The organism is Ancalomicrobiaceae bacterium S20, from assembly GCA_040269895.1.
Classification (GTDB): Bacteria; Pseudomonadota; Alphaproteobacteria; order Rhizobiales; family Ancalomicrobiaceae; genus Methyloraptor; species Methyloraptor flagellatus.
Window position 1 is genome coordinate 4,842,504 of the sequence record CP158568.1, and the last position, 57,188, is coordinate 4,899,691.

General features: G+C 67.4%; 48 protein-coding genes and 1 tRNA gene (1 of these 49 only partly in view). 21 read left to right on the forward strand and 28 right to left on the reverse strand.

From position 1 onward, the window contains the following. Positions 1–29 precede the first annotated feature (29 nt). The 5 genes from ABS361_21870 to ABS361_21890 form a co-directional block, all read right to left on the reverse strand. Entirely contained in the window at positions 30–995 is a 966-nt protein-coding gene (locus ABS361_21870) for a GTP-binding protein (protein ID XBY44611.1), read from the reverse strand. A gap of 99 nt (positions 996–1,094) precedes the next feature. Beyond that, positions 1,095–2,060: a metal ABC transporter substrate-binding protein gene (locus tag ABS361_21875; protein ID XBY44612.1), complete on the reverse strand. Its 966-nt coding sequence runs from the start codon at positions 2,058–2,060 to the stop codon at positions 1,095–1,097. A 171-nt stretch (positions 2,061–2,231) separates the two neighbouring features. Then, on the reverse strand, positions 2,232–3,101 hold the full coding sequence (locus tag ABS361_21880; protein ID XBY44613.1) for a metal ABC transporter permease: 870 nt from the start codon (positions 3,099–3,101) through the stop codon (positions 2,232–2,234). Positions 3,102–3,108: 7 nt separating this feature from the next. After that, positions 3,109–3,870 (reverse strand): zinc ABC transporter ATP-binding protein AztA, encoded by a 762-nt coding sequence (gene aztA / locus ABS361_21885; GenBank protein XBY44614.1) that lies wholly within the window; start codon positions 3,868–3,870, stop codon positions 3,109–3,111. Positions 3,871–3,881: 11 nt separating this feature from the next. Further along, positions 3,882–4,187 carry a hypothetical protein gene (locus tag ABS361_21890; GenBank protein XBY44615.1) on the reverse strand — a complete coding sequence of 102 codons (306 nt, stop codon included), beginning with the start codon at positions 4,185–4,187 and terminating at the stop codon, positions 3,882–3,884. A gap of 357 nt (positions 4,188–4,544) precedes the next feature. Between ABS361_21890 and hemH the strand changes: the two genes are divergently transcribed. The 5 genes from hemH (at position 4,545) to ABS361_21915 (ending at position 7,976) form a co-directional block, all read left to right on the forward strand. After that, positions 4,545–5,615: a ferrochelatase gene (hemH, locus tag ABS361_21895; GenBank protein ID XBY46984.1), complete on the forward strand. Its 1,071-nt coding sequence runs from the start codon at positions 4,545–4,547 to the stop codon at positions 5,613–5,615. An 81-nt stretch (positions 5,616–5,696) separates the two neighbouring features. Then, a complete protein-coding gene (locus ABS361_21900) occupies positions 5,697–5,942 on the forward strand; it encodes a type II toxin-antitoxin system VapB family antitoxin (GenBank protein ID XBY44616.1) in 246 nt (81 codons plus the stop codon). Then, positions 5,942–6,379 carry a type II toxin-antitoxin system VapC family toxin gene (locus ABS361_21905; GenBank protein ID XBY44617.1) on the forward strand — a complete coding sequence of 146 codons (438 nt, stop codon included), beginning with the start codon at positions 5,942–5,944 and terminating at the stop codon, positions 6,377–6,379. The genes ABS361_21900 and ABS361_21905 overlap by 1 nt, the downstream gene beginning before the upstream one ends. Before the next feature lie 141 nt (positions 6,380–6,520). Further along, entirely contained in the window at positions 6,521–7,498 is a 978-nt protein-coding gene (locus ABS361_21910) for an SPFH domain-containing protein (GenBank protein ID XBY44618.1), read from the forward strand. 22 nt (positions 7,499–7,520) lie between these two features. Further along, positions 7,521–7,976, forward strand: coding sequence for an NfeD family protein (locus ABS361_21915; protein ID XBY44619.1), 456 nt, complete (start codon positions 7,521–7,523; stop codon positions 7,974–7,976). Positions 7,977–8,019: 43 nt separating this feature from the next. Here the strand turns inward: ABS361_21915 and ABS361_21920 are convergent, their stop codons facing one another. Further along, positions 8,020–9,006 carry a KpsF/GutQ family sugar-phosphate isomerase gene (locus tag ABS361_21920; protein XBY44620.1) on the reverse strand — a complete coding sequence of 329 codons (987 nt, stop codon included), beginning with the start codon at positions 9,004–9,006 and terminating at the stop codon, positions 8,020–8,022. Between the two features lie 444 nt (positions 9,007–9,450). Here ABS361_21920 and ABS361_21925 point away from each other — a divergent pair, with 444 nt between their 5' ends. Next, complete coding sequence (locus tag ABS361_21925) at positions 9,451–11,112, forward strand: outer membrane beta-barrel protein (protein ID XBY44621.1); 1,662 nt, start codon at positions 9,451–9,453, stop codon at positions 11,110–11,112. Between the two features lie 10 nt (positions 11,113–11,122). Here the strand turns inward: ABS361_21925 and ABS361_21930 are convergent, their stop codons facing one another. Next, a complete protein-coding gene (locus ABS361_21930; protein XBY44622.1) occupies positions 11,123–11,455 on the reverse strand; it encodes a YnfA family protein in 333 nt (110 codons plus the stop codon). A gap of 85 nt (positions 11,456–11,540) precedes the next feature. Then, positions 11,541–12,422 (reverse strand): UTP--glucose-1-phosphate uridylyltransferase GalU, encoded by an 882-nt coding sequence (galU, locus tag ABS361_21935; GenBank protein ID XBY44623.1) that lies wholly within the window; start codon positions 12,420–12,422, stop codon positions 11,541–11,543. Positions 12,423–12,752: 330 nt separating this feature from the next. Here galU and ABS361_21940 point away from each other — a divergent pair, with 330 nt between their 5' ends. Both ABS361_21940 and ABS361_21945 read left to right on the forward strand, forming a co-directional pair. Next, on the forward strand, positions 12,753–14,036 hold the full coding sequence (locus ABS361_21940) for a lytic murein transglycosylase (GenBank protein ID XBY44624.1): 1,284 nt from the start codon (positions 12,753–12,755) through the stop codon (positions 14,034–14,036). A gap of 111 nt (positions 14,037–14,147) precedes the next feature. Continuing rightward, positions 14,148–15,314 (forward strand): GDSL-type esterase/lipase family protein, encoded by a 1,167-nt coding sequence (locus ABS361_21945; protein ID XBY44625.1) that lies wholly within the window; start codon positions 14,148–14,150, stop codon positions 15,312–15,314. 101 nt (positions 15,315–15,415) lie between these two features. On the opposite strand, the gene ABS361_21950 is transcribed toward ABS361_21945, so the two are convergent. Together ABS361_21950 and ABS361_21955 are read right to left on the reverse strand one after the other, a co-directional pair. Next, positions 15,416–16,738 carry an ATP-binding protein gene (locus ABS361_21950; GenBank protein XBY44626.1) on the reverse strand — a complete coding sequence of 441 codons (1,323 nt, stop codon included), beginning with the start codon at positions 16,736–16,738 and terminating at the stop codon, positions 15,416–15,418. Next, positions 16,735–17,460 (reverse strand): response regulator, encoded by a 726-nt coding sequence (locus ABS361_21955; protein ID XBY44627.1) that lies wholly within the window; start codon positions 17,458–17,460, stop codon positions 16,735–16,737. Before ABS361_21955 ends, ABS361_21950 begins: the two co-directional genes overlap by 4 nt. A gap of 199 nt (positions 17,461–17,659) precedes the next feature. Here ABS361_21955 and ABS361_21960 point away from each other — a divergent pair, with 199 nt between their 5' ends. Beyond that, complete coding sequence (locus ABS361_21960; GenBank protein ID XBY44628.1) at positions 17,660–18,256, forward strand: hypothetical protein; 597 nt, start codon at positions 17,660–17,662, stop codon at positions 18,254–18,256. Positions 18,257–18,403: 147 nt separating this feature from the next. Here ABS361_21960 and ABS361_21965 read toward each other — a convergent pair whose 3' ends face one another. Both ABS361_21965 and gltB read right to left on the reverse strand, forming a co-directional pair. Continuing rightward, positions 18,404–19,822: a glutamate synthase subunit beta gene (locus ABS361_21965; protein XBY44629.1), complete on the reverse strand. Its 1,419-nt coding sequence runs from the start codon at positions 19,820–19,822 to the stop codon at positions 18,404–18,406. Positions 19,823–19,983: 161 nt separating this feature from the next. After that, complete coding sequence (gene gltB / locus ABS361_21970) at positions 19,984–24,735, reverse strand: glutamate synthase large subunit (GenBank protein XBY44630.1); 4,752 nt, start codon at positions 24,733–24,735, stop codon at positions 19,984–19,986. 727 nt (positions 24,736–25,462) lie between these two features. Between gltB and ABS361_21975 the strand changes: the two genes are divergently transcribed. Further along, positions 25,463–26,512: a beta-eliminating lyase-related protein gene (locus tag ABS361_21975; GenBank protein XBY44631.1), complete on the forward strand. Its 1,050-nt coding sequence runs from the start codon at positions 25,463–25,465 to the stop codon at positions 26,510–26,512. A gap of 150 nt (positions 26,513–26,662) precedes the next feature. Here ABS361_21975 and ABS361_21980 read toward each other — a convergent pair whose 3' ends face one another. Continuing rightward, positions 26,663–27,115 (reverse strand): Hsp20 family protein, encoded by a 453-nt coding sequence (locus tag ABS361_21980; protein XBY44632.1) that lies wholly within the window; start codon positions 27,113–27,115, stop codon positions 26,663–26,665. A gap of 479 nt (positions 27,116–27,594) precedes the next feature. Between ABS361_21980 and ABS361_21985 the strand changes: the two genes are divergently transcribed. After that, entirely contained in the window at positions 27,595–28,902 is a 1,308-nt protein-coding gene (locus ABS361_21985; GenBank protein XBY44633.1) for an alpha/beta fold hydrolase, read from the forward strand. Between the two features lie 21 nt (positions 28,903–28,923). Here the strand turns inward: ABS361_21985 and hisN are convergent, their stop codons facing one another. After that, complete coding sequence (hisN, locus tag ABS361_21990) at positions 28,924–29,712, reverse strand: histidinol-phosphatase (GenBank protein ID XBY44634.1); 789 nt, start codon at positions 29,710–29,712, stop codon at positions 28,924–28,926. 495 nt (positions 29,713–30,207) lie between these two features. Next, positions 30,208–31,116 carry an N-formylglutamate amidohydrolase gene (locus ABS361_21995; GenBank protein XBY44635.1) on the reverse strand — a complete coding sequence of 303 codons (909 nt, stop codon included), beginning with the start codon at positions 31,114–31,116 and terminating at the stop codon, positions 30,208–30,210. 371 nt (positions 31,117–31,487) lie between these two features. On the opposite strand from ABS361_21995, the gene cpdR reads away from it, so the two are divergent. Together cpdR and ABS361_22005 are read left to right on the forward strand one after the other, a co-directional pair. Next, a complete protein-coding gene (gene cpdR / locus ABS361_22000) occupies positions 31,488–31,847 on the forward strand; it encodes a cell cycle two-component system response regulator CpdR (GenBank protein XBY44636.1) in 360 nt (119 codons plus the stop codon). Between the two features lie 215 nt (positions 31,848–32,062). After that, a tRNA-Val gene (locus tag ABS361_22005) sits at positions 32,063–32,137 on the forward strand. A 447-nt stretch (positions 32,138–32,584) separates the two neighbouring features. Here the strand turns inward: ABS361_22005 and ABS361_22010 are convergent. Further along, entirely contained in the window at positions 32,585–34,012 is a 1,428-nt protein-coding gene (locus tag ABS361_22010; GenBank protein XBY46985.1) for an NAD-dependent succinate-semialdehyde dehydrogenase, read from the reverse strand. A 546-nt stretch (positions 34,013–34,558) separates the two neighbouring features. Between ABS361_22010 and ABS361_22015 the strand changes: the two genes are divergently transcribed. Then, complete coding sequence (locus tag ABS361_22015) at positions 34,559–35,473, forward strand: LysR family transcriptional regulator (GenBank protein XBY44637.1); 915 nt, start codon at positions 34,559–34,561, stop codon at positions 35,471–35,473. On the opposite strand, the gene ABS361_22020 is transcribed toward ABS361_22015, so the two are convergent. From ABS361_22020 to pdxA, 7 genes are all read right to left on the reverse strand, one after another. Beyond that, positions 35,464–36,921, reverse strand: a complete 1,458-nt coding sequence (locus tag ABS361_22020; GenBank protein XBY44638.1) for an aldehyde dehydrogenase family protein — start codon at positions 36,919–36,921, stop codon at positions 35,464–35,466. The two genes, ABS361_22015 and ABS361_22020, sit on opposite strands and share 10 nt — an antisense overlap. 149 nt (positions 36,922–37,070) lie before the next feature. Further along, positions 37,071–38,405, reverse strand: a complete 1,335-nt coding sequence (locus tag ABS361_22025; GenBank protein XBY44639.1) for an FAD-binding oxidoreductase — start codon at positions 38,403–38,405, stop codon at positions 37,071–37,073. A gap of 325 nt (positions 38,406–38,730) precedes the next feature. After that, on the reverse strand, positions 38,731–40,053 hold the full coding sequence (locus tag ABS361_22030; GenBank protein XBY44640.1) for an FAD-binding oxidoreductase: 1,323 nt from the start codon (positions 40,051–40,053) through the stop codon (positions 38,731–38,733). Between the two features lie 19 nt (positions 40,054–40,072). Next, a complete protein-coding gene (locus tag ABS361_22035; protein ID XBY44641.1) occupies positions 40,073–40,498 on the reverse strand; it encodes a RidA family protein in 426 nt (141 codons plus the stop codon). Beyond that, positions 40,498–41,670 carry an alanine racemase gene (locus tag ABS361_22040; GenBank protein XBY44642.1) on the reverse strand — a complete coding sequence of 391 codons (1,173 nt, stop codon included), beginning with the start codon at positions 41,668–41,670 and terminating at the stop codon, positions 40,498–40,500. Before ABS361_22040 ends, ABS361_22035 begins: the two co-directional genes overlap by 1 nt. A gap of 76 nt (positions 41,671–41,746) precedes the next feature. Then, positions 41,747–42,475 (reverse strand): 4-hydroxythreonine-4-phosphate dehydrogenase, encoded by a 729-nt coding sequence (locus ABS361_22045; protein XBY44643.1) that lies wholly within the window; start codon positions 42,473–42,475, stop codon positions 41,747–41,749. A gap of 11 nt (positions 42,476–42,486) precedes the next feature. Then, a complete protein-coding gene (gene pdxA / locus ABS361_22050; GenBank protein XBY44644.1) occupies positions 42,487–43,461 on the reverse strand; it encodes a 4-hydroxythreonine-4-phosphate dehydrogenase PdxA in 975 nt (324 codons plus the stop codon). Positions 43,462–43,798: 337 nt separating this feature from the next. Here pdxA and ABS361_22055 point away from each other — a divergent pair, with 337 nt between their 5' ends. Continuing rightward, positions 43,799–44,728 carry a LysR substrate-binding domain-containing protein gene (locus tag ABS361_22055; protein XBY44645.1) on the forward strand — a complete coding sequence of 310 codons (930 nt, stop codon included), beginning with the start codon at positions 43,799–43,801 and terminating at the stop codon, positions 44,726–44,728. Between the two features lie 132 nt (positions 44,729–44,860). Here ABS361_22055 and ABS361_22060 read toward each other — a convergent pair whose 3' ends face one another. Then, the gene (locus ABS361_22060; GenBank protein XBY44646.1) at positions 44,861–45,529 is read right to left on the reverse strand and encodes an FCD domain-containing protein; all 669 of its coding nucleotides are present in this window, start codon (positions 45,527–45,529) and stop codon (positions 44,861–44,863) included. A gap of 233 nt (positions 45,530–45,762) precedes the next feature. Here ABS361_22060 and ABS361_22065 point away from each other — a divergent pair, with 233 nt between their 5' ends. From ABS361_22065 to ABS361_22090, 6 genes are all read left to right on the forward strand, one after another. Beyond that, positions 45,763–47,427 (forward strand): ABC transporter ATP-binding protein, encoded by a 1,665-nt coding sequence (locus ABS361_22065; GenBank protein XBY46986.1) that lies wholly within the window; start codon positions 45,763–45,765, stop codon positions 47,425–47,427. Between the two features lie 27 nt (positions 47,428–47,454). Then, positions 47,455–49,125, forward strand: a complete 1,671-nt coding sequence (locus ABS361_22070; protein XBY44647.1) for a peptide ABC transporter substrate-binding protein — start codon at positions 47,455–47,457, stop codon at positions 49,123–49,125. A gap of 76 nt (positions 49,126–49,201) precedes the next feature. Next, positions 49,202–50,152, forward strand: a complete 951-nt coding sequence (locus ABS361_22075) for an ABC transporter permease (GenBank protein XBY44648.1) — start codon at positions 49,202–49,204, stop codon at positions 50,150–50,152. A 32-nt stretch (positions 50,153–50,184) separates the two neighbouring features. After that, a complete protein-coding gene (locus tag ABS361_22080) occupies positions 50,185–51,063 on the forward strand; it encodes an ABC transporter permease (protein XBY44649.1) in 879 nt (292 codons plus the stop codon). Positions 51,064–51,158: 95 nt separating this feature from the next. Further along, the gene (locus ABS361_22085) at positions 51,159–52,154 is read left to right on the forward strand and encodes an ornithine cyclodeaminase family protein (protein XBY44650.1); all 996 of its coding nucleotides are present in this window, start codon (positions 51,159–51,161) and stop codon (positions 52,152–52,154) included. Positions 52,155–52,157: 3 nt separating this feature from the next. Further along, positions 52,158–53,129 carry a threonine/serine dehydratase gene (locus tag ABS361_22090; protein XBY44651.1) on the forward strand — a complete coding sequence of 324 codons (972 nt, stop codon included), beginning with the start codon at positions 52,158–52,160 and terminating at the stop codon, positions 53,127–53,129. 313 nt (positions 53,130–53,442) lie between these two features. On the opposite strand, the gene ABS361_22095 is transcribed toward ABS361_22090, so the two are convergent. The 4 genes from ABS361_22095 to ABS361_22110 all read right to left on the reverse strand — a co-directional run. Further along, positions 53,443–54,672: an alpha/beta hydrolase gene (locus ABS361_22095; protein ID XBY44652.1), complete on the reverse strand. Its 1,230-nt coding sequence runs from the start codon at positions 54,670–54,672 to the stop codon at positions 53,443–53,445. A gap of 128 nt (positions 54,673–54,800) precedes the next feature. Next, the gene (locus ABS361_22100; GenBank protein ID XBY44653.1) at positions 54,801–55,532 is read right to left on the reverse strand and encodes an ABC transporter ATP-binding protein; all 732 of its coding nucleotides are present in this window, start codon (positions 55,530–55,532) and stop codon (positions 54,801–54,803) included. After that, complete coding sequence (locus ABS361_22105; GenBank protein XBY44654.1) at positions 55,532–56,302, reverse strand: ATP-binding cassette domain-containing protein; 771 nt, start codon at positions 56,300–56,302, stop codon at positions 55,532–55,534. The genes ABS361_22100 and ABS361_22105 overlap by 1 nt, the downstream gene beginning before the upstream one ends. Further along, positions 56,299–57,188, reverse strand: partial view of a branched-chain amino acid ABC transporter permease gene (locus ABS361_22110; GenBank protein ID XBY46987.1) — the 3' portion only. 100 nt of this gene lie beyond the right edge of the window; the window shows 890 of its 990 coding nt (coding positions 101–990); its start codon lies off the right edge, out of view — the gene reads right to left on this strand; its stop codon occupies positions 56,299–56,301. The genes ABS361_22105 and ABS361_22110 overlap by 4 nt, the downstream gene beginning before the upstream one ends.

The following is a 57,188-nucleotide window of genomic DNA, read 5'->3' on the forward strand; positions in this document are numbered from 1 at the left end:
CCGCACGTTCGCTGCGGGACTGCGGCGCGTCAGGCCCTACAGGCCTCGAAGCCCTTCTTCAAGCCCGCCCAATCGAGATCGCGGCCGATGAAGACGATACGGCTCCGGCGCGGCTCGTCGGCCTTCCATTCGCGCTGATGGTCGCCCTCGACGATCTGGTGCACGCCCTGGACGACATAGCGCTCCGGATCGTCCTTGAACGCCATGATACCCTTGAGCCGCAGGATGTTCGGCCCCTGCGTCTGAGTCTCCTGACCGATCCAGTCGAAGAACTTCTGCGGGTCGAGATCGCCGGCCTCCAGGCTGATCGAGCGGACCTCGTCGTCGTGGCGATGGTTGTCCTCGGTCAGGAAGGTCGGCTCGACCGACAGGATGCGATTGAGGTCGAAGGCGCCGCGATCGAGCACCTCGCCGAGATCGACCTTGCAGCGCTCGGTCTCGATCACGCGGGCATAGGGATTGATCGCGCGGATCTCGGCGCGGACGCGCTTGAGGTCGTCGGCCGAGACCAGATCGACCTTGTTCAGCAGGATCACGTCGGCGAAGGCGACCTGATCCTCGGCCTCGGGGCTGTCGTCGAGCCGCTTGGCGAGGTTCAGCGCATCGACCACGGTCACGATCGCGTCGAGCCGGGTCTTGGCGCGGACGTCGTCGTCCATGAAGAAGGTCTGGGCGACCGGCGCCGGATCGGCGAGGCCGGTGGTTTCGATCAGGATCGCGTCGAAGCGGCCCTTGCGCTTCATCAGACCGTCGATGATGCGGACGAGGTCGCCGCGCACGGTGCAGCAGATGCAGCCGTTGTTCATCTGGAAGATTTCCTCGTCGGTGTCGACGACGAGGTCGTTGTCGATGCCGGTCTCGCCGAACTCATTGACGATGACCGCGTATTTCTTGCCGTGGTCCTCGGTCAGAATGCGGTTCAGGAGCGTGGTCTTGCCGGCGCCGAGATAGCCGGTCAGCACGGTGACGGGAATGGGGGCGGCAGCCTGGCTCATGGCGCGGAACTCCATCTCAAAAAAGGGGGGCCCGGCCACGGGGTGAGCCGTGGCCGGGCGAAAACTGCTCTTCGAGGTCGATGGGGACCGGATGGGGCGTCAGGCACCCACCATCGCCGCGGTGAGCAGTTTCACGTTGTGGCGGACCATATCGATATAGGTGGCCGCCGGTCCAGTTGCAGGAGACAAGCTGTCGGAGAAGATCGCTCCGCCCGGCTTGACGCCCGATTCCTTGGCGATCCGGTTGATCAGACGCGGATCGGTGATGGTCTCGACGAAGATCGCGCGGATCTTCTCGGCCTTGATCTGACGGATCAGCTTGGCGACGTTCTTGGCGGTCGCCTCGGCCTCGGTCGAGACACCCTGCGGGGCCAGGAACTCTATGCCGTAGGCGGCGCCGAAGTAGCCGAAGGCGTCGTGCGAGGTGATCACGCGGCGCTGCTCGGCCGGGACCTTCTCGAAGGCGGCGCGGGTGTCGGCCTCGAGCTTGTCGAGCTTCTCGAGATAGGCGCTGGCGTTGGCCTTGTAGGTGTCCGCGCCGGCCGGGTCGTTGGCGACCAGGGCATCGCGGATGTTGCCGACGTAGATCTTGGCGTTGGCGATCGACTGCCAGGCGTGCGGGTCGGTCACCATCTTCGGCGCGTCGGCCTTGGCTTCGGCCTTCTTCTTGTCGGCGCCGTGGTCGTGGTCGTGACCTTCGTCCTCGGCCTCCATCTCGCGCGGCGTGATGCCCTTGGTCGAGACGATGATCGGGGCCTTGGTGCCGGAGGCCTTCAGGAGCCGATCGAACCAGCCCTCGAGGCCGAGGCCGTTGACGAAGACGACCTTGGCGCCGGCGATCGCCTTCGCGTCGGCCGGGGTCGGATTGTAGACGTGGGCGTCGCCGCCAGGGGCGACGAGCGTCTTCACGGCGACGCGGTCGCCGCCGACCTGAGCGACGAGGTCGCCGAGGATCGAGAAGGTGGCGACCACGGGCATGCGATCCGCGGCCAGCGCGGCGCGCGGCGCGGCGAAGCCGAGGAGGGCGGCGAGGCCGGCGGCGGCCAGGGCGTATCTGCGGGTCATCGTCATGAGATTTCCGTCCTTTGGGGAAGCGGGCCGAAACGCCCGGGTTCGGGTCTCTGCTATGCGGTCGATCGACGTTCAAAAACTCGCGAAGAAGCTCATCCGGGCCGGCGGTTGCCGGTCAGGCTGGTCGGGTTCGGTGCCGCGCCTCGCGGAGGGAGAGGCGCGGCGTCAGGCTTCCAGATGGCGGCGGCGTCCGAGATCGCGGGCAAGACCGCCCGCGCGTCCGAACACCAGGGAAATCATGTAGATCACGCCGGCGACCAGGATGATCGACGGGCCTGCGGGCAGGCTCTCGTGGTAGGAGACGATCAGCCCGCCGTAAGAGGAGGCGATGCCGAAGCCGGCGGCGACCACGCAGAGCGCGGTCAGGTCGGAGACCCAGAGCCGCGCGGCGGCGGCCGGCAGCATCATGATGCCGACGGCGAGCAGCGTGCCGAGCGCATGGAAACCGCCGACCAGGTTCAGCACCACCAGCGTCATGAACACGAGGTGCACCGCGGCGCCCGAGCGACTGACCGAACGCAGGAAGTTCGGGTCGATGCAGTCCAGCACCAGCGGGCGCAGGATCACCGCGAAGGCGAACAGCGTGACGGTCGCGATGCCGGCGATCAGCAGCAGCGCCTGATCGTCGAGCGCCAGCACCGAGCCGAACAGCACGTGCAGCAGGTCGACGTTCGAGCCCTTGGTCGACACGATGGTCACGCCGAGCGCGAGCGACAGCAGGTAGAAGGCCGCCAGACTGGCATCCTCCTTGAGGATGGTCGTGCGGGCGACCGCGCCGGCGCCGACCGCAACCGCGATGCCGGCGGCGAGTCCGCCGATGGTCATCGCCGGCAGCGACAGGCCGGCGACCAGATAGCCGAGCGCGGCGCCGGGCAGGATCGCATGGGCCATGGCGTCGCCCGTGAGCGACATGCGCCTGAGCATCAGGAACACGCCGGCCGGGGCGGCGCCGAGCGCCAGCGCGATCGCGCCGATCAGCGCGCGGCGCATGAATTCGAATTCGGCGAAGGGGGCGAAGAACGTGTCCCAGATCATCGCGCCCTCACGCCGCATCGCGCGCGCAGAGCGGCGCGGTCCGGTCGAATGCCTCGACCATCCGGCGCGCGGCGGCGAGGTTTTCCGGGGTGACCACATCGCGGGTCGGGCCCCAGGCGACGGTCTCGCGGGCGAGCAGGATCGTCTCGGGGAAGGCATGGCGGACGGTGTCGAGATCGTGCAGGACCGCGACGACCGTGCGCTTCTCCGCGTGCCAGTGCGCGACCAGATCGAGGAGATCGGCGGTGGTCTTGGTGTCGATGGCGTTGAACGGCTCGTCGAGCAGGATCACCGAGGCATCCTGCAGCAGCAGGCGCGCGAACAGCGTGCGCTGCATCTGGCCGCCCGACAGCGTGCCGATGGCGCGGCGCTCGAAGCCTTCGAGGCCGACGGCGGCGAGCGCTTCGGAGATCCGGGTATGGTCGCCGCGGCCGAAGCCGCGGAACAGACCACAGCGGCGCCACAGGCCCATGGCGACGAAATCATAGACCGACAACGGGAACGAGCGGTCGATCTCGGCGAGCTGCGGCAGGTAGGCGATCTCGCGCTGGTCGAGATTGTCGAGCACGATGCGACCGGTGAGCGGCTTCAGCGTGCCCATGATGCCCTTGAGTAGCGTCGACTTGCCGGCTCCGTTCGGGCCGACGATCGCGACCAGGCTGCCCGGCGCGATGCGGCCCGACACATGGTGGACGGCCGGATGGCGGTCATAGCCGAGGGTCAGATTGTCGAAGCCGATCGCGGCGTCGCGGGGGCGGAGCGTGTTCATTGGCAACATCCTCACGCCATGGCCCAATAGACGCCGGCCCAGATCAGAGCCGAGAGACAAGCCGCGACCGCGAGCCTGGCGCCGAGCGACATGCGCAGCATCGACAGGGCCGGCGGCGCGGCGAGCGCGGACTTGTCGGCGGACGCTGCCGGGCCGTGGTCATGCGCGTGTCCGTGGTCATGCGCGTGCCCGTGGTGGTGCGCATGTCCGTGATGGTGTGCATGAGACGCATGTCCGGTCGACCCGCCGTGCCGGTGCGCGGACCCGTCCTGCGCTTCGGCGATGGACGGGGCGTGGGCATGCTCGGCACGGGACATCGGAACTCCAGATCTCGGCTCAGGGCACATGCGGTGCCTCGATTGCTTTGGATGTTATATCGTAACACCTGCCATGGCAAGGCTCGGGTTCCGAGGCGGTCCGGCGACTGTCCTCACGTTCCTGTGTGTCACTCTGCAACGTGATCGGCATTGCGATCGGCCCGGCTGGGGCGCGGTGCGGCCCGTGCGGATGCGGCGCGGCGTACCGCTCGGGTCGGACAATGAAGCCAACGCTTGATCGGATTTCGCCGCTGTGACGTATGTGGGCGGAAACCCCGCGTCGGTGCGGCGCTCCGGACCTCGCCCGGTCCGGAGCCGGCCGCGCCGCCCCTGCCGATACGGATCAGAGCCTTGACCTTGCCCGCCGCGCCTTCCGATGCCGCCCGAGCGGCCGACTACCGCACGATCCGCCTGCCGTCCGACCATCCGCGTGTCGCCGCCGGCAAGGTCGGCGTGCTCATCGTGGCGCTCGGTACGCCCGACGGTACCGACTACTGGTCGATGCGCCGCTATCTGAAGGAGTTCCTGTCCGACCGCCGCGTCATCGAGACGCCGCGCTGGCTCTGGTGGCCGCTCCTGAACCTGATCATCCTGACCACGCGGCCGGGTCGGAAGGGCAAGGACTACGCGACGATCTGGAACAACGAGCGCAACGAGGGGCCGCTGCGGACCATCACGCGTTCGCAGGCGGAAAAGCTCGCCGCCCGTCTGGCGCCGAGCTCGGACAAGGTCGTGGTCGACTATGCGATGCGCTACGGCCAGCCCTCGGTCGCCTCGCGCATGCAGGCGCTGCAGCAGGCCGGCTGCGAGCGCATCCTCGTGTTCCCGCTCTATCCGCAATATGCTGCGGCGACGATGGCCACCGTCAACGACGTCGTGTTCGACGCCCTGAAGGCGATGCGCTGGCAGCCGGCGATCCGCACCGTGCCGCCCTATCACGACGACCCGGTCTATATCGACGCGATCGCGGCGAGCGTGCGGGCGAGCCTCGGCACGATCGACTGGGAGCCCGAGGTCATTCTGTCCTCGTTCCACGGCATCCCGAAGTCCTATTTCGAGAAGGGCGACCCCTACCATTGCCAATGCGCCAAGACGGCGCGGCTGGTGCGCGAGGTGCTCGGCCAGGACCGCGAGACGTTCAAGATGACGTTCCAGTCGCGGTTCGGACCCGAGGAGTGGCTGCAGCCCTACACCGACAAGACGGTCGAGGCGCTGGCGAAGTCCGGCGTGAAACGCATGGCGGTGGTGACGCCCGGCTTCACCGCCGACTGCCTGGAGACGCTGGAGGAGATCGCCGGCGAGAACGCCGAGATCTTTCACCACAACGGCGGCGAGAAGTTCCACTTCATCCCCTGCCTCAACGACTCGGATCTCGGCATGGACGTGATCGAGCATGTCGTGCGGCGGGAATTGATGGGGTGGGTGTGAGGGGAGGGCCGAGCGCCGTTGTTCGACAGGGATATTCGCGATACGATCATTGAATATTCATCCTGTGTCCGGGAGGGCGTCATGCCGCTCTACATCAGGGACGATGCCGTCGATGCGCTCGCGGTCGAAGTTCAGAAAGCGACCGGCGCGCCCAACAAGACCGAGGCGGTGCGGCGCGCGCTGGCGAACGAACTGGCGCGCGCGCGGGACGAGGTACCGCTGCGGGAGCGGATCAGAGTGATCCAAGACGCGATCAAGGCCCGACGCGGGCCCCATGATCCCAAAGTCGACATGAAGGCGTTCATGGACGAGATGTGGGAACTCTGATGTTCCTGGACGCCTCCGCGATCATCGCGATCCTCGACGACGAGCCCGAGGCGGCCGGCTTCCTCGCGAAGATCGAAGCCTCTCCCACGCCGATCACCTGTTCGGCGACCGCGGTGTTCGAAGCCGCGATCGGGCTCGCGAGGATCGAAGCGCGCAGCCTCGGGCTCGTCGATCGACCGATGCCTCCGGAGCTGATCGACCGCGCGAAACGGGACGTCGAGCGATTTCTCGAAGCCGTCGGCGCGCGGGCGATCGTTATCGACCTCGCGCTCGGCGCTGCCGCAATCGACGCGGCACGGACCTATGGGCGCTTTGTCGGCCATCCCGCACGGCTCAATTTCGGCGACTGTTTCGCTTACGCCTGTGCAAAGGGCACCGGCGTGCCGCTCTTGTTCAAGGGCGAGGATTTCGGCTCGACCGACGTCGAGATCGCCTGATTGGCCCTCGCGGTCACCGCGACATGTCCCCCTCCCGACAAACTCCCGAAACATGCCTCGGCTAGCTCCGTTGCGGCCGGTCGCCCGCGCGCCTACCTTCTCCTCGGGCGGTCGGCCGGACCGCAACGAGGGAGTTTTCCCATGGGCTTCGCCGTCTCTGGCTTCGACATTGTCGTCGTGGTCGTCGTCCTGCTCGCCATCCTGGTGTTCTTCGCCGGCGTGAAGACGGTGCCGCAAGGCTATAACTGGACCGTCGAGCGCTTCGGCCGCTACACGCGGACGCTGAAGCCTGGCCTCAATGTGATCACGCCCTTTGTCGAAGGGGTCGGCGCCAAGCTCTCCATGATGGAGACGGTGCTCGACGTGCCGCAGCAGGAGGTGATCACCAAGGACAACGCCACGGTCCGGGTCGACGGCGTGGCGTTCTTCCAGGTGCTCGACGCGGCGCGCGCGGCCTACGAGGTTCAAAATCTCGAATCGGCGATCCTCAACATCACAATGACCAACATCCGCACGGTCATGGGTTCGATGGATCTCGACCAGCTCCTGTCGCACCGCGACGACATCAACGGCCGGCTGCTGCATGTCGTCGACGCCGCGGCTTCCGCCTGGGGTGTGAAGATCAACCGCATCGAGATCAAGGACATCATCCCGCCGGCCGATCTGGTCGCCTCGATGGGGCGGCAGATGAAGGCCGAGCGCGACAAGCGCGCGGCGATCCTCGAAGCCGAAGGCCTGCGCCAGTCGGAGATCCTGCGCGCCGAGGGCCAGAAGCAGGCGCAAATTCTCGAAGCCGAAGGCCGGCGCGAGGCGGCGTTCCGCGATGCCGAGGCACGCGAACGCCTCGCCGAGGCCGAGGCCAAGGCGACCCAGCTCGTCTCGGTCGCCATCGCGCAGGGCGACGTGCAGGCGATCAACTATTTCGTCGCCCAGAAATACGTCGAGGCGCTGAAGGATCTCGCCTCTGCGCCGAACCAGAAGGTGCTGATGATGCCGGTCGATGCGACCTCTGTGCTCGGTTCGATCGCGGGCATCGCCGAGATCGCCAAGTCGTCGTTCGGCGATGGTACCGAGCGTCCGGCGCGCCGGCCGGGTGGCATGCCGAACATCGGCGGCTGACGCCAATCACCGGGGGGCACCCATGGGGCTGATCGAGACGGCATTTACACAATACGGCGCCTGGAGCTGGTGGGTGCTCGGGCTCGCGCTGCTTGCGCTTGAGGTGCTGGCTCCAGGTGCTTTCTTTCTCTGGTTCGGTATTGCTGCGTTCGTCGTGGGCGCATTGGCATTCGCCGTGACCTTGTCCTGGCAAACGTCGACGCTGATCTGGATCGGCTTGACGATCGTTTTCCTGCTCTACACTTGGGTGCCGTGGCGCAGACGTGATCGCCTCCATGAGACGCGGGACGTCAATGAACGGTCGCGGCGCTACATCGGGCGCGTATTCACGCTCGCCGAGCCAATTGTGGAGAACTCGGGACGGCTCTCGATCGATGATACGATTTGGCGAATATCCGGCCCGGACTTGCCAGCAGGCGCGCGGGTGAGGATTTCAGGCGCTGACGGCGCGGTCCTGAAAGTCGACAGCGCGACCTGATTGGGCGCAGATCGATGCGGTCGTTCTGTCGAACTCCGTGTCTTCACGCCACGCCGGCGCGCAGCAGGTCGTGCATGTGGATGATGCCGACCGGCTTTTCGTTCTCGACCACCATCAGCGCGGTGATCGCCGAGGCGTTCAGCGTCTCCAGCGCGCTGGCGAGCAGCATGTCGGGCCGGATGGTCTTCGGGCCCGGCGTCATGATGTCCTCGACGCGGTGGGCGAGCAGGTGGTCGCCGAGGTGGCGGCGCAAGTCGCCGTCGGTGACGATGCCGACCAGCCGGCCGGCCGGGTCGGTGACGCCGACGCAGCCGAAGCCCTGCCGGCTCATCTGCACGATCGCTTCCTTCATCGATGTGCCGAGCGGCGCGAGCGGCACCGAATCCCCGACATGCATGACGTCGCGGACCAGCTTCAGGCTGGCGCCGAGCTTGCCGCCCGGATGGAAGACGCGGAAATCCTGCGCGGTGAAGCCGCGGCTTTCGAGCAGCGCGATGGCGAGCGCATCGCCGAGCGCGAGCTGTACGACCGACGAGGTGGTCGGCGCCAGCCCGTGCGGACAGGCCTCGGGGACGTCGGGCATCTCGAGGATCAGGTCGGCCGAGCGGCCGAGCGTCGAATCGGCCCGCGAGGTGAAGGCGACCAGCGGCACGCGGAAGCGGCGCGTGTAGGCGAGGATCGCCGCGAGCTCGTTCGACTCGCCCGACCACGACAGCGCGATCACGACATCGTCCGGCGTGATCATGCCGAGGTCGCCGTGGCTCGCCTCGCTCGGATGGACGAAATAGGCCGGCGTGCCGGTCGAGGCCATGGTCGCGGCGATCTTGCGGCAGACATGGCCGCTCTTGCCGATGCCCGTGATGATGACGCGGCCGCTCGCCTCGTGGATCAGCCGGACCGCCGAGGCGAGGGCTATGCCGAGAGGGCCGGCGAGCGCCGCGCTGAGCAGATCCAGGCCGTGGGCCTCCGCAGTGATGGTGCGAATGGCGGATGCGACCGATTCCTGGTCGAGCGGCGCTCTCAACGTCATCTTGCGGTCTCTCGTTCACATCTTCGGGGCGCGGACGGCCCGCCGGAACGCGACGGGCGGCCTCGGGCCGGTCGCTGGTCCAACTCCGGGAGGCGGGGCCGGATCGGGGCCGCGGATGCGGAAATGCATCCGTCAGGCCGGGTCGCGATCCCCGGAAGGCCGTTACTAGCACGCGTGGCCGGGGTGGGCCACCCCTTGCACGGCGACGGGCGGCGGCCCGGCGGGGCACACGGCAGGGGCGCACGCGTCCGGGCGCGTGGCGATCGCAAGCAATCGTTAACCATCCGCATTTACCTTTCGGCAAGAAACGAGGCGGGCGGCGTCGGTCGTGGGGACCTGCGCCGATCATCCCGCAGCCACAGAGGGACGATGCAGCGGCCGGATCGCGCTTCGACGGCGAAGGGACGAGACCGGGCGGGCCGAGGCGGCCGGCCGGGGGCTTCCTTGCGCCCCGACGCATGGTGGCGCGCCTCGTCGATCGCGATCGTGTCGATCGCCGTCGTGGTCGCCGGTGCCGCCCTGGCGGAGGCCCAGTCGACGGGTGACGGCTCCTCGCTCCTGCGCGGCTCGTCGACCGCGAAGGGCAGGACGAGCGCGCGTCCGGGAACGACCGCGGCGCCCGCCGCCGCTCCGGTCCCGGTCCAGTGGATCGGTCCCAATCCAGCCGCCTCGCTCGACTCCCCGAACGTGCTCGACGAGCCGGTGCCGCCGGCTCTCGGCGCCGATGCGCTCGGCGATCCGGTCGCCGGGCCGACGCCGTCCCGGCCGCCGGCCCGGACCAACGGTGCTCGTGGGAGCACGGCGGCGGGGGCGACGGGCGCCGCGGTTGGGAGCACAGGCACTGCCACGACCGGCACGACGCCGCTCGTGACCGGCAGCACCGGACCGGTCACGCCGCGCACGCCGTTGCGGGCGACCCAGCCGGTGCCGCGCGATTCGCGCCTGGACCCTTACGCCGAGGACAGCGTCGACGAGGGCTACCAGCCGCTCGGGCTCCGGACCGGTGGCTTCACCTGGTATCCGGCGGTCGAAGCGTCGGCGGGCTACGCGAGCAACATCCCCGGCAGGGCCGGCGGCGAGGCCGGCGCGCTACTCCGGGTGGCGCCGGAGATCACCGGCCAGTCGGACTGGTCGCGCCATGCGCTATCGTTCGACCTGCGCGGCAGTTACACGAACTATCCGCAGTACACGGTCTACGACCAGCCGAGCTTCCAGGGCACGGTGCGCGGCCGGGTCGATCTCTCGGACGAGATGCGGATGGACCTGCGCGGCGGCTATGCGCTCGGCCGGGAGCAGGCGTCGAGCGCCAACAACCCCGCCAATACGCTGGTGCCGGCGACGGTACAGACGCTGACCGGCTCGGTCGGGCTCACCCGCGACGTCGGCCTGTTCGCACTGACACTGCGCGGCGACGTCGCGCGCGGCACCTATTCGGGTGGTGAGCTGGTCGGCGGCGGCTCGCTCGGCGTGATCAACCGCGACAACACCCAGGTCATCGGCGCGCTGCGGGTCACCTACAACGCCTCGGAGGCGCTGAAGCCCTTCGTCGAGGGCCAGCTCACCAGCCGCACCTACGATCAGGCCGTGATCAACGGCGACGATCGAAACTCGACCGGCTACATCCTGAAAGGCGGCGTCACGACCGATCTCGGTCCGCTGCTGCGCGGCGAGATCTCCGCCGGCTACGGCGTCGAGCGACCGCGCTCGGCGTCGCTGTCGGAGCTGCGCGGGCTGGTCGTCGACGGATCGCTGGTCTGGTCGCCGACCCGGCTGACCAAGGTGACGCTGACCGCCTCGACCGCCTTCGAGCCGTCGACGGTCTCCGGCGTCAGCGGCAGTGTCGCCGACACGGTCGGCGTGACGCTCGAGCAGTCGCTCCGGCGCGATCTGACGGCTCAGATCGGCGGGCAGTTCCTGACCCGCACCTACACGGCCACCGCGATGCCCAACGAGTACGATCTCAAGGCGACGACCGGTTTGACCTACAAGTTCAACCGCAACGTCCAGGTCTTCGTGCGCGGCGAGTTCGAGCGCTTCATGCGCGTCGGCGGTTCGGGCGACTACGATTCCGAGACGGTCTACGCCGGCGTGCGGCTGCAGCGCTGAAGGCTCCGGATCAGCGGGGGCCGAGCAGGATCACCGCGGCGCCGAGCAGGCAGAGGCCGGCGCCGGCCGTGTCCCAACGATCGGGTGAGACGCCCTCGACCAGCGCCATCCAGCCGAGCGAGGCGACGATGTAGACGCCGCCATAGGCGGCGAAGGTCCGTCCGGCGGCCGCCTGGTCGACCCGGGTCAGCAGCCAGGCGAACAGGGCGAGCGAGGCGAGACCCGGCAGCGCGAGCCATCCCGAACGGCCGAGGCGCAGCCAGGCCCAGAAGGCGAAGCAGCCACCGATCTCGGCGAGCGCGGCGGCGACATAGAGGACGCCGGTGTGCCAGACGGATTGCATGCCGGCGGTTCCCCCCCCCATTAAACGGAACGAGCGCCGCGGGGGCCGCGGCGCTCGTCGGAGGATAGCAGAGCCGGCGTGCCGATCAGTGCGCCTTCAGATGCGCCTCGATCTCACGGCGGAACTCGTCGCCGAGCCCGTCACGGTCGAGACCGTAGACGAGGTTCGCCATCAGGAAGCCGATCTTCGAGCCGCAGTCGTAGGTCGTGCCGTCGAACTTGACCGACCAGAACCGGTCCTTGTCCATGAGCCGCAGCATGGCGTCGGTGAGCTGGATCTCGCCGCCGGCGCCCCGCTCATGGCGGCCGAGATGCGAGAAGATCTCCGGCGACAGGATGTAGCGGCCCGAAATGTAGAGGTTCGACGGCGCGGTGCCCTTCGGCGGCTTCTCGACCATTCCGGTGATGGCGCGGGCGTTGCCGCGCGTCTCGCCGACGCCGACGATGCCGTACTGATGGGCGAGCGCCGGATCGCACTCCTCGACCGCGATGACATTGCCGCCGGTCTCGGCGTAGACGTCCATCATCTGCGCGAGGCAGCCCTTTTCGCGGCCGCGCATGATCATGTCCGGCAGCAGGATCGCGAAGGGCTCGTCGCCGACGATGTCGCGCGCGCACCAGATCGCGTGACCGAGGCCGAGCGGCTCCTGCTGGCGGGTGAAGCTCGCCCAGCCGGGCGGCATGCGGCTCCGCTCGACGATGCCGAGTTCGGAGGTCTTGCCGCGCGCGGCGAGCGTCGCCTCGAGCTCGTAGGCGATGTCGAAATGGTCCTCGATCACGGCCTTGTTGCGGCCCGTGACGAACACGAAGTGCTCGATGCCGGCCTCGCGGGCCTCCTCGACGATGTATTGGATCACCGGCTTGTCGACGACGGTGAGCATTTCCTTCGGAACGGACTTGGTGGCGGGCAGGAACCGGGTGCCGAGACCGGCGACGGGGAGAACGGCTTTGCGGATCTTCTTGGGCATCGGAGGGTCCTGACTATCCCTTATTCGAGCTGAAACGTCTCAATTCCGCTGAACTGAACGCGACCTGCCTGTCCTGCATCACGTCATGTCGACAGCGATGTTCGACGATGGTCGTTTTCTATCAGCGTGGAGTTGAATGCCGCGTGAACGGCCGTGGTCGCGCTGCGTTTACGCCGTCTTAACCATGCTTGTCCTCACTCGTTCCATGGGCGATCCTGAAAGAGGCGCGTTGGCGCCGCCTTTCACCTGCAGCCAAGCGGCTCGGGGTCCGGATCGACAGGGCGCGGGACCTCGTCCCGCTTGCGTCCGGCGGTGCGCGAGAGGTCGATGATGGCTCATGGGGTTCGAGATCTGCCTCCTTCCCGCGACGCGATCGCGGTCCTGACGCGGCGCGGTCTCCTCGGCGTCGGCGTCGGTGGTCTGGCGAGCGCCTTGATCGGCGGCGCGCCGGTGCTGGCGCAGGAAAACACGATGCCTTGGGAGCAGTGGGTCACGGCGTTCCGCGCCGCGGCGCTCGCGCGCGGCATCTCGGCGCCGACCTATGACCGGGTGATGCGATCGATCCAGCCGGACGTCGAGGTCTACAAGTTCGACAAGGCGCAGCCGGAGACCCAAGAGCCGATCTGGCGCTACATGAACCGGCGGGTCAACGACTGGCGCATCGAGACCGGCAAGGCGCGGATCCGCGATTTCGCGCCGCTGTTCGACCGGATCGAGCGCACCTATGGCGTCGATCGCTATATGCTCTGTGCCTTGTGGGGCATGGAATCGGCCTATGGCGACGTCGTCGTCAACATGAAGTGGATGCGCCCGGTCATGCCGGCACTCGCCGCCCTCGCCTGGGGCGAGGCGCGCCGGCGCCGCTACTGGGAGACCGAGCTGCTCAACGCGCTGGTGATCGTCAACCGCGGCTGGTCCACCCCCGAGGAGATGATCGGCTCCTGGGCCGGCGCGATGGGCCATACCCAGTGGATGCCGGAAGTCTGGCTCAACATGGGCGTCGATTTCGACGGCGACGGCAAGGTCAGCCCGTTCGGCAAGCCGGACGACGCGCTCGCCGGCACCGCGCGCTACCTCATGGAGCGCGGCAAGTTCCGGCGCGGCGAGACCTGGGGCTACGAGGTCGGCCTGCCGCCCGGTTTCGATGTCGGTCTGGCCGATGGCCGGACCTGGCGCTCGCTTGGCGAATGGTCGGCCTTCGGCGTGCGTCGCATCACCGGCGATGCCTTCCCGCGGCCGGCCGACAAGGCGCGGCTGTGGATGCCGGCCGGGGCCAAGGGGCCGGTCATCGCGCTGGTCGCGAATTTCTTCGCGATCCGCTCCTACAACCCGTCCAACAAATATGCGCTGGCGATCGGCCATCTCGCCGACCGGATCCGCGGCGGCGGCCCGTTCGTCACGCCCTGGCCGACCGACGAGCGGCAATTGTCGCTCGCCGAGGTGCAGGAGATCCAGGTCAAGCTCACGCAAGCCGGCTACGACACCGGCGGCGTCGATGGCCGCATCGGCGAGAAGACGCAGACCGCGATCCAGGCTTGGCAGCGCGCGGTCGGCATGATCCCGCCCGACGGCTTTCCGTCGGATGCGGTTCTCAAGCGGCTCCGGGGCGGGTAAGGTCGCGCGGCGTCGCGAGGCCCGGAGCGGGCCGCGACCCCCGGAAGCGCGGCCGGCCGCGATCCGGTCCAGCGCGACGGACCGCGGCGGCGCCGCGGTCATGGAGGCCCGATGATCCGACCCGCCGCCGCCTTGTCGCGTCCTGCGAACGGCCGATGCGCCGCGCTCCTGCGCGCCGCGCTGGTCGTGCTGGCTGTCGTGTTGGTCCAGGTCGCCGGCGCGGCGCCGGCCGCCGCGCAGACCGATCCGGTCACCGGGTTCTTCCGCTTCCTGTTCGGGGGCCAGCGCCAGCCGGAGACGGTCCCGCAACCGATCCCGCTGCAGCCGATGCCGAGCAAGCCGAAAGCGCCGGCCGAGCCGAAGATCGTCGAGGTGCCGAAGCTGCCCAATGCGCAGGTCGTGCTGGTGATCGGCGATATCGAGGCCCGCGATCTCGCCAACGGCCTGCAGATGGCCTTCGCCGATGTGCCGTCGATCGCGATCGTCAACAAGTCGCGCAACGCCTCGGGCCTGACGCGCGAGAACGAGGGCGAGTGGAGCACGCTCGCGCCCAAGGTGCTCGCCGACAACAAGGCCGATTTCATCGTCGTGATGCTCGGCGTCAACGACAAGCAGACGATTCCGGTCGCCGGGCAGAAGGCGCTCGAGACCGGCTCCGAGGCGTGGGAGCAGACCTATCGGGAGCGGCTCCGGAAGCTCGTCGAGCAGATCAAGGCGACCGGCAAGCCGTTCTTCTGGGTCGGCCTGCCGCCCACGGCGGACCCGGACCTCCGGCCGAGCGCTCGCGCGGAATACGCCTCGTTCCTGTCGAACCTGAACACCTGGTACAAGCCGGCAGTCGAGGGCGCCGGCGGGCAGTTCATCGACATCTGGAACGCCTTCGCCGACGACGGCGGCCATTTCACCCCGACCGGACCGGATGTCGACGGTCAGGTGAAGCGGCTGCGCTCGTCGGATGGCGTGCTGTTCACGCGCGCCGGCCAGCGCAAGCTCGCCTTCTTCGTCGAGCAGGAGATCCGCAAGATCATGCGCGGCGAGATGCCGGTCGAGCCGACGACGCCAGAGACGACCGTGCAGCCGAAGGGTGACGAGGCCATGCTCGCCGCGCCGCCGCCGCTGCCGCCCGCCCCTGGCGCAAGGTCGGGCCGGTGCTGCCGCTCGATGCAGGGGCCGAGGCCGACGGCGATCTCGCCGGCGCGCCGGCGCGTGGTCCGGTGCGCGAGACCATGCCCGGCGGCTATCCGATCACGGAGACGCCGCTCTATCGCCGGCTGGTGAAGGGCGAGGCGATCGACGCGCCGACCGGCCGGGTCGACGACTTCAGTCGCTGAGCTCTCTTACCGGCACCGGAGCGTCGCCCACCGCTCGCCGCCCACCGCTCACGCGATCGGCAGCACCAGCCGCACGATCAGGCCGCGTCCGGCCGGCGGATCGTCGAAGGCGAGGCGGCCGCCGTGGCCCTCGGCGATGGCGCGGGCGATCGACAGGCCGAGCCCGAAGCCCGAATCCGGCGTCATCGTGCGCGCCGCATCGCCGCGCACGAACGGATCAAGCATCGCATCGCGATCGGCATGTGGAATGCCGGGGCCGTCATCGACGACCTCGATCGTGACCTCGTCGACGCCGGGAACCAGCCGGATGCGGGCGTCGGTGCCATATTTCAGCGCATTGTCCGCGAGGTTGGTGACCGCCCGTTCGATCTCGTCGGGTCGGATCTCGGCCGGAAACCGCTCCGGTCCCTCGTAGGCGATCGGTCGGCCCATGTCGGAGAAACGGTCGACGATCGTGCGCAGCAGCGCGGGCAGATCGACGCGCGCCTTGCTCGTCTGGGTGCGGCCCTCGCGCAGGAACGACAGCGCGCTCTCGACCATGGCCCCCATCTGATCGAGATCGGCCAGCATCGCGGCGCGATTGGCGTCGTTGTCGACGAACTCCGCACGCAGCCGGAGCCGGGTGATCGGCGTCCTGAGGTCGTGGCTGACGGCGGCGAGCATGCGCGTGCGATCGGCGACGAGTTTGGCGATGCGCGTCTGCATGCCGTTGAAGGCGCGGGCGAGGTCGCGGATCTCGGCCGGCCCCGTTTCGCGGACCAGCGTCGCGCGCTCGGGCTGGAAGGCCTCGACCGCGGCCGCGAGATCAGTCAGCGGTCGGGTGAGGGCCCGTGCCGCCCAGAGTGTGACGATGGTCAACGTCACGACCACGAAGCTCAGCGATACGGCGGCGGGGCCGACCCAGGGCCGCCGCCGCTCCTCGACCCGGCCGGAGAACACATAGCCGTCGGCGAGGCGCACGACGACGCGGCGGTGCCGAGGCTCCGGCCCGTCCTGCCAGTCGTTCACCATCACGTCCGCACCGAGACGGTCCCGGATCGCGCCGGAGACGGGGAAGCCTCGCGCCGGAGCACCGGGCGCCGATGGCATGGCCGTCGTCCCGTCTGCCGCGGATTCGTCGCCTTCGCGTAGCCGCAGGGCTGGGAACGTCGCCTCGAGGGCGCTCATGATGGCGTGCCGGTCACTCGCTGGTGTGCCGGCGATCAGACGGGCGGCATAGGTCAGTGTGCGAGGTTCGTCGTCGGGATCCCGGTACTGGTGGTCGAGCCAGAAGGCCAGGGTGGCGATGATGTTGACGGCGAGCATCGACAGGACGATCAAGAGGCCGATCTGCCCGCTGATCCGCCGCAGAGGCCGCACCGCCCGCTTCATGACGCCTCGACCTCGGCGGTGAAGATATAGCCGCCCGACCGGACCGTCTTGATCAGCTCCGGCGTCTCCGCCTCCGGTTCGAGCTTCTTTCTGAGCCGGCTCACCAGCACGTCGATGGAGCGCTCGCTGGATCCGGACGCGCGCCCTTGCGTGAAGTCGATCAACTGCTCGCGCGACAGGACGCGGGTCGGACGCTCGCAGAAGACCTGCAGCAGGTCGAATTCGGCGCCGGTCAGGATCACGCGGGCGCCCTCGGGATTGGTGAGGTGCCGCGCCACGGCGTCGAGCTCCCAACCCTTGAAGCGGAAGTGGCGGGCCTCGCGCGCCGGGGCGCTGTCACCGGCGCCGCGACGGAGCACGGCGCGGATGCGCGCCAGCAGTTCGCGTGGGTTGAAGGGCTTGGCCAGATAGTCGTCGGCGCCCATCTCGAGGCCGAGGATGCGGTCGATGTCGCCGGCCCGCGCCGAGAGTATGATCACCGGCAGGTTCGACTGCATGCGCAGCCGTCGGCACAGCGCAAGGCCGTCCTCGCCCGGCAACATGATGTCGAGTACGACGAGATCGATGCGGTTCTCGGCGAGCGCGCGATCCATCTCGCGGCCGTCGGACGCGATCGAGACGCGCATCTCGTTGGTCTTCAGGTAGCGGGCGACGAGGTTGCGGATTTCGCGATCGTCCTCGACGACCAGGATGTGCGGGGATGCCAGCGGTGGTGCGTTCATGGCCCTCAGCTAACTCCACTCGGGCCGTCGCACACCAGGAAAATTGTTGCGATGTGTTGCTCGGCCGCGGGCGGCAACGCGGCGTAACAAACTGGGTCAGGCGGTTTACACCTCGTTAAACACGGCGGGCGCTTGGTGATCGCAGTTCTCGCGTTCCGAGAGACTCCCGTCCCCAGAGACACCAACCGAGGTGCTCGCCATGACCAGCCTGTCGTCCGTCTCCAATCGTCCGCATCCGCCGTCGCCGCGCGATCGTGTCGACCAGCAGCTCTCCGCCGACGTATCGTCCGGCAAGATCAGCCAGACCGATGCGACCGCGATCACCAGCGCCCTCGATACGATCGATGCGTCGCTGAAATCCGGCTCGAGCACGAGTGCGTCGAGCTCCGGATCCTCGAGCACGACCTCGGGACCGCCGAGTCCCGACGAGATCCAGTCCAAGATCGGTAGCCTCATCGATAGCCAGGTCTCGTCCGGATCACTGACCAGCGACCAAGCGACCGAACTCAAGAGCCTGCTGTCCAGCGGCTCGAAGGGCCATGCCCATGGCGCGGGCGGCGCCGGCGGCCCGCCTCCCGGCCCGCCGCCGGGCGAGGCGAGCGATTCCGACTCTGACACCGACTCCGGTTCCGCCAGCAGCTCCGCCTCCAGCACCAGCACCTCGTCGGCGAAATCCGACAAGGAACTGCTCCAGCAGTTCCTGCAGCAGATCCAGCAGTCGCTGAGTTCGAGCTATTCCTCGAGCGGTTCCTCCACCGCGGCGGCGAAGTCGCTGGTCGCCGATTTCACGACCTGATCCGCCTCCGGGGGCGCCGATTCGACCTCGCTTCGGAAGCCGCGACCTCGCGTTCAACCTTCCGCGGCTCCTGAACAGCGAAGCCCGCCGGCTCGATCGAGCGCGGCGGGCTTCGTCATTGTCGGGCAAGATGGCCGCCCGCGCGCCTCAGCGCGGCAGGTCGGTCTTGCCCATCAGCGCCAGATCGATCGAGCGGGCGGCCTGCCGGCCCTCGCGGATCGCCCAGACCACCAGCGACTGGCCGCGGCGCATGTCGCCGGCGGCATAGATCTTGGGCACCGAGGTCTTGTAGTCGTCCTCGTTGGCCGAGACGTTGCCGCGCCGGTCGAGCGTCGGGCCGAGTTCGGCGACGAGACCCTCGTGGACCGGGCCGGCGAAGCCGATCGCGATGAACACGAAATCCGCCTTGATCACGAACTCGGTGCCCGGGATCGGCACGCGCTTCTCGTCGACGCGGGCGCAGCGCACGCCGGTGACGTGGCCGTTCTCGCCGACCACTTCGAGCGTGGCGCAGGCGAATTCGCGCTCAGCGCCTTCGGCCTGGCTCGAGGAGGTGCGGAACTTGGTCGGCCAGTACGGCCACACGGTGAGCTTGTCCTCGTGCTTCGGCGCGACCGGGCGGATGTCGAGCTGGGTCACCGTGACGGCGCCCTGGCGGAACGACGTGCCGACGCAGTCCGACGCCGTGTCGCCGCCGCCGATGACGACCACGTGCTTGCCGGTCGTGACGATCGGCGCCTCGTGGGAGATGTCCTCGCCGCCGACGCGGCGGTTCGACTGCACCAGGAACGGCATGGCGTAGTGGACGCCGGCGAGCTCGACGCCCGGCAGGGCCGGATCGCGCGGGCGCTCGGCGCCACCGGCGAGCAGCAGCGCGTCGTGCTTGGCCGCCAGTTCCGCCGCGGTCACGTCGTGGCCGACGTTGACGCGGTAGTGGAAAGTGACGCCCTCGGCCTCCATCTGCGCGACGCGGCGGTCGATGGCGGTCTTCTCCATCTTGAAGTCCGGGATGCCGTAGCGCAGCAGGCCGCCGGCCTTCGGCTCGCGCTCGTAGACATGGACCTCATGGCCGACGCGGGCGAGCTGCTGGGCGGCGGCGAGGCCGGCCGGGCCGGAGCCGACGATGCCGACCGTCTTGCCGGTCTTGCGCGCGGCCGGCTGGGGCAGGATCCAGCCGTTCGCCCAGGCCTTGTCGGCGATCGACTGCTCGACGGTCTTGATCGCGACCGGCACGTCCTCGAGGTTCAGCGTGCAGGCCTCCTCGCACGGGGCGGGGCAGACGCGGCCGGTGAAGTCGGGGAAGTTGTTGGTCGAGTGCAGGTTGCGCGCCGCCGCTTCCCAGTCCGAGGCATAGACGAGGTCGTTCCAGTCCGGGATCTGGTTCATCACCGGGCAACCGGTGTGGCAGTAGGGCACGCCGCAATCCATGCAGCGCGCGGCCTGCCGCTCGACGTCGATGTCGGAAAGCGGGAGCGTGAACTCCTTGAAATGCCGAATGCGATCGCCGGCGGGCTGATACTTCTGCTCCTGCCGGTCGAATTCGAGAAAGCCTGTGACCTTGCCCATGGTCGTCTACCCAGTCAGTGGCCGGCGCGACACTGATTGCGCTGCCGGCATTGAAACCCGTTGTTCGTCGGTCCCGTCCCGGGTCCGCCCGCATCCCGTCCGATCGCGACGATCGCGATCGGATGCGACGGGGCGATGACCCGGCCGGGGGATGTCGCGGCTCACTCCGCCGCGACGTTCATCCGGGCTTTCTCCATGGCCAGGAGCGCCTTCTTGTACTCGACCGGCATGACCTTCACGAACTTCGGACGGAAGGTCTCCCAGTTGTCGAGGATCTCCTTGGCGCGGGCCGAGCCGGTCCAGTGGAGATGGTTCGAGATCAGCTGGTAGAGCCGTTCGTCGTCGTGACGGGTCATGTCGCCGGAGACGTCGACGCGGCCCTTGAACTCGAGGTCGCCGCCGTGGTGGTGGAGACGCTCGAGCAGCATGTCCTCTTCCGGCACCGGCTCGAGATCGACCATCGCCATGTTGACGCGCTTGCCGAAGTCGCCGGCCTCGTCGAGCACATAGGCCACGCCGCCGGACATGCCGGCGCCGAAGTTGCGGCCGGTCGGGCCGAGCACGACCACGACGCCGCCGGTCATGTACTCGCAGCCGTGGTCGCCCACGCCCTCGACCACCGCCACGGCGCCCGAGTTACGGACCGCGAAGCGTTCACCGGCGAGGCCGCGGAAGTAGCACTCGCCCTCGACCGCGCCGTAGAGCACGGTGTTGCCGACGATGATCGAGCGCTCCGGCACGATCCGGCTGTCCGGATGCGGCTTCACCACGAGACGACCGCCCGACAGGCCCTTGCCGACGTAGTCGTTGGCATCGCCGATCAGCTCGAGGGTCACGCCGCGCGCGACCCAGGCGCCGAACGACTGGCCGGCGGTGCCGGTCAGCTTGATGTGCACGGTGTCGTCGGCGAGGCCGACGTGGCCGAAGCGCTTGGCGATCTCGCCGGAGAGCATCGCGCCGACCGAGCGGTCGACGTTCTTGACCGGGGCTTCGATCCTGACCGGCTTCTTGTGTTCGAGCGCCAGGGCCGCCTCGGCGATCAGCTTGCGGTCGAGCACGTCGTCGATCGGGTGCGACTGACGGCCGGTGTGACGGATCTCTTCCGCCGTCGCTTCCGGACGATGGAACAGCTTGGCGAAGTCGAGACCCTTGGCCTTGGCATGGGCGACGACGGCCTCGCGGTCGAGCAGATCGGAGCGGCCGATCATCTCGTCGAAGGTCCGGAAGCCCATGGCCGCCATCAGCTCGCGCACTTCCTCGGCGACGAAGAAGAAGTAGTTGATGACGTGCTCGGGCGCACCCTTGAAGCGCTTGCGCAGCACCGGATCCTGGGTCGCGACGCCCACGGGACACGTGTTCAGGTGGCACTTGCGCATCATCACGCAGCCGGCCGCGATCAGCGGGGCGGTCGCGAAGCCGAACTCGTCGGCGCCGAGCAGGGCGCCGACCACCACGTCGCGGCCGGTGCGAAGACCGCCGTCGACCTGGAGCACGACGCGCGAGCGCAGGCCGTTGACGACCAGCGTCTGCTGGGTCTCGGCGAGGCCGATCTCCCACGGGCTGCCGGCGTGCTTGATCGAGGTCAGCGGCGAAGCGCCGGTGCCGCCCTCGAAGCCGGAGATCGTGATGTGGTCGGCGCGCGCCTTGGCGACGCCGGCGGCGACGGTGCCGACGCCGACTTCCGAGACGAGCTTCACCGAAACGTCGGCGGCCGGGTTGACGTTCTTCAGGTCGAAGATCAGCTGGGCCAGATCCTCGATCGAGTAGATGTCATGGTGCGGCGGCGGCGAGATCAGGCCGACGCCCGGCGTCGAGTGCCGGACCTTGGCGATGACCGCGTCGACCTTGTGGCCGGGCAACTGGCCGCCCTCGCCGGGCTTGGCACCCTGCGCGACCTTGATCTGCATCTGGTCGGAGTTGACCAGATACTCGGTGGTGACGCCGAAGCGGCCCGAGGCGACCTGCTTGATCGCCGAACGCAACGAATCACCGTTGGCGAGCGGCTTGAAGCGGTCGGCTTCCTCGCCGCCCTCGCCGGTGTTCGACTTGCCGCCGATCCGGTTCATGGCGATGGCGAGCGTGGTGTGCGCCTCGCGGCTGATCGAGCCGAACGACATCGCGCCGGTGGCGAAGCGCTTGACGATCGCTTCCGCCGGCTCGACCTCGTCGATCGAGATCGGCGCCCGGCCGGCCTCCTCGGCGAGCTTGATCCGGAACAGGCCGCGGATGGTCAGGTGGCGCTGCGCCTCGGAGTTGACGAGGTCGGCGTATTCCTTGCGGTACTTGGCGTAGTCGGTGGTGCGCACCGCGTGCTGCAGGTGCGCGACCGCGTCCGGCGTCCAGACATGCTGTTCGCCGCGCAGGCGGAAGCCGTATTCGCCGCCGACATCGAGCGCGTGGCGCAGCACCGGATCGTCACCGAAGGCGCGGCGATGCCGCTCGACCGTCTCGCGGGCGATCTCGTCGAGACCGACGCCCTCGATCTTGGTCGCGGTGCCGAAGAAGTACTGCTTCACGAAGTCCGACTTCAGGCCGATCGCGTCGAAGATCTGCGCGCCGCAATAGGACTGGTAGGTCGAGATGCCCATCTTGGACATGACCTTGAGCAGACCCTTGCCAATCGACTTGATGTAGCGGTGGACGATCTCGTGCTCGTCGACCTCCTCCGGGAACTGCGGCTTCATGGCCTGCAGCGTGTCGAAGGCGAGATAGGGGTTGATCGCCTCGGCGCCGTAGCCGGCGAGCAGCGCGAAGTGGTGCACCTCGCGCGCCTCGCCGGTCTCGACCACCAGGCCGGCGCGGGTCCGGAGGCCCTTGCGGATCAGGTGGTGATGCACGGCGGCGGTGGCGAGCAGCGCGGGGATCGCGATGCGGCCGGCGCCGATCTCACGATCGGACAGGATGATGATGTTGTAGACCTGTCCGGTCGCGGAGACGCGCACGGCCGCTTCCGCCTGGACGCAGATCGCTTCCAGGGCGGCACGCATGCCGGAGGCGCCGTTGGCGGCCGGATAGGTGATGTCGATCGTGATCGAGCGGAACGCCTCGTCGGCGACGTTGGCGATCGCGCGGATCTTCTCCAGATCCTCGTTGGTCAGGATCGGCTGGCGCACCTCGAGCCGCATGTGGGCGGCCGAGCCCTCGAGGTCGAACAGGTTCGGCCGCGGGCCGATGAACGACACGAGGCTCATGACGAGCTCCTCGCGGATCGGATCGATCGGCGGGTTCGTCACCTGGGCGAAGTTCTGCTTGAAGTAGGTGTAGAGCAGCTTCGGCTGGTGCGACAGCGCCGAGATCGGCGTGTCGGTGCCCATCGAGCCGACCGCTTCCTGCCCTGTGACCGCCATCGGCGGCAGGAGGAGCTTCAGGTCCTCCTGCGTGTAGCCGAAGGCCTGCTGCAGATCGAGCAGCGACTCCAGCGTCTTCGGGGCCTGGGCCGGCACTTCCGGCAGGTCCTCGATGACGAGCTGGGTCTCGTCGATCCAGGTCGCATAGGGGTGCGCGGTGGCGATCTGGTGCTTGATCTCCTCGTCCGACACGATCCGGCCGGCCTCGAGATCGAGCAACAGCATCTTGCCCGGCTGCAGCCGGAGCTTCTGGACGATCTTCTCCTCCGGGATCGGCAGCACGCCGGATTCCGACGACAGGATCACGCGATCGTCGTCGGTCACGACGTAGCGGGCGGGGCGCAGACCGTTGCGGTCGAGCGTCGCGCCGATCGAGCGGCCGTCGGTGAAGCAGATCGCGGCCGGGCCGTCCCACGGCTCCATGATCGCGGCATGGTACTCGTAGAAGGCCTTGCGCTCGGCATCCATCATCTGGTTGCCGGCCCAGGCTTCCGGGATCAGCGTCATGACCGCGTGGGGGAGGGAGTAGCCGCCCTGGACGAGGAATTCGAGCGCGTTGTCGAAGCACGCCGTGTCCGACTGACCCTCATAGGAGATCGGCCAGATCTTCTCGATGTCCTCGCCGATCAGCTTCGACGTGGTGGTCGCCTGGCGGGCATACATCCAGTTGACGTTGCCACGCAGCGTGTTGATCTCGCCGTTGTGCGCGACCATCCGATAGGGATGGGCGAGCTTCCAGGACGGGAAGGTGTTGGTCGAGAAGCGCTGATGCACGAGGGCGATGGCGCTCTCGAAGCGCGGATCGGCGAGATCCTTGTAGTAGGCCGCCACCTGGTAGGACAGGAACATGCCCTTGTAGACGACCGTGCGCGACGAGAAGGACACGACGTAGAACGCGTCCTGGCTGCGCTTGGTCGCGCCGTTCCAGTCGGCCTCGTAGACCTCGCCCGAGATCACCTTGCGGACGATGTAGAGCTTGCGCTCCCAGTCGTCCGACGAGGCGAACGGGGTCTTCGAGGTGACGAAGAGCTGGCGGATCACCGGTTCGGTCGCGCGCACGCCGTCCGACAGGCAGGCGTTGTCGACCGGCACGTCGCGCCAGCCGAGGAGCGACAGGCCCTCGGCGGTCACGGCGCGCTCGATGATCGCGACGGCGCGGTCGCGGTCGGCCGCGTCGCGCGGCAGGAAGAACTGGCCGATGGCGTATTCGCCGGCGGCCGGCAGGGCGAAGCCGAGCCGCGCGCAATCCTCCGCGAAGAAGCGGTGCGGGATCTGCACGAGGATGCCGGCGCCGTCGCCCATCAGCGGATCGGCGCCGACGGCGCCGCGATGCTCGAGGTTCTCGAGCACCTTCAGCGCATCCTGCACGATCGAATGGCTCTTGGTGCCCTTCAGATGGGCAACGAAGCCGACGCCGCAGCTGTCCTGGCCGAGGGCGGGGTCATACATGCCCTCTTCGCCGCGCAGCGGATTTTTCGTGGCGCGAACCGCGTATGCGTCAGCGGCTTTGGCGGTGCGGGCCTCAAAGCCGGCGCCCCAATGTCCTTCAGCTTCGATCCGTGCCATGGATCCGTCCTCGCGTTTCGTCCACATGATCATTGGTCCTCTCCCGCACCGCGCCGTTCCCGACGCTCACCCGGGGGTGACCACGTCGAGGCGTGCGACGAGCCGGATCGGACCGGTTCCACTTCCGGCGGCTCGTCCGGTCGGTCGCCCGCGCTGCGGGATGCCGTCCGGACCGGCCGCAATTCGTCTTCGAGACCGCGGCGACGCGCAGACCCGTGCAGGGTCGCCTCGTCCGCCGTCCTCTCGCGTCTGTTCCGACGTCGGTCTTAGACCATCGCGCGGACATCGAAAACCGGACGGATCGTAGCAATCCGTCGGTCTTTCCAGCGTCCGTCGTCGCGGCCCCCGCCGTCGCTCGCGAAACCTCGGGTTCCGGTTCCGTCGGCCGGGCGTTTCCGCCTCTCACCCGACGTCCGGAGGTCTCCTGCGAGCCAGCTCCCTGCCAACCCGTCGAGCAATTCCCGTGCCCCACAGGTTGGGACAGCATTGCTGTCCTATTTAACGGCCGGACCATGCCAGAAAACGACAGGGTCCGCAACATGGGCAAGGATGATTTGTTGCGGGTCCGGGTGGCGTTTGCGCAACAAGCCGAAACTTCGTTCACCGTCAGGATAATTTTGTTGCGGTGCGGCCCGCCTTCCGTCGCGTTCCGCCCATGCCGATTCCAGATGGCGGCATGGCGCTGTGCCGGCTTGTCGCGAGGGGCGATCCATGGCGTATGGGCGACATGATCTTCGCATCAGACAACTGGGCCGGCGCCTCGCCGAAGGTGGCCGAGGCGCTTCGCGATTGCTGCGCCGGAACCCGGAGCGCCTACGGCGGTGACGATGACACCAAGCGACTCGAAGGGATCCTGTCGGATCTGTTCGAACGCGAGGTGGCGTTTTTCGCGGTGACGACCGGCACGGCGGCGAATGCGCTGGCGCTCGCCGCCTTCACGCCGCGCTGGGGCGCGGTGCTCTCGCATGCGCAGGCCCATATCCAGGTCGACGAGTGCGGGGCGCCGGAGTTCTTCACCGGCGCGAAGCTGATCGGGCTGCCCGGTGCGCGGGCCAAGATCGCGCCGCCGACCCTGGTGGACGCACTCGCCGAACTGCCCGCCGGCGTCGTCCATCATGTGCAGCCGAGCATCGTGTCGATCACCAATGCGACCGAACTCGGCACGGTCTATCGGCCGGACGAGATCCGCGCGATCGCCGACGTGGCACATGGCCGCGGTCTCGCGCTGCACATGGATGGCGCGCGCTTCTCGAACGCGCTGGTCCGGATCGGCTGCACGCCGGCGGACCTGACCTGGAAGGCGGGCGTCGACGTGCTGTCGTTCGGCGCCACCAAGAACGGCTGCCTGATGGCCGAGGGCGTCGTGCTGTTCGACCTTTCGAAGAAGGATGCGCTCGGCTATCTGCGCAAGCGCGGCGCCCAGCTCCTGTCGAAGCACCGGATCGCCACGGCTCAGTACGAAGCCTGGCTCGACGGCGGACATTGGCTCGCGCTCGCGTCGCACGCCAACGCCATGGCCGATCGGCTCGCGACGGGCATCGCGGCCTCTTCCGGGGCGCGGATTGCCTGGACGCCGGAGGCGAACGAGGTGTTCGCCTTCATCACGCCCGAGACCGACGCGCGGCTGAAGGCCGCGGGCGCACACTATTATGAATGGTCGACCGTGGGTCTCGCGCCCGAGGACGGTCCGCGCGACGGCGAGATCATGATCCGGCTGATCGCGAGCTTCGCGACCGACCCGGCCGACGTCGACCGGTTCGTGTCGCTGCTGGGCTGATCGCCGCGCGCTCCGACCCGCACAAACGAAAGGCGCCCCCGAGCCTGGCTCGGGGGCGCTTTCGTGTCACACGCGGGTACTGTCACGCACACTCGACGCAGACGCGGGGACCGGGCGCGGCTGGGACCGCGGCCCGGACCCCAAGTTCAGTCAGGCCGCAGCCGCTTCGATCTGCTTGGCGCCGCCATTGGCGATCGGGATCTGCCGGGGCTTCTTGGCTTCCGGGATCTCGCGGACCAGATCGACGTGCAGCAGGCCGTTGGCGAGGGTCGCGCCCTTCACGACCACGAAGTCGGCGAGCTGGAACCGGCGCTCGAAGGCGCGGGCGGCGATGCCGCGATAGAGAACCTCGCGGCCCTCCTCGACGTCCTTGCGCTCACCCTTGATGGTCAAGGTGTTCTCCTTGGACTCGAGCGTCAGGTCGCCTTCGCCGAAGCCGGCAACCGCCAGCGTGATGCGGTAGTCGTTCTCGCTCGTCCGCTCGATGTTGTAGGGCGGATAGGTCGGCTGAGCGGTCTCGCCATTGGACACCTGGTCGATGAGCGAGAACAGGCGATCGAAGCCGACGGTGTTGCGGTAGAGCGGAGAGAAGTCGATACGCATGGATGAAGTCCTCCTGTTGAGCGACTCAGTTCATGGGGGAAGCCGTCCTCATCCCGTGCTTTCCGGGTGATGCCGCCATCGGGCCGACATCTCGACGCTTCCTCGCGGACCCGGTTCCGGCGTCCGCTCCCATCAGTTGGGAAGCTCGTTCGGGGCTTTCAAGAGGGGGGCGGAGACTTCGGGCAAGCGTGACCGCCGCGCGGCGCTTGCGCACGGTTTCCATGCCTGAACGGCCTGTGAACGACGGTTTCCGAAACCGTTCAGCGGCCGGGATCCAAAGTCGTTCGCGGATCGGGGATGTCGCTTTTCCCGTCCCTTGCGGCTCGGACCTGCTATCGATGGGTGAGGCTCCCCGTCGGGTCGGCTCCCCCGGCGATCGCCCGTTGAGGGCGGGTCCGAGCCGCGGTATCCCTGGTGGCCAGATGGTTCGATCGCGTCTTGCCGGACGCCCTCGACCCGCCTCCAGCCCGCGAGCCCCCATGACGCAATCGTCCGATCAGCCGTCGTCCGCCGAGCCCGAGGTCGCGGCGTCGCGTGCCGGGACGTCGAATCCCGGCGCGCCGCGACCCGCGCCTGCCGAAGACGATCGCGATGCGGTGACCGTCATGGTCCCCGCCGGGGGCGGCGGCACGCCGGTCGAGGCCGCGGCGCAGGCCGCCGTTCCGGCCGAACCGGCCACTCCGGTCGAGCCCGCCGCCCAGATTGACCCCGCCACTCAAGCCGAGCTCGCCGCCCCGGTCGAGCCCGCCGCCAGGGTCGAGACTGCCGGTGAGGCCGTCCCCGTCTCGAGGTTTCCGCAGGCCGAGGTGGAAGCCTTCGATCCGGTGTCGGCGGAGGCGGCCGGCGTCCTGGTCGATCATCCGGACAACCCGATCCCGCCCGGCGCGTCGGCCGGCTACGTCATGACCGAGGACGGCATCCGGCTGCGCTGGGCCGTGTTCCGGCCGGCGACCGCGACGCCGCGCGGTACGGTCGCGCTGTTTCACGGCCGGGCCGAGTTCATCGAGCGCTTCTTCGAGACCGTGCGCGACCTGCAGGTGCGCGGCTTCGTGGTCGCCACGGTCGACTGGCGTGGGCAGGGCGGTTCGGATCGCGTGATCCGCAACCGCCGCAAGGGCCACGTCAAGCACTTCAGCGACTACGGCACCGACCTCGCGACTTTTGTCGAGGCGGTGATGATCCCACAGTGTCCGCCGCCCTATTTCGCGCTCGGGCATTCGACCGCCGGTCTGGTGCTGATCCAGAATGCCGCCGAGATGAAAACGCGGTTCCGCCGCTACGTGCTGACGGCGCCGTTCCTCGGGCTCGGCGACTATGGTGTGCCGCCCGCGCTGGTCCGGCCGCTCGCGGCGGTGTTCCGCACGCTGTTGCTGCGGCGGGCCTATGTGCCGGCCGGCACCAGCGGCGCGATCCACTGCAAGCCGTTCAAGGACAATCGCCTGACCTCGGACGAGCGGCGCTACGAGCGCAACGCCCGGCTCTCCTACGACATGCCGGATCTGGCGATCGGTTCGCCGACCGTCGGCTGGCTGTCGGAGGCGCTGGCGGCGCAGGACGAGGTCAACGACCCCAAATTCCTCGCCGCCTACCGGATGCCGACGCTGATCATCGCCGCCGGCGCCGACGAGGTGGTGTCTACGCCGGCCTCAGAGCGCTTCGCCCATTCGACCAAGGCGGCCGACCTGCTGCTCCTGCGTGGCGCCAAGCACGAGATCCTGCAGGAAGCCGACATTCACCGGGAGCAGTTCTGGGCGGCCTTCGACGCGTTCGTCCCAGGGACGCCGTAGAGGCGAGCGACGCTCGCCGCCTCACCCGGCCGCCAGCTTCGCCAGCGCTTTTTCGTGCAGGCGCGGGTCGCCGCTCGCGACCACGCGGCCGCCGGCGGTCGCCGGGCCGCCGGTCCAGTTGGTGACGACGCCGCCGGCGCCCTCGATCACCGGGATCAGCGGCACGATGTCATAGGGCTGCAGGCTGCCCTCGATCACCAGATCGACCTGCCCGGCCGCCACCATGCAATAGGCGTAGCAATCGACGCCGTAGCGGGCGAGGCGCACCGCGGCCTCGACGCGGTCGTAAGCCGCGCGGTCCTCGGCGTTGAACATGGCCGGCGTCGTGCAGAACAGCACCGCGTCGGAAAGATCGGCGCAGGCGCGCGTCTTGATCGCCCGCTCGCCGTCCGGACCCTTGTAGCGGGCCGAGCGGCAGTCGCCGAAGAAGCGTTCGCGCGTGAACGGCTGGTGCATCATGCCGAGCGCCGGCTTGCCGCCCTCGGTCAGGCCGATCAGCGTGCCCCAGACCGGCAGGCCGGAGATGAAGGCGCGCGTGCCGTCGATCGGATCGAGCACCCAGACGGTGTCGGCGTCGGCGCGGGCGGCGCCGAACTCCTCGCCCAGGATGCCGTGCGCCGGATAGCGCGCCTCGATCAGCGCCCGCATCGCCTGTTCGGCGGAGCGGTCCGCGACCGTCACGGGATCGTAGGCGCCGCCGGCGAGCTTGTTCTCCACCGCCAGCGCGGCGCGGAAATAAGGCAGGATCACCGCACCCGAGGTGTCGGCGAGCTCGTCGAAAAAGGCCGTCAGCTCTGCAAGATTTTGCATTTCAGATATGCATTCCTGTTTGGCGATCTGTCGCGGTCGACGCCGATAGGACAGAAAATGACGCTTTTGTTTTCACTCGGAGCGGAAAGTTCGGGCCCGTTGCCGCCGGAAGGCGCAAAATCGGCTCGAAACCCCCATATCGCCACTTGCGACGAATTAGACCGATTGGTCAATCGGCTTGACTTTTTTGCGGTGCGTCCGCATATTGTTGCAGTGCGGTACGGCGCTGATGCGTCGTCCCGCTGCCCTCCTTGGGCGTTTCCTCCCTAGACTTGGGCCGCCTCGCCTCGCGAGCGGCCCTTTTTTCTTGTCTGCCCTTTGTCCGCCTGCGCGGGTTGTCCGCCCGTACCGGCACGGGCTCCTGGCCTTCGGTTCGAAGGGCGGCGCGCCGCCGGGCACAAGCCACCCGACATGATGACGGCGGAGCGCGGCGGCCACGCTCGCGATCGCTCCGGGCGCCGAGAACCGCGGTCCGCGCGAAGGAGTGGTGATTCGTCACTCGGCGGCGAGCGTGTCGGGGCCGAAGCGGGCATCGAGGCTGGCGATGAGGTCCCCGATCAGGACGGCGATGTCGGCGGCGAGATGATCGAAGCCGGCGGTGCGCTCGAACGTCTCCTCGTTCATGTAGAGCCCGCGGTTGATCTCGATCTGCAGCGCGTGCAGGCCCTTGGCCGGGCGGCCGTAATGTTCGGTGATGAAGCCGCCGGCGTAGGGCTTGTTACGCGCGACCGTATAGCCGAGTGCGCGCAGCGAGTTCGCCGCGGCGTCGACGAGCCCCTGATGGCAGCTCGTGCCGTAGCGGTCGCCGAGCACGAAATCCGGCCGGTGGCGCGCATCGAGGCCGCGGATCACCGACGGCATCGAGTGGCAGTCGATCAGCACGGCGTAGCCGTGAGCGACGTGGATGCGCGCCAGGAGCTTCCGGAGCGCGGCGTGATAGGGCTTGTAGATGCGTTCGATGCGGTCGAGCGCCTCCTCGACCGCGAGCGGACCGCGGTAGATCTCGTCCTGATCGGTGACGATCCGCGCGATGGTGCCGAGCCCGCCGGCGACCCTGAGCGAGCGGATGTTCGCGTAAGGCGGCAGCCGGCCGACGAACATCTTCGGGTCGAGCTCATAGGGCTCGCGGTTCACATCCAGGAACGCGCGCGGAAAATTGGCGCGCATCAGCGTGGCGCCGTGGTCGAGCGCGGCGGCGAACAGCGCATCGACGAAACTGTCCTCGGAGCGGCGGATCGTGCGGCGGTCGAGCCGCGAGGCGGCCAGGAAGGTCTCGGGATAGACCGCGCCGGAGTGCGGCGAATTGAACAGGAACGGGGCACGGGACTCGCGCGGAACCAGGATGTCGTGCGCGGGCTCGTCGTCGAAGCCCCGAACCACGCGCATGTCTCCGGACCGGTCCATGAAGCCCATTCGTTCCAGGCCCTTTTTTGCGTCGGCGCCGGACCCCCGACGCGAAGCATTGCGTGATGATGGGCCGAAACGAGGCGGCTTGTCCATGTCTCCACGCAGTCGCACCGATCACGTATGTTCGACGCGCGGAGCTCGCGCCTGATCGAGCCGGCCAGGGCGCGTGCAGCCCGGCGCCCAGGTCCGGGATTGTCCGTTCCCCTGTCGATTTCGGGTCACAATCGGTCGTCTTCGCGCGGCGGCAGGACGGCCCCTTGGGAATGTGACCACTGGCGTGCCGGTCGTTTCACCGTATATTTACGCCGCTCCCCGATCACTAGGGGTCGAGTTTTCCGCACAGACCCTCGAGAGTCCCTATGGATCCCATGGCCCGCATCCTTCTCGCCGAAGACGACAACGACATGCGTCGTTTCCTGGCGAAGGCCCTTCAGAATGCCGGATACGACGTCGTCTCCTACGACAACGGCAAGAGCGCCTACGAGCGTCTGCGCGAAGAGCCGTTCACGCTGCTCCTGACCGACATCGTCATGCCCGAGATGGACGGCATCGAGCTCGCTCGCCGCGCGACGCAGCTCGATCCGGACCTGAAGGTCATGTTCATCACCGGCTTCGCGGCGGTGGCGCTGAACCCCGATTCCAACGCCCCGAAGGACGCCAAGGTGCTGTCCAAGCCGTTCCACCTGCGCGACCTCGTCCGCGAGGTCGAGAAGATGCTCGCCGCCTGAGGGCACGAGCGATACCCGCGATCCTGCTTGGCCGGCCTCGCGCCGGTCGGGCGGGGTGCCGGCTGCGTGCCCATCCGCCCGGTGCTTTTCCACAGGCACGGGATCGGGGCGACGGGTAAGCGTCGGGCGATCTCAAACGCCTCTTGCGCCCCCGATCGAACCTCGCTATTAGACCGACCACCGAGCGGGACCCGCACCCTGCATCGAAATGGAATGGGCGTGTAGCTCAGCGGGAGAGCACTACGTTGACATCGTAGGGGTCACAGGTTCAATCCCTGTCACGCCCACCATTCCACGAAGCACTTGGCCGACAGCAAAAACGGGATGTTCGCCGCGCGCTTTGAACATATGCGCGTGTGATGACGTCCGTACGTCATGATCCGCGAATCCCAAGCTTGTCGTCTGTGGATGGATGCTCGGCTCGCTCGCTGCGAACCAGCAACCAGCGTCGACCGCGTTCGGCACCGCCAGTGCCGGCCGGCCTCTGTCCGAAGCGCGAATGCGCCGGCAGCGCGGCTCATTCCGAGATGCCCCCCAAACGAAAAGAGGGCGGCTTGGCGCCGCCCTGCTCTCGGGATCGTCCTTCATTTGAAGCCGTGGCGCCGGCGGCCCCGGTGCTCCTCTCCAATCTCCTGACCCGAACCGTCTCTCCGATCTGCCTCGTCTCGGGCAGCGCGTGATGGTGGTGGGAGGAGATCGAGGCCGCCCGATCTGGCCGCCGCCTCGATCACGACCGCTTACCAGGTGGCCGCGACGTATTTCGGCTCGAGGAATTCGAGCATCCCGTGATGGCTGCCTTCGCGCCCCAAGCCGCTCTGTTTGACGCCGCCGAACGGAGCGGCGGCATCGGAGACGACACCGCGGTTAATGCCGATCATGCCGGTGTCCAGGCGTCCGGCGATCGCCAACGCGCGCTTGAGATCCCCGCTGAAAACATAGGAAACCAAGCCGTATTCGGTGTCGTTCGCCATCTGAACGACCTCGTCCTCGGTCGCGAAGGAGACGAGCGGCGCGACTGGTCCGAAGATCTCCTCCCGAAGGATCGTCGCGTCGGCGGGAACGTCGGCCAGGACCGTTGGAGGATAGAAGTATCCCTCACTCTCGGCTCTCGAGCCGCCGGTCACCACACGGGCGCCCTTCGCTACGGCATCGGCCACCAATCGGTCGACCTTCGCGACGGCCGCCGCGGTGATCAGGGGCCCGAGTTGCGTCGCATCTTCCAGTCCGGGGCCGACCGTGAGCGCCGCCATTTCCTCGGCGAAGCGCCGAGCGAAATCCGGGAAAATGCCACTCTGGACGTAGAAGCGGTTGGCCGCGGTGCAGGCCTCGCCGCCGTTGCGCATCTTGGCGACCATGGCACCGGCAACCGCCGTCTCGAGATCGGCATCGTCGAACACGATGAAGGGCGCGTTGCCGCCGAGCTCCATGGAGCAGCTGACGACCTGGTCGGCGGCTTCGCGCAGCAGGATCCGGCCGACGGCGGTCGAGCCGGTGAAGGACAGCTTGCGAACGCGCCTGTCGTGCAGGAGGGCGCTGACGACGGGACCTGCCTTCGTCGTCGTCACGATGTTGACGACCCCGGCGGGAACGCCCGCCTGCCGCATGATTTCGCCGATCGCCAGAGCCGTCAGCGGGGTCTCGGCGGCGGGCTTCAGGATGCAGGTGCAGCCGGCGGCGAGCGCCGGCGCGATCTTGCGGGTCGCCATCGCGGCGGGGAAGTTCCAGGGCGTCACCAGCACCGCTATGCCGATCGGCTCGTGCAGCACCATGATGTGGTTGGCGCCCGCCGGGGCCCGACCGAGTTCGCCCGGCGCCCGGACGGCCTCCTCGGCATACCAGCGGAAGAACTCCGCCGCGTAGGCGACCTCCGAGCGCGCATCCGGCAGTGCCTTGCCGTTTTCCGCCGTAATGATGCGCGCGAGCCGCTCGGCGTTCTCGTGCATCAGGTGGAAGCAGCGCATGAGGACGTCCGAGCGGCGGCGCGGCGACGCCGCCCTCCACGCGCTCGCGGCCTGCTCGGCCGCATCGATCGCGGCAAACGCCTCCGGGATGTCGGCGTCGGCGACGGAGGCGATAACCGCCTCGGTCGCCGGATCGACGACGTCGAAGGCGCCGCCGCCACTCGGCGCGACCCAATCGCCTCCGATCAGGAGCAGCTTGGGAATATTGCCGACCGCACTGAGCGCAGCCGAGGGGCCGACGTGGGTCGCTGCGGGGGAATGGCTTGCGTTCGCGTTCGACACCGTTCGCTACCAATGTAGTTTTTGATGCGATCAATTTAGAATTGGTCGGCCATTTGGCGTCAATATCGATCAAATTGGTTGGAGAAATAATTCCGAACGCGGTCGAGCGTCGCGAGCGATAGAGAGCAATTTCAATATTTATTTCAATGTGATGCTGAATATCGCCCGTCGCGGCCGCCTTCGCGCCGTCAAGCCGGGTTCGGTCGACGTCAGCCGGGGCTGGCGGGGCGGGCCTGTGGCGTCAGGTGTGGGGACGCCATATTGGTTCGCCCGTGCCGATGTCCGGGCCGCTCACCACCGGCCCGATCGGAGGCGGTGGGATGTCCGGCCCGGACTGTCTGATGGGCGGTGGGATCGAGACCGCCTCCGCATCCGGCACGTCTCGCGATCCGGCGGCTTACCCACTTGCCGGTCCGACGTGAAGCGCGCAATTAATGTCGACCGGGCACTCTCTGTGGGTACACGTTAATGCTGACCTCCGAGGACCTGGCCTTCTTTTCGGTGCTCACGTCATCGAAGTCGCTTGCCGAAAGCGCCAGGAAACTGAATGTGACGCCGCCTGCGGTGACCCAGCGGCTCCGCGCGATCGAAGAAAAGGTCGGCGTACGGTTGATCGATCGCTCCGGGAGACGCCTGGTTTTGACCGAGGAAGGGTCGCTGGTCGCGTCTTACAGTCTGGTCGTCAGCGAAGCCATCGAGTCGCTCGTGGAGGCGCTGGCCGATCGGAGAGGCGCCGTGCGCGGCCATCTGCGGGTCGCGGCGCCGCACGGGTTCGGACGGCTCTATGTCGCTCCCGTGGTCGAGGCCTTCGTGCGCGAATACCGCGAAGCGGCGGCCACGCTGCATCTTTCGGATCATCCGACGGCGATGAATCTGGCGAGCTACGACGTCGTCATCCACATCGGCGAGCAAGGCCCCCGTGACCAGATCGTCACGACTTTGGCGCCGAACCCGCGCATCCTCTGCGCGAGCCCGCAATACCTCGCCTCGACCGCGCCGATCTCCTCGCCGGCGGACCTCGCGCGGCATCGCTGTCTCGCGATCCGCGAGAACGAGGAGGACGTCACGCTCTGGCGCCTGACCGGGCCCAGCGACGCGAGCTCGACCGTGCGGATCGATCCGGTGATGTCGAGCAATGACGGCACCGTCGTCCACGACTGGGCGCTCGCGCACCAGGGCATCATGATCCGATCGGAGTGGAACGTCGCCGGCGACATTGCGGAGGGGCGCCTGCAGCAGGTCTTGCCGGACTGGCAGCCGCCGTCGGCCGACATCATCGCCATGCTCGGTGCGCGGCATGGACGGAGCGCGCGCACCGGCGCCTTTCTGGACATGCTGCGTCGATCGCTGAAGCCTTTGCCCTGGCGCGCCGCTCAATCCTGATCGCCGTCTCGGTAGCCCAGGATCGACTTCGTCTCGAGGTATTCCTCGAGACCATGACGACCATATTCGCGCCCGTTGCCCGAACGTTTGTAGCCGCCGAACGCGGCCGCGCCGTCCCAGGCGGGGTAGTTGATGTGGACCTGACCGGAGCGGATCCGCGCGGCGACCCCGCGGGCCCGCTCTCGGCTTGCCGATTGGACATGCGCGCCCAAGCCATAGACGGTGTCGTTGGCGACCGCGACGGCCTCGTCCTCGGTCTCGTAGGGAATGATCACGAGGACCGGCCCGAAGATCTCTTCCTGCGCGATGCGCATGCCGGTGCGGACGTTCGAAAAGATCGTGGGCCGGACGAAAAAGCCGGCATCGAGACCGGCCGGGCGCCCCGGTCCGCCGCAGACCAGCTTTGCCCCCTCGTCGATCCCGACCCGGATCATCGTCTGCACGCGCTCGTACTGAGCGCGATTGGCGATCGGCCCCATGGTCGTCGCCGGATCGGACGGATCGCCGACGACGAATGATTGCGCCGTCTGCCGCGCGAGGTCCTCGACTTCGGCGAGCCGTGCGGCGGGCACGAGCATGCGCGTCGGTGCGCTGCAGGATTGGCCGACGTTACGCATGCCGGCGAGGACACCCTTCGGGACGGCCTCGGCGAAATCAGCGTCGTCCAGGAAGACGTTGGGCGACTTGCCGCCGAGTTCCTGCACCACGCGCTTGACGGTCGGCGCGGCCGCCTGCGCGACGAGGACACCGGCGCGCGTCGACCCGGTAATCGAGATCATGTCGACCTCGGGATGGCTCGACAGCGCCGCTCCGACCGCCTCGCCCGTGCCGTTGACGAGGTTGAAGACGCCGGCCGGCGTGCCGGCGTCGTGCATCAATTGGGCGAACAGCAGCGCGCTGTAGGGCGACAGCTCGCTCGGCTTGAGCACGATCGTGCAGCCCGCGGCAATCGCGGGCGCGACCTTGGCTGTGATCTGATAGAGCGGCCAGTTCCAGGGCGTGATCAGCGCGCAGACGCCGATCGGCTCCTTGGCCGTCGCCGTCGTGCCCTCGACGGTGACGAAGCGAAAGGCCTCGAGGACCTCCCTCTGAACGCGGATGTGTTCGGCCGCGAAAGGAACCTGCGCCGCCCGGGCAAAACTGCTCGCCACCCCCATTTCCAGGGTGAGCGCAGCGGCGAAGATCTCGGCCCGTTCCTTCAAGAGCGCATGCATGCGGCCAAGCAGAGCCAGGCGTTCGGAGACGGGCGATCGGGAGAAGTCGGCGAAGGCCCTGCGCGCGGCGGCGACGGCGAGATCGACATGGCGCGCCCCGCCAGCGGCGATGTGGCCCGTCACCTGCTCCTTGGCAGGATCGACGACGGCGATCCGATCGACGTCCGAGAACACGTGCCAATCGCCGTCCAGGTAGAACTGGTCGGCTCGTTCCATCATCGTCGTCATCATCATCACCGCTTCGACCTCGCGCCGACGTGGTAGGGCCGTCGTCTGCCGCCGTGGCAGAGACGCGGCGGACCGCCGCCGGGAGGCGATCGCCTCCGCGTCCGAACGCTCTCACCTGTGGCCGGCTCGGTGCCCGACCGGGCTTCCGACCGGGACTACATCATCTCCGGTCGCCGGATCGCCGAACCGTCGCTGAACCGATCGAGCCGGTACGGGGCGAGGTCGGTCATCGGCGTCTCCCCGAGCACGATCTCGCTGACCAGACGCCCGGCGCCCGGCCCGACGGCGAAGCCGTGGCCGCTGAACCCGGCCGCGACGACGTAGCCGGGCAGCGTGTCGACCTTCGAAATGACCGGGACGAGGTCCGGGGACGTGTCGATGAGACCGCCCCACGCATGCTCGACCCGGATGCCCTTCAGCGCCGGATATTCGCGCTCGAGGTTCTTCACCGCGCGGGTGACCAGCTCGCGATCGGGGGCGGGATCGAGGATCCGGATCTTCTCGAAGGGAGAGACCTGATCGTTCTCCCAGCCGGCGACCGCGTCGGGGCCGTTCCAGAAGCTCCGGGTGAGGCGGTACTTGAGCTTCTTGCCCAGCTTGCTGCGATACATCTGATAGAACTTGAACGCGTAGCGCATGCCGCGCGGCGTGATGTCGAGCGTGCCGTGACCCGGCACGGCGAGCGTATAGGATCCGTCGAGGCAACGGCGAATGACGAAGTCGCCACCCGAGAGACACCCGGCTTCGACGACTTCCGGCGCCGGACTGGTCTTGAGGGCCGTGCCGCCGATGTTCGCGACGGGGATCTCGATGCCGTAGCGGCCGGAGAAGCGCGACGCCCAGGCGCCGCCGGCGCAGACGACCGTGCTGCTCTTGACGAGCCCCCGTTCGGTCCAGACCCCGGCGACGCGGCCGGCGGCGATGTCTAGACCGCGCACGGCGCAGTTCTGGTGGAGCGACACGCCGTGCTGCTTCGCCGCCTCGGCGATCGCCGGCGCCGCGAGGCTCGGCTCCGCACGACCGTCGGTCGGCGACCAGACGCCGCCGACCCAACGCGTCGTGCCGCCGGCCGCGCGGCGGTTGGCCTCCGACGCGGTCAGGATCTCGCTCTCGAAGCCCTGCAGGCGGGCCGCGGCCCCCCACTTCTCCCAACGCGCGACGTCGGCCTCGTCCTTCGTGCAATAGAGAATGCCGGTCCGGCGGAATCCGAGGTCGCGGCCGATCTCCTCGCGGAACTCGCCCCAGCGTCGCAGGCTGTACATGGCCAGCGACAGTTCGTGCAGGTCGCGGTTCTGCTGCCGGACCCAGCCCCAGTTGCGGCTGGACTGCTCGCCGCCGACGACCCCCTTCTCCAGCAAGGCGACGGAGACGCCCTTGCGGGCGAGTTCATAGGCCGTGCACGTCCCGACGATGCCGGCGCCGATGACGACGACGTCGACTTCGGTCGGAAACGAGGGGCTGTCCTGGACCGCCTGAACCCTTGCTGGCATGCCTTCACTCCTCCGGATCGGCGACGGCTCCGGCGCCGGAGCTCGTATGGCGTCATGCGCAAATCGGCCGACGGGCGCGCGATCGAGACCGTCCGACGGCCGGACCGGGGCGCCGCATCCCCGAACAACCCCGACCAGAGGGCCGATCATTCCATGTCGACGGTTCGGTCGGGCATGGAGTCACTCGCAACCAATTTGAATTTCACGGCAATCCATTATGGAATTGGTTCGCCTCTTGGTGTCAATCCTGATCAATTTGGTTGCCATGCGATCGGGGACGGACCCGACCGCGACGAGCGCAGAGCATCCGGGCGAGACCGCCGGCTCAGATGCCGCCGACCCGCACGCCCGTGCCGTCGTAGAAGCGGGTCAGGCGGAAGGGCCGGGGATCGACGCAAGGGGTGTCGCCCGCGACGAGGTCGGCCGCGAGCTGGCCGAGGCCCGGTCCGAGACCGAACCCGTGGCCCGAGCCGCCCGCGGCCAGATAGAGGCCCCTGGTGCCGTCGACCGCCGAGACCACCGGCACGGAATCCGGCGTGCAGTCGACGTAGGCGCCCCAGGTGTCGGCGATCTCGAGGCCGGCAAAGGCGGGAAACTGTCCGGTGACGGCCTTCAGGATGGCCGCGATGGTCCGGCGGCTCGGCGCGGGATCGAGGACGCGCGTCCGTTCGAACGGCGAGACCTGGTCGTTGCGCCAGCGCGCGAGGGCTTCTGGGCCGCGAAACATCGATGCGCCGATGCCGAACTCGATGGCCTTCAGCCGCTTGAAGAACATCGGCAGGAACACGCGCGCGTAGCGCAGGCCCTGCGGCGTCACGTCGACCGTCGCCCGGCCGCTGACGGCGAGCGTGTAGCTGCCGTCGAGCCGGCGGGTCACCGTGCATTCCGGCGTGTAGACGGCCTCGCCGAGGTTCGCCATCGGGCGAGTGTGCACCACGGCCTGGCGCACGCTCGCCTGCGGGAAGGGCAGGCCGTAGCGGCGGCAGAACATCGAGGCCCATGCGCCGCCGGCGTTCAGCACGGCCTGCGTCCTGATCGTCCCCTTCTCCGTCACCACGCCGGTGACGGCGCCATCGGCGATGTCGAGGCCGCGCGCCGCGCACTGCTGATGGATGGTCAAGCCGCGCTTGCGGGCCCCCTCGGCGATCGTCGGGACGGCGATCGAGGGATCGCCCTTGCCGTCGTCGACAGAGTAGACGCCGCCGAGCCACTGGCGGCCCTGCGCAGGGACACGCTCCTGCGCTTCCGCGGCCGTCAGCATCCGCGAGTTGACGTCGTACTCCCGGGCGAGGCGCTGCCACTGCTCCCATTCGGCGAGCTGCGCGGGCTTGTCGGTCACGTAGAACAGGCCGCACCGGCGGAAGCCGACGTCCTCGTCGATCTCGGCCGCAAACTTGTCCCAGAGGCGCATCGAAACCCCGGACAGTGGCAGTTCCCGCTCGTCCCGGTTCTGCTGGCGGCACCAGCCCCAGCTCCGGCTCGATTGCTCGCCGCCGACGATACCCTTCTCCACCAGGGCGACGGAGAGCCCGCGCTCCACCAGCGAAAACGCCGCCGAGACGCCGATGATCCCGCCGCCGATGACGACCACATCCGCCTGCCGGGGCAGTTCCGGATCACTCGGGATGCGCTTGAGGGGTGGGGCCATTGGGCTCGACCTGACTTGGTTATTCGGACACCCGTTCCGCCGGTTCAGCGGAACCGGCAGGGTCGATCACGGCGATTGCGTCGACTTCCACGAGATAGCCGTAGTGGAGTTCGGGGACCGGGACGACGGTTCGGGCCGGCCGGGCATCGCCGAGGCGGTCCGCGTAAACCTGATTGAACAGCGGCCAGTTCGCGACGCCGACGATGTAGGCGGTGACCTTGACGAGGTCGGCCGGGGTGCCGCCGGCCGCTTCCAGCACGGCGAGCATGTTGTCGATGGCCTGCCCGGCCTGGGTCGCGAACCCGTCGTCGGGCAGCGGGGCCCTGTCGGGCCGGATCGGGAGCTGGCCGGACACATAGACCGTCCGGTCCGCGCGCTTGCCTTGCGCGTAATGGCCGGCGGCCGCGGGCGCGCGATCGGTGTTGATGCTCACGGGCTTGGTCATCACCAGCCTCCGAAGCGCGGCCAGCGGGCCTCGATCACGGAGGAGGTGCCGCGCACCACGTGATAGGCGTCGTGCTGTGCGGCCGTGGCACAGGCATGGTTCGGCAGGATCCGGACGCGGTCGCCGACCGCCAAGTCGGGAAGACCTGCGTCGGAGCCGGGCCGCACGGCGATGATGCCGTGTTCCTGGTTGGCGTCGGCAACGATGAGATCGCAATAAGGCGTGCCGCCGAGATCGCAAACGAGGCCATAGCCCTGGTCGACGGCCTGCCTGGCCGTTCCGCGATCGCGCGACAGCGACATCCAGCCGCCGTCGGTGATGATCCAGCCCTTGTCGCGCTGATGGCCGATCACCGTCGCCAGCACGCTCATCGCGATGTCGTCGAGCCGGCATACGCCGATGCCGGCCATGACGAGGTCGAAGAAGACGAACACGCCGGCGCGTACCTCGGTCACGCCGGTCAGGTCCGTCGCGTAGTGCGCGGTCGGCGTCGACCCGACGCTGACGACCGGACAGGGGAAACCGGCACCGCGCAGGACTTCCGCGGCCTCGACGACGGCGGCCCGCTCGGTCTCGGCGAAGGCCTGCAGCGCCGCGACCCCGCCGCCGCGATAGCTCTCCCCGGCATGGGTGATAACGCCGCGCAGTTCGGCATCCGGAACCAGCGCGCGGGCGACCTCCAGGAGCCGCTCGTGCGCGACGGGTGGAATGCCCGAACGGTGCCCGTCGCAATCGATCTCGAGCATCGCGGGGATGCGCAGCCCGGTGTCGCGGGAGGCCGCGGCGACCGCGTGCGCCTGCTCGACCGTATCGAGGACGACCACGAGGTCGACGCCCCTGGCATGGAGTTCGAGGACGCGCGGCAGCTTCGACGGCGCGATGCCCACCGCATAGATCATGTCGCGGACGCCGGCGTCGGCGAACTGCTCGGCCTCCTTGAGCGTGGAGACCGTGGCCGGCCCCGACACCGATGTCATGACCCGTTGCGCAACGTCGGCCGATTTCGCCGTTTTCAGATGCGGACGCAGCGATGCGCCGAGGCCATCGAGACGGGCCCTGAGCCGCGCGACATTGGCTTCCATCCGCGCCGCGTCCAGGACCAGGCACGGTGTTTCCAATTCTTCGAGCCTGCCGGCGGACGGTCCGGTCAGCTCGCTCGTCGCTGGGCTCATGGCTCCGATCTCCAATCGGGCACCATCCTGAAACCTTTGCATAAATATCGCAATTTACCGATTCTGAATGTTGGATTCAGATTGGCCTTAATGCAGGTGGGGCGGTCCGGACCACGCGGGCCGTGATCGCCCGGAGCGCGGCAAGTTCGGCGGCAATCTCAAGCCTAAGGTCGGGACTGCCGGAAAAGGCGCTGTTGAATGCCGCTGTCCCGATGGTGAACCCGGCCGCGCCGGAGCGCACCACGGCGGCCATCCGCTCCTCGCGGTCGATCGATCCTGCGATCACCACCGGCTTGTGCACCGCCGCACAAACGCGCGACATCAGAGTTTCGACATCGCCGTCAAAGCGATAGGCGAGAAGATCGAGGCCCGATACACCGTCGATTGCGGCCAGCCGATGGGCGCTGTCGACGATCGTTTCGACGGTCCCTTCGAGCCGGCTCGGATGCCCGACGATGCGGCCGGGGAACGGGTAGTAGCGAATGGCGGTGCCCGCGAGGATCGGCAGCACCGTGCTCGGGCGGGTGCCGCCCATCAGAACATTGACGCCGAGTTCGACGGCAGCCTGCGCCGATCGGCGCTCGCTGTCCTCGTCCAGGCTGACCACCTCGAGATAAAGCGCCGCGCCGGCGGCCTTGATCGCGGACGCGAGCTCCGCGAGCTGGGTGAACGGCAGGCCGATGTCCTTGAAGCCGATGTGACGCACGCCGGCGCCCAGCACGTCCTGAAGGCGTTCCAGCGCATCGGCGACGGTCCGGTCCTGGTTGGTCAGCATGAAAATGAAGTCGGGAGCCATCGCGGCCATCGGACGTGTTCCTAGACTGCCGTGAGACGCAGGGCCTGATCAAAGGCATAGCGAAGCGACGACGGATCGGCTTTGCCTTGGCCCGCGATGTCGAACGCGGTGCCGTGATCGACGCTGGTTCGGACGAACGGCAGGCCGATCGTGACATTCACGCCGCTGTCGATGCCGAGATACTTGATCGGGATGAGGCCCTGATCATGGTATTGCGCCACCACGATGTCGAATTCGCCCTTGCGCGCACGCATGAAAACAGTGTCTCCGGGCCACGGACCGGTTGCATCGATGCCGAGTTGCCGGGCGCGCGCGATCGCCGGCGCGATGATGTCGAGGTCTTCGCGCCCGAACAGGCCGTTTTCGCCGGCGTGCGGATTGAGCCCGGCAACCGCGATGCGGGGAGACGCAAGGCCGTAAGCGTTGCCCGCCTTCTGCGCCAGATCGATCGTTCTGAAGACGGCGTCCTGCGTCACGAGGCCGATGGCGTCGCGCAATGAGACGTGGATCGTCACCAGGATGACGCGCAGCTCGTCATTGGCGAGCATCATCGCAAAATGGCCGGTCCCGGATCGCTCCGCCAGGATTTCCGTATGACCGGGATAGTCGAGCCCGCCCGTCTTCAAAGCGTCCTTGTTGATCGGTGCCGTGACGATGGCCCGGATCCGGCCGGCCAGTGCTTCGTCAATGGCGCGAACGACATAATCATAGCTCGCGCGGCCCGCGCGGCCATCGACCCGACCGATCGGAAGATCGCCGGGGAGATCGGAAATGACGAGCACGGGGACGACACCGCTCGCCGCGACCGCTTCCTCCGTCGATCGGACCGAGCATACCTTCAAAGGCAGGCCGAGCGCGTCGATGGTGTCCCGCATGATCCTGGCATCGCCGATCACCACGGCCTCTGCCGGCAGTCCGGCCGCGAACGCGCGGGCTATGATTTCGGGGCCGATCCCGCAAGGGTCGCCCATGGTTATCCCGACTGGCTTGTTCATGAATCTCTCCCGGCCTCAGGCCTCGGCGCACGTCGGGCGGCCTTCGGCGGAACGCCCGGCGCCGTGAACGCGACCGCGTTGATGATCACGTGAAAGCGCTGCGCGCTGCGGATGCGGACGCGAACACGGACAGGGTGTCCGGGTGCCGTCAGTGCCGCGCGGATTTCCGCCGGGACGGTCGGCACGAGGCATCGGTGCCCTCTGCTCACGAGTGGCGCGGTGCCGTGCCTCGTGTGCGTCCGATCACCGGTGAGACTCCCGATCCTCAAAGCCCGTACTCCAGAGCTATTTTGCTGTCGGTGACGAGCCTAGCGCCGTTGCTTCCGCCGGAAAAACGATGAATTCTTACCGGAACCTGTTCCCTGAAGTCACCGATATGGTCGCTCGTCTCCCCTCGCTCTCTGCTCTCAGGGCCTTCGAGGCCGCTGCCCGCCATTTGAATTTCGGGCGCGCAGGCGAGGAGTTGTTCGTGACCCACAGCGCGATCAGCCGGCAGATCCGCGCGCTCGAGGATGACCTGGAGGTCGCGCTGTTCGAGCGGCGCAACAGGGGCGTTTTCCTCACCGAAGCGGGTCGCCGCCTGCTCGCGACGATGAGCCAGGTGTTCCAGCAGATCGAGGATTGTTGCAGAGAACTGAGGGCGGGCGTCTCGGCTCCCCTGGTGATCTCCTGCGAGCCGACATTCACCCAGCGCTGGCTCATTCCGCGCCTCGCGCAATTCAATACCCGTTATCCGGACACAGAAATTCACGTGCTGGCCGCCGGTGGCCCGGTGAATTTCGACAGGAGCCATATCGATGTCGCGCTACGGCGCAGCGACTTTTCCTGGCCGGCCGAAGTTTTCGTCGAGACGATCATCGACGAATACGTCGGTCCCGTCTGCGCGCCACATCTTCTGGCCCACGGGAGCGACAATATTCTTTCGCTGCCGCGCATCCACTCGGCAACCCGTCCCGATGCCTGGGCGCGATACCTATCCGACAATCTGATCAGTGATCCACAGCCACCCGGCCATCAGGTCTTCGAACATTTCTATCTCAGCATCGAGGCGGCAATCGCCGGTCTGGGAGCTGCGATCGGTCCGGAACCGCTGGTCGCCGACGCCGTGGCGCGGGGACAGCTGGCGGCGCCGCGCGGCTTCTCCCGCAACGGGTATCGCTACGTGCTGCTGAGCCGCAAACCCTTCGAGGACGATGCCAGGACGCGGCACTTCCTGGCGTGGCTCCGAGGGCAGTTTTCTTCCGCGACCGGATCGGCGGCCGTGTGATGCCGCCGGCCGCGAGGCGCCTACACCCCATGCCCCTCGAGCGGGTTCCTTTGCCAGCGGCTTCACACCTCCGGGGCTCCGTCGCGAGCCTCGGGGTGTCCGAAAACAAGATCAGTGCCGCTGCGGAATCGATCAGATCGTCCGTCCGAGAATATTTTCCCGGGCCGAAACAATATGATTGTACATATGTCGTTCAGCCTCTTTGCTGTCCCGGTCCTTGATCGCTTCGAGAATATCCTGGTGACTGCCGATATAGGCTTTCATTCTTTCGGGGGTCAGCGACTGTTCTTTCATCTTGCCCCAAAGGTTGCCCGCTCTGACCGTGTGAATGGTCTCGTAGAGGGCGGCGAGCAGCCCGTTGCGGGCCGCCTCGACGATGATGCGGTGAAAGACCGAGTCCCACTTCTCGAAGTCCCGCAGTGAGTCCGCGCTGCCCCCCCGCGCGATGGACTTCTGCATCTCCTCGATTTCCTGCCGGGTGGCGCGGAGTGCGGCCAGCGCGGCGACCTTCGGCTCGATGATCAGACGGGCTTCGAAGACCTCGGCCGGATAGGTCCGCAAGGCGTCGACCGCCTTGCCGGCCGGCGGTCGCAGGGCCGTGGAGCTCACACCGTTGCCGGCGATGAACGTGCCCCTGCCGACATGACGAATGAGGCGGCCTTCCTGCTCCAAGGCGGCGAGCATCCGTCTCAGCGCCGTGCGCGGCAGACCGAGTTTCGTGGCCAGATCACGCTCCGGCGGCAGTCGATCACCCGGCTCGAGACCCTCCGCCTCGATGAAGTCGTTCAGGACCACGCTCATCTCTCCCTCCCGTATTTTTTTCGGCAACCAATTTGATCCGTATTGACACCAATATCCAGACCAATCGTATGTTATTCGGAGTGCTGCGGCACATTGGTAGCGAAATAGCTCCGAACCATGGTTGCTGCAAGTGAGGCCCGGCGGAGCGACCAATGTTCGCGGATCGGGCGGCACACGCTGAAGAACAGCAGACGCCGCCAATCGTCAGCCGTGTTGGAAAGGGAAAGCGTCTCATGGTCCGTCCTCCAGAGGCCGTCTCCGATGTTGCGCTCTCTGTCCGTGGACTGACCGTCGACCTTCCGCGCGGCATGGAGCGGATCCATGCCGTCGAGAACATCTCGTTCGAACTCACGCGTGGTCAGATCCTGTGCATCATCGGTGAGTCCGGGTCGGGCAAGTCGGTCACCGCCAACACGATCATGGGGCTTCTGCCCAAGATCATCACGGTCTCCGCAGGCACGATACACGTGGAGTCCACGGCTATCGTCGGGGCGTCGGCGCAAGAGCTGCGCGCCATACGCGGCCGGGTCGTGTCGATGATCTTCCAGGATCCTCTCTCGGCGCTGAACCCGCTGATGACGGTCGGCGAGCAGATCACCGAAGTGATGATGGCGCATGGCGTCGGCACAAAAGACGCGCGACGCAAGAGGGCGATCGAGCTGCTGGCCGAAGTCGGGCTGCCGGACCCGCCGCTCATGTACCATCAGTACCCGTTCCGGCTTTCCGGCGGCCAGCGCCAGCGCGTGATGATCGCGATCGCGCTGGCGCTCGAGCCGAGCATCCTGATCGCCGACGAACCGACGACCGCGCTCGACGTCACGACCCAGGCGCAGATCCTGAAGCTGATCCGCGACATTCAGCGCCGCAAGGGCATGAGCGTGATGTTCATCACCCACGACTTCGGCGTGGTCGCGGAGATCGCCGACAGCGTGGTCGTCATGGAGAAGGGGCGCGTCGTCGAGCAAGGCAGCGCCGATCAGGTGCTGAAATCGCCGCGCCATCCCTACACCCAACGCCTCTTGGCGGCCGTCCCCCATCTCACCGGCGAGGACCGAAGCGGCCCGGGGACGGCGCGCGGTGAACCCATCCTGAAAGTGGATGGTCTGTGCAAGACCTATCGGAGCGGCGGCTCGTTGTTCGGCCGCCAGCGGGTCGTGCCCGCGGTGAAGGACGCCGAATTCGAATTGGGAGCCGGACGTACGCTCGGTGTCGTGGGGGAGAGCGGTTCCGGCAAGTCCTCGCTCGGCCGCCTTCTCATCAAGCTTCAGGGATGCGACAGCGGGCGGATCCTGTTCGAAGGCACCGACATCGCCAAGCTGACCGAGAAGCAGTTCCGCGCGCTGCGGCCGCGCATCCAGATGATCTTCCAGGATCCGTACGCTTCGCTGAACCCGCGCTCGACGATCGGCAGGATCCTGACGGCCGGTCCGGTCGCCCATGGCACGCCCTACAGGCAGGCCCGCGAGGAGGCGCTCGCGCTGCTCGCCCACGTCGGGCTCGATGTCGGTGCCTTCGGGCGTTATCCGCACGAGTTTTCGGGTGGCCAGCGCCAACGCGTCGGCATCGCGCGGGCCTTGATGTTCAAGCCCAGACTGCTGATCGCCGACGAGGCCGTGTCCGCGCTCGATGTGTCGATCCAGGCGCAAATCCTCAAGCTGCTCGACCAGATTCAGCGGGAGACGGGCGTCTCCATGATCTTCATCACGCACGATCTGCGCGTCGCCAGCCAGATATGCGATGAAATCGCGGTCATGCAGAAAGGTGTCATCGTCGAACGCGGGCCACCATCGCAAATATTTCTTCAGCCGAAGTCGGACTACACGCGTGAACTCGTCGCAGCGATTCCCGGCGAACCGCTGCGGGATGGCCAGGGCGGCGCCACGGTGGTCTCCCATTAGCTCATGTCACGACGAAGAGGGAATGAGATGACTAAAAATTCCAAGATCAAATCGAATTTTTCTCGGCGCGAAGCGCTGCGTCTGATGTCCCTCGGCGGTGTCGCCTGCTTCGCCGCTCCCAACCTGTTCGGCAAGCCGGCGTTCGCCCAGACCGCGGCGAAGGCGCCGGCCGGCCGTGTGGTCGTCGGCATGTCGCAGGAGCCGACCGTCTTCAATCCGCTGATGCCGCACATCGAGGTCGACGACGCGGTCCACTTCTCCCTCTTCGACGCGCTGTTCCGGATCGACACGAAGGGTGTCGTGCAGCCGAACCTCGCCATGGAAGTGCCTTCGCAGAAGAACGGCGGCATCTCGGCGGACGGTCTGAACTGGCGCATCCGTCTGCGCAACGACGTGAAGTGGCACGACGGCCAGCCGTTCACCGCCGAAGACGTGAAGTTCACGCTGGAGCTGATCGTCAACCCGAAGTTCCGCGCCTGGCGGACCGGCGGCCATGCGCTCGTCCGCGACATCACCATCGTCTCGCCGACCGAGCTCACCTGGCGCATGGAGCAGCCCTTCGCGCCCTACCTGTCGTTCCTCACCGAGACCTTCATGGTGCCGAAGCACCATTTCGACAAGGAAGCCGACCCAAACACCGCCGCCTTCAACAAGGCGCCCGTCGGGACCGGCGCCTTCAAGTGGAGCCAGCGCGTTCCCGGCGACCGCCTCGAACTCGTGGCGAACACCGACTACTTCGGCGACGGTCCGTACATGAAGCAGATCGTCTTCAAGTACATTCCCGACATGACGGTGCTCTACACGCAGTTCCGCAGCGGCGACATCGACCTGACGGACCAGGCTTTCATCACCGCCGACCACTATGAGGAGGCGCGCAAGCTGCCGCAGCGGGTCGTGACGCCGGTGGCGGGGGGGTCGGTCGAGTCGATCTATCTCAATCTCGAGAAGCCGCAGTTCAAGGAACTGGCGGTTCGGCAGGCGCTCTATGCGGCCATCGACCGGAAGTCGATCATCGACACGATCTATTACGGCGTCCCCGAGGCGACCGAGACGTTCATGCCGCGCAAGTCGTACTATTACAACCCCGGCCTGCCGAAGCACGAGTTCAACCTCGATCGCGCCCGCAAGCTGCTCGACGACGCCGGCTGGGTGCCCGGTGCCGACGGCATCCGCGCCAAGAACGGCGTGAGGCTGGCGTTCAACAACTCGACCACGGCGGGCGACAATCTGCGCGAGCAGGTCCAGCAGTTCCTGCAGCAGACCTTCCGGGAGATCGGCGTCGAGATGACGATCTCGAACCTGCCGGCGGCCGTGATGTTCGGCGACTTCTGGCTCAAGTCGCAGTTCGATACGGCGATTTCGGGCGTCACCCACCTGATCGCCGCCGATCCCGACGCGACCAACCGGCTGGCGAGCACGTCGACCGTCGCCAAGGGCGGCAAGGGCTCGAACGTCGGCCAGTACGCCAACCCGGAAGTCGACGCGCTGCTCAAGCAGGGCGTCCAGACCTTCGATCCCGAGGCTCGTCGCGCGATCTACTTCCGCATCCAGGAGATCGTGCGTCAGGACCTGCCGTTCCTGCCGCTGTTCGGCGCCACCTACCTGATCGGCAAGAAGGACCGTCTGCAGGGCTGGGAGCCGAATTCGGCCACGCGCGTCGCCTCCTGGCACGCCGCATCCTGGCGCTGGAAGACCTGAGACCGCGACAGAGACCAACGGCCGCCGCAGCGCCTGCTTCGGCGGTCATCCCATTCCGTCCGACAGGGGAGAGCCGATGCGTCGCTTCCTGCTCAACCGGCTCTCTCAGAGTGTCGTACTGCTCGTCATCGTTTCCATCATCGGCTTCGTCGTCCTCAATCTGATCCCCGGCGGGCCGCTGGCCCAGTTCGGGCTCGATCCGAGCATGACCCAGGACGACCTCGATCGCCTGAAGGAGCAGCTCGGCCTCAATCGCCCGCTTTGGCTTCAATATGTCGATTGGGCCTGGCGGATGGTGCAGGGCGACTGGGGCCATTCGTTTCGTGACGGCAGCGCCGTCCTCGACGTCATCGGTCAGCACCTGTTTGCGACCCTGCTGCTGATGGGGTCTTCGACGCTGATCGCCATCCTCGTCGGCTCTTGGATCGGCATCCGCAGCGCGACACACCGCTACTCGACCTTCGATTACGTCGCGACCGTCGGCGCCATGATCGCCCTGTCGATCCCGACCTTCTGGTTCGGCCTCGTCGGCATCTACGTCTTCTCGCTCAGGCTCGGCTGGGTTCCCGCCGGCAACATGAGCACGATCGGCGACGAAACGGCGCTCGACTACCTGCACCATCTCCTGCTGCCGAGCATCGTGCTGGCACTGGTGCACGTGGCGATCTGGAGCCGCTACATGCGGACCGCGACGCTCGACATCATCAACCACGACTTCGTCAAGACTGCCCGCGCCAAGGGCCTGAGCGAGCGCCGGATCCTGATGAAGCACATCGTGGGCAACGCGCTGCTGCCCATGATCACGCTCGCCGGCATGCAGCTTCCGAGCATCCTGACCGGCGCGCTGGTCACCGAGACCGTGTTCACCTGGCCGGGCATGGGGCGGCTGTTCCTCGATAGCCTCAACTACAGCGACTACCCCGTGGTGATGGGCCTCCTGATGTTCTCGGCGCTGCTCGTCGTCGTGTGCAACCTGATCGCGGACATCGTCGTCGCGATCATCGACCCCCGGATCCGCCTGAACTGAGCGCGGCGACCGCGCAACAGGAGCCAGCCGTAATGTCTGCCGCTATCGCCGATTCGAGTCATGAACGCTGGTGGAAGAGCCGAGCCGTACGCCGCTTCGCGATGCATCACCTCGCGCTGCTCGGGATGGCCATGATCCTCACGCTGACGCTGGTCTGTGTGCTCGGGCCGTACGTCCTGAAGTACGACTCGCTGTTCATCGATCTGCGCGCGCGGCTGGTCCCTCCGCTCAGCGGCAGTCATGTGCTCGGCACGGACCAACTCGGGCGCGACGTGGCGGCGCGACTGTTCATGGCGGGGCGCATCTCGCTGATGGTCGGGCTGTCCGCGATGGTGCTGTCGACGCTGATCGGCACGCTCGTCGGTGTCGTCGCGGGCTATCGGGGCGGCTGGATCGGCACGGCGCTGATGCGCACGGTCGACGGCTTCCTGTCGTTCCCGTCGATCTTCCTCGTCCTCGCCCTGTCCGCGGCGCTGAAGCCGAGCCCGATGATGATCACGGTCGTCATCGCGATCAGCAGCTGGATGGAGGTCGCGCGCATCGTCGAGGCCGAGGTCAGCTCGCTGCGCGAGCGCGAGTTCGTGCTGGCCGGTCGCATGCTGGGGCTGAGCGAAACCCACATCATGTTCCGCGAGATCCTGCCCAACGTGATGGGGCCGATCATCGTCGCGGCGACATTGACCGTGGCGCGGGCCATTCTCATGGAAGCCTACATCAGCTTCCTCGGCTACGGCATTCAGCCGCCCTTGCCCAGCTGGGGCAACATGCTGAACGGCGCGCAGCAGTATCTCGGCAACGCGCCCTGGCTCGCTCTCATGCCGGGAGCGGCCATCGCGATCGCGGTGACGAGCTTCAACTTCATCGGCGATGGCTTGCGCGATGCGCTCGACGTGCGCGGCGACCACAGCTGAGGAAGGCGGCTGCGCGCGGCTCGGGTCAATTCTTGTGCCGATCGCGCCGAGGCTCAGGCGCGGCATTCGGCTTGCCGGTAAAAGTGAGATCACGCATGAAAACGCTGCTACTCAGCAAAGATGACGTCAGGCAGCTGATCAGCATGTCCGAGGTCATCGGCGCCGTCGAAGATGCGTACAAGGCGTTCAACAGCGATCAGGTGATTCAGCCCGGATATATCGGCATCGATCTCCCCGATCCTCGCGGTGAAATCGACTTCAAGGTCGGGTACTGCAAAGCCGGCGAATTGATCTCCATGAAAGCCTCGTCGGGAGGGTTCGTCGACAACCCGACCGCATACGGCGTGCCCAGCGGCATGGCCTCCATCATCCTGTTCGACGGGAGGAGTGGAGCGCTGATCTGTGTGATGGACGGAAGCCTGATCCTCGGGCTCAGGACGGGCGCCTCCGGGGCCGTTTCCGTCAAGGCGCTGGCCAGGAAGAACGCTTCAACGGTCGCATCGATCGGGACCGGCAATCAAGCGAGGATGCAGATCCGCGCGGTCAGCGAGATCATCAACATCGAAGAGATCTATGCATGGGACAGTAATCCCGAGGCGGTTCTTCAATATCAGGCCGATATTCAAGCCGAGTTTGGCATTCCTGTCACGGTTTCCCGCTCAAAAAAGGATGCGGTGACACGGGCCGATATCCTGATTACCACGACCCGCGGCAAGGGTTCGCTGGTGGAAGCGGATTGGGTGAGGCCCGGCACGCACATCGTTGCGATCGGCACCGACCAGCGCGGCAAACAAGAGTTGGATCCGGAGATCTTCCGGAACGCGAAAGTCGTCGTCGACTCCATGATGCAATGCACGGAGAAGGGTGAGACCTGGCACCCTATCGACAGGGAAATCATCGCCAAAGAAGACATTCATGGCGAAATTGGCGAGATTCTTCTGGGGCAAAAACCCGGTCGGGAAAGCGACGACGAAATCACGATCTTCGACTCAACGGGGATGGCCATACAAGACAACACGACAGCGGGCAGAATTTACCGGAACGCGGTCGCCAATGGCGTTGGTACGTTCTTTTCATTCTTTGGGGAATGAACCATGTGTGAGCATCCTACCATCGAGGACATCCGGGAAGCCCGCCAAAGGCTGATGCCTCACGTGAGGCACACGCCGCTGTTGCGCGCGGAGAAACTGGATGGTGCGGCCGGTTGCCAGCTATACCTCAAGCCCGAGATGCTGCAGATCACCGGTGCCTTCAAGATCCGTGGCGCCCTGAACAAGGTACTTTCGCTGCCGCGTGAAGCGATAGAGAACGGTATTATTGCGACGTCTTCGGGGAACCACGCGCAAGGGCTTTCCTATGCGGCCAAGATGCTCGGCGTAAAGGTAATACTGGTCCTTCCTGCGAACTCACCCAAGATCAAGATCGAAAATACGAAGGCCCTCGGGGCCGAAGTCGTTCTGTTCGACGGAGACACCGCGGCCCGATGGGCCAAGGTCTACGAGATCGCCGAAGGAAAGAAGTATGCCGTCGTTCACGGCTTCGAGGATCCCCTCGTCATGGCCGGTCAAGGAACGATCGGGTGCGAGATCCTCGATGATCTCGACGATGTGGACACGGTCATCGTTCCCATGGGGGGCGGCGGTCTGATCTCCGGCATCGCGACCGCCATCAAAGAGACGAAGCCATCGGTGCGCGTCATCGGAGCCGAACCTGCCTTGACGCCGAAGTATTTCCACAGCCGAAAGAACAAGGAGCGGACCTCGCTGCCCTTGAAAGACACGATCGCGGATGGCCTGAGGATCAGCGTTCCGGGTCGAAATCCGTACCCGATCATCGAAAAATACGTCGACGAAATCGTCCTGGTCGAGGACGAGTTCATCGTCGCCGGCATGCGTTCCCTTGCCCGGGACGCGAAGCTGATCGCTGAACCGGCTGCTTCGATCGGCGTCGGCGCTCTGTTGGCGGGCAGCATCGACGTCAGATCCGACGAAAAGGTCTGTGCCGTGTTGTCCGGCGGAAACTGGGATCTACCCGCCCTTGCCGAGATCTACGCTGCCGCGGGATAGCCGGTCGGCCACGCCCGGGGCGGCGCCATCGACGGTCTCGTGACAGAGGTTCGGCACCGACCGCTGAGGGGCATCGAAGCGCTTTCGGGACCGTTTTGCCCGCTTTCGCCGGCAGGCCCTCGGTGTCGAAGGTGTGGCGGGAACGGGCATCGCCACGCCCGAAATCTCTTTAAAGCGGCCGGTGATCGAGGGCAGGCCGTCGAGATCGGCCACCGAGAGCCTGTCGGACGCGCCGAGGGCGCCGTCCGATCGCTCGGACGACGCCCCCTTCATGTCGGATCCCCGAAGGATCGGGTTTTCGCCGGCTGGCGCGTCAGCGGCCGTCGAACCACGCCTTCCACTGCGGCACGGCGGTGACGAAGGTGCCGCGATGCGTGGTCTGGCCGGTCGAAACGGCTTCGACCAGCGGGTTGCCGGCACCGATCGCCTGCTGATAGGTCATCGCCATGCGGCCGACGCCGACGGTGATTGCCTCGTCGGCCTCGCCATAGTAGTTGCGCACCGGCGACTTGATCAGCCAATGATAGCTTTCGGTCGCGTTCATCAGGCGGCCGTAGGCGGACGCGGCGAAGAACTGCGAATCGAAGTACTCCGGCTTCATCAGCTTGTGCAGATCGGTCGGAATGGCGGCCGGATCGAGCGGCTTGCCGTTCGGCAGGGCCGTACGATCGTAGGCGGCCTTGGCCATGTCGTAGTATTCGTCGGCGATCACCGAGCGGGCCATGCCGGGGATGCCGTAGTAGTTCTCGAAGGCGAAGGCGGACAGGATCACGATGCTGTTCAGCCAGACGGCGTCGTTCTTGCGCGGGAAGTTCAGGAAGCCGTTCATCAGCGCGCTGAGATCGAGCGGGGCGCTGGCGGTCGCCGCGCCGTCGACCTTGACGCCGTCCTTCTCGAGCTTTTGCAGGCAGGCCATGGTGACGAAGCCGCCCTGCGACCAGCCGGAGAGGAACAGCTTGTCGCTCGTGATCTTCATCTGATCGAGCACGGCGCGGCCGGCGCCGATCATGTCCGTGCAGGCCTGCTGGTGGCTGGCCTTGACCATGTAGCCTTCCGGCTCGGTCGAGATGCCCATGCCGAAATAGTCCGAGCCCATCAGCACGTAGCCCTGCCCGGCGAACTGGGCGATCATGAGCCGGGTTTCATCGGACTGCTCGGGGAACGACGGCACCTGCTCGCGGCCGTAGACGGTGCCGTGCTGATAGGACACGGTCGGGAACGACTTGGCGTCGACATCCGGGATTGCCAGCAGGCCCGAGACCACGATCGGCTTGTTGCCCTTTTCCGGCACGACCGAGTTGTAGGTGACGCGATAGAGCCGCACGGCGTTGCGGGCCGGCGTGTTGGTCACGGTCACGCCTGCGAATTTCGGCGTGTCGACCTGCATGATCTTGTTCAGGCGGTCGACGTCCCAGCGCGCGAGAAACTCGTACTTGATGCCCGATGAGACCTGGATCGGGCCGGTCTGCTGAGCCACGGCGGGCGACAGCGAAGTGCCGGCGAGGAGGCCGGCGAAGGCGAGCGAGGCGAAGAAACGGCGCATGAGGGCTCCTGTGCAGGGAACCGGTCGCAGCTGCGGCCGGCTCCATGAAGCTGCCCTAACGGTACACATGTGCTGTAAAAAAACCGTGTCCCGCTTCATTCCTCGGACAATCGAGCCGAAAACCTGATTCAGACCTCGAGAAACCGTGTCGCCTGCGTGCGGTCGGCGGCGAGTGTTGCGGTCGTGCCGGTCCAGACCACGCGGCCGCCTTCGATCACGACGTGGCGGTCGGCGATCCGCATCAGGGCGTCGATGTTCTTGTCGACGACCAGGATCGACAGGCCATCGGCGCGCAGCGCCTCGATCGCGGTCCAGATCTCGCCGCGGATCACCGGGGCGAGACCTTCGGTCGCCTCGTCGAGCACGAGCAGTTCGGGGTTGGTCATCAGTGCCCGGCCGATGGCCAGCATCTGCTGTTCGCCGCCGGAGAGCTGGGTGCCGAGGTTGCCGCGCCGTTCCTTGAGGCGCGGGAAGGCTGCATAGACGCGGTCGAGCGTCCATGCGCCGCCGGTGTCGGCCTTGGTGCTGCGGGCGGCGGGAGCCCGCGCCGTGGCGACGAGGTTTTCCTCGACGCTGAGGCGCGGGAAGATCTGGCGGCCCTCGGGCACATAGCCGAGCCCGCTCGCCGCGATCTTGTGCGGGGCCATGCCGGTCATGTCGCGGCCACGCACCCGGATGCGGCCTTCTCGCGGGGCGAGCAGTCCGAACAGGGTCCGGATCGTGGTGGTCTTGCCCATGCCGTTGCGGCCCATGAGCGTGACCACCTCGCCGGGCATGACTTCGAAGCCGAGACCGAACAGCACCTGCGCGCCGCCATAGCCGGTGTCGAGGTTTTCGAGCGAAACGAGCGGGGTCGCCATCAGACCGCCTCCTCCTCGCCGAGATAGGCCCGGCGCACCACGGGATCGGCGCGCACCGCGGCCGGCTCGCCGGTGATCGCGACCGCGCCGTAGATCAGCACCGAGATCCGGTCGGCGAGGCGGAACACGGTGTTCATGTCGTGCTCGACCAGCAGGATCGGGATCCGGCCCTTGAGCGACACGAGCAGTTCGGTGAGCCGTTCGCCCTCGGCGCGGCCGGTGCCGGCCATGGGCTCGTCGAGCAGCAGCAGCTTCGGGTTCTGGACCAGGCACATGGCCAGTTCGAGCGCGCGGCGCTCGCCGTGCGAGAGGCTGCCGGCGGGGTGGCGCGGCGGTCGGCCAGGCCGACACGGTCGAGCGCGGCTTCGGCCTTCGTCTTGAGCGCGAGATCGGCGAGCGCCGGCCGCCAGAACCGGAACGCACCGCCGCCGGCCGCGATCGCCGCGACCGCGACATTCTCGAAGCGCGGTGAACGAGCCGACCACGTGGGAGATCTGGAACACGCGGCCGAGGCCGCGCCGGGCGCGGGCGGCGACGCCGAGCCCGGTCACGTCGGCGCCGTCGAAGCGGATCCGCCCGGCATCCGGCCTCAGCGAGCCGGCGATCTGCGAGATCAGCGTGGTCTTGCCGGCGCCGTTCGGGCCGATCAGGGCGTGGACCTCGCCGGCGCGCACGTCGAGCGAGACGTTGCGGGTGACCTGCAGCGCGCCGAAGGCTTTTTCCACGCCGTCGAGGACGAGGATCGGTTCGGGGGTTCCTGTTCCGGTCATTGCGAACCCCCGCGCATGCCTGACAGAAGCGCCTTGAGATCGGTACCGCGCAGCAGGGCGACGACGACGATCACCAGGCCGAGCCCGAGCTGCCAATGTTCGGTGAACGAGCCGAGCGCCTCGTTCAGTGCGGTCACCGCCACCGCGCCGATCACCGCGCCGCCGAGCCGGCCGACGCCGCCGAGCACGACCATGACGATCAGTTCGCCCGAGATGTGCCAGCCCATCGTCGCCGGCGAAACATATTCGACCTGGGTCGCGAGCAGGGCGCCGGCGAGCCCGGCGGCACCGCCGGCCAGCGCCAGCGCGATCAGGCGGTGCCGGTAGGGATCGAGGCCGAGCGCCATCAGCTTGGCCTCGTTGGCGCGGCCGGCACGCAGCATCAGGCCGAAGCGCGAGGCGGCGAGCCGTTCGAACAGGAACAGCGCCAGGCCGAGCGCGCTGATCGCGAGAACGGCGAGATTGGTGTCGGTCTTGAGCAGTTTCGCGCCGAGCACGGTGGCGCGGCGGGCGATCGCCATGCCGTCGTCGCCGCCGAAGGCCGACAGGCTGGCAGCGACGTAGAAGACCATCTGCGCGAAGGCGAGCGTGATCATGATGAAATAGACGCCGCGGGTGCGGAGCGCGATCGCGCCGGTCGCGATCGAGAACAGCGCGCTCGCCGCGAAGGCGAGCGGCAGCACGATGAAGGCATCCGAGACGCCGTATTCGCCGGCGATCAGCACGGCATAGGCGCCGATGCCGAGCGGCGCGGCATGGCCGAAGCTCACGAGCCCGGCCTGGCCGATCAGGAAGGAGAGCGAAACGGCCGCGAGCGCGAAGACGGCGGTTCTGACCACCAGCGTCGCGCCGTAGCCGCCGCCGACGAACTGCGACACCACGAGAG

What these genes read in the sequence shown, in the direction of transcription:
- ABS361_22100 (XBY44653.1), bottom strand. Translation starts at nt 55,532, where the DNA reads ATGGCGACCCCGCTCGTTTCGCTCGAAAACCTCGACACCGGCTATGGC.
- ABS361_21995 (XBY44635.1), bottom strand. Translation starts at nt 31,116, where the DNA reads ATGGACCGGTCCGGAGACATGCGCGTGGTTCGGGGCTTCGACGACGAG.
- ABS361_21930 (XBY44622.1), bottom strand. Translation starts at nt 11,455, where the DNA reads ATGCAATCCGTCTGGCACACCGGCGTCCTCTATGTCGCCGCCGCGCTC.
- ABS361_21965 (XBY44629.1), bottom strand. Translation starts at nt 19,822, where the DNA reads ATGGGCAAGGTCACAGGCTTTCTCGAATTCGACCGGCAGGAGCAGAAG.
- cpdR (XBY44636.1), top strand. Translation starts at nt 31,488, where the DNA reads ATGGCCCGCATCCTTCTCGCCGAAGACGACAACGACATGCGTCGTTTC.
- ABS361_22045 (XBY44643.1), bottom strand. Translation starts at nt 42,475, where the DNA reads ATGGCCGCGATGGCTCCCGACTTCATTTTCATGCTGACCAACCAGGAC.
- ABS361_22040 (XBY44642.1), bottom strand. Translation starts at nt 41,670, where the DNA reads ATGAGCCCAGCGACGAGCGAGCTGACCGGACCGTCCGCCGGCAGGCTC.
- aztA (XBY44614.1), bottom strand. Translation starts at nt 3,870, where the DNA reads ATGAACACGCTCCGCCCCCGCGACGCCGCGATCGGCTTCGACAATCTG.
- ABS361_22055 (XBY44645.1), top strand. Translation starts at nt 43,799, where the DNA reads ATGAATTCTTACCGGAACCTGTTCCCTGAAGTCACCGATATGGTCGCT.
- ABS361_21945 (XBY44625.1), top strand. Translation starts at nt 14,148, where the DNA reads ATGATCCGACCCGCCGCCGCCTTGTCGCGTCCTGCGAACGGCCGATGC.
- ABS361_22035 (XBY44641.1), bottom strand. Translation starts at nt 40,498, where the DNA reads ATGACCAAGCCCGTGAGCATCAACACCGATCGCGCGCCCGCGGCCGCC.
- ABS361_22090 (XBY44651.1), top strand. Translation starts at nt 52,158, where the DNA reads ATGTGTGAGCATCCTACCATCGAGGACATCCGGGAAGCCCGCCAAAGG.
- ABS361_22065 (XBY46986.1), top strand. Translation starts at nt 45,763, where the DNA reads ATGGTCCGTCCTCCAGAGGCCGTCTCCGATGTTGCGCTCTCTGTCCGT.
- ABS361_21955 (XBY44627.1), bottom strand. Translation starts at nt 17,460, where the DNA reads ATGAACGCACCACCGCTGGCATCCCCGCACATCCTGGTCGTCGAGGAC.
- ABS361_21960 (XBY44628.1), top strand. Translation starts at nt 17,660, where the DNA reads ATGACCAGCCTGTCGTCCGTCTCCAATCGTCCGCATCCGCCGTCGCCG.
- ABS361_21920 (XBY44620.1), bottom strand. Translation starts at nt 9,006, where the DNA reads ATGACGTTGAGAGCGCCGCTCGACCAGGAATCGGTCGCATCCGCCATT.
- ABS361_22060 (XBY44646.1), bottom strand. Translation starts at nt 45,529, where the DNA reads ATGAGCGTGGTCCTGAACGACTTCATCGAGGCGGAGGGTCTCGAGCCG.
- ABS361_21880 (XBY44613.1), bottom strand. Translation starts at nt 3,101, where the DNA reads ATGATCTGGGACACGTTCTTCGCCCCCTTCGCCGAATTCGAATTCATG.
- ABS361_21940 (XBY44624.1), top strand. Translation starts at nt 12,753, where the DNA reads ATGGCTCATGGGGTTCGAGATCTGCCTCCTTCCCGCGACGCGATCGCG.
- ABS361_22075 (XBY44648.1), top strand. Translation starts at nt 49,202, where the DNA reads ATGCGTCGCTTCCTGCTCAACCGGCTCTCTCAGAGTGTCGTACTGCTC.
- ABS361_21875 (XBY44612.1), bottom strand. Translation starts at nt 2,060, where the DNA reads ATGACCCGCAGATACGCCCTGGCCGCCGCCGGCCTCGCCGCCCTCCTC.
- gltB (XBY44630.1), bottom strand. Translation starts at nt 24,735, where the DNA reads ATGGCACGGATCGAAGCTGAAGGACATTGGGGCGCCGGCTTTGAGGCC.
- ABS361_21985 (XBY44633.1), top strand. Translation starts at nt 27,595, where the DNA reads ATGACGCAATCGTCCGATCAGCCGTCGTCCGCCGAGCCCGAGGTCGCG.
- ABS361_22025 (XBY44639.1), bottom strand. Translation starts at nt 38,405, where the DNA reads ATGCCAGCAAGGGTTCAGGCGGTCCAGGACAGCCCCTCGTTTCCGACC.
- galU (XBY44623.1), bottom strand. Translation starts at nt 12,422, where the DNA reads ATGCCCAAGAAGATCCGCAAAGCCGTTCTCCCCGTCGCCGGTCTCGGC.
- ABS361_22080 (XBY44649.1), top strand. Translation starts at nt 50,185, where the DNA reads ATGTCTGCCGCTATCGCCGATTCGAGTCATGAACGCTGGTGGAAGAGC.
- ABS361_21910 (XBY44618.1), top strand. Translation starts at nt 6,521, where the DNA reads ATGGGCTTCGCCGTCTCTGGCTTCGACATTGTCGTCGTGGTCGTCGTC.
- ABS361_22030 (XBY44640.1), bottom strand. Translation starts at nt 40,053, where the DNA reads ATGGCCCCACCCCTCAAGCGCATCCCGAGTGATCCGGAACTGCCCCGG.
- ABS361_21980 (XBY44632.1), bottom strand. Translation starts at nt 27,115, where the DNA reads ATGCGTATCGACTTCTCTCCGCTCTACCGCAACACCGTCGGCTTCGAT.
- ABS361_21900 (XBY44616.1), top strand. Translation starts at nt 5,697, where the DNA reads ATGCCGCTCTACATCAGGGACGATGCCGTCGATGCGCTCGCGGTCGAA.
- ABS361_22105 (XBY44654.1), bottom strand. Translation starts at nt 56,302, where the DNA reads ATGACCGGAACAGGAACCCCCGAACCGATCCTCGTCCTCGACGGCGTG.
- ABS361_22070 (XBY44647.1), top strand. Translation starts at nt 47,455, where the DNA reads ATGACTAAAAATTCCAAGATCAAATCGAATTTTTCTCGGCGCGAAGCG.
- ABS361_21975 (XBY44631.1), top strand. Translation starts at nt 25,463, where the DNA reads ATGATCTTCGCATCAGACAACTGGGCCGGCGCCTCGCCGAAGGTGGCC.
- ABS361_21870 (XBY44611.1), bottom strand. Translation starts at nt 995, where the DNA reads ATGAGCCAGGCTGCCGCCCCCATTCCCGTCACCGTGCTGACCGGCTAT.
- ABS361_22020 (XBY44638.1), bottom strand. Translation starts at nt 36,921, where the DNA reads ATGATGATGACGACGATGATGGAACGAGCCGACCAGTTCTACCTGGAC.
- ABS361_22085 (XBY44650.1), top strand. Translation starts at nt 51,159, where the DNA reads ATGAAAACGCTGCTACTCAGCAAAGATGACGTCAGGCAGCTGATCAGC.
- ABS361_21905 (XBY44617.1), top strand. Translation starts at nt 5,942, where the DNA reads ATGTTCCTGGACGCCTCCGCGATCATCGCGATCCTCGACGACGAGCCC.
- ABS361_22095 (XBY44652.1), bottom strand. Translation starts at nt 54,672, where the DNA reads ATGCGCCGTTTCTTCGCCTCGCTCGCCTTCGCCGGCCTCCTCGCCGGC.
- ABS361_21890 (XBY44615.1), bottom strand. Translation starts at nt 4,187, where the DNA reads ATGTCCCGTGCCGAGCATGCCCACGCCCCGTCCATCGCCGAAGCGCAG.
- ABS361_22015 (XBY44637.1), top strand. Translation starts at nt 34,559, where the DNA reads ATGCTGACCTCCGAGGACCTGGCCTTCTTTTCGGTGCTCACGTCATCG.
- ABS361_21915 (XBY44619.1), top strand. Translation starts at nt 7,521, where the DNA reads ATGGGGCTGATCGAGACGGCATTTACACAATACGGCGCCTGGAGCTGG.
- ABS361_21950 (XBY44626.1), bottom strand. Translation starts at nt 16,738, where the DNA reads ATGAAGCGGGCGGTGCGGCCTCTGCGGCGGATCAGCGGGCAGATCGGC.
- hisN (XBY44634.1), bottom strand. Translation starts at nt 29,712, where the DNA reads ATGCAAAATCTTGCAGAGCTGACGGCCTTTTTCGACGAGCTCGCCGAC.
- pdxA (XBY44644.1), bottom strand. Translation starts at nt 43,461, where the DNA reads ATGAACAAGCCAGTCGGGATAACCATGGGCGACCCTTGCGGGATCGGC.